Raw genomic sequence first — 57,254 nt, forward strand, 5'->3', positions numbered from 1 at the left:
ACATGGTGGTCAATCCATAAGCATAACCATGCACGCTTGTGCAAAGGAGATTATCCATGTCGTCAGATAACGTGATTGAAAACGACCCGGTCGAGGGAAGCGCCGGGTTGCGCAGCGAGAAGGCGGGTGTCCACCCGAACCGGGTCGCGGAAAGGCAGGTCAATGAGCTGCCTGCCGGGCAGGGCGCGCCGTCGCCCGCCTTGAGCGGCACCGGCTTTACCTACCGCCACGACTGGGGCCCCCGCCGCGGCCAGTGGACGCTGCGGCTCAACTGGCCGGCCGTCGGCCCGCAGTCCCACGTGTTCGTGTCGATCGGGGAGGGCGCGGCCGGCGGGCCGGATGCCGGCAAGTTCCTCGGCGCGGCGCGCTACACGCTGCACAACGTGGCGCCCCGTCCCGGCGGCGTCGACATCTGGGTCAACGTCGAGTGGGGTGCCGACATTCCGCTGTATGTCGACTACCTGGTGGTCAATCCACCCACGCTGGGTACCCGGACGGTGAGCGTGACGGTGCACCGCCACAGCGCCGTCGCGCTGACCGATGCCGAGGCGGACCGTATCCTGCGCGACATGGGCACCGTGCTGCAGGGCGCCGACACGGGCGCCGATATCGCGACGCGGGTGCAGTTCGTCCGTAACGGACCGGTGCGGCTGCTGCCCGCCACCGTGCCGGCCACCATCCAGACGCAGGCCGAATGGAACACGCTGATGGGGGCCGGCACCGGCATCAAGGTGGTGCAGGCGATCCGCTGGTGCGGCGGGCCAGGCGGCTCGATCATCGGCTGCGCGCCGGTCGGCAGCGCGGTCACGAACCTGGCCGTGGTGCGCTTTACCGCCAACCAGGAAGGCATCCTGTGGGTGCACGAATACGGCCACAACGCGGGCAATGGCCACCGCTCGGATGATACGAGGGCCGTCATGTTCCCCAGCATCGGTGCCGATCACAATGTCGTCGATGCCACCGAGTCCGGCCGCTACCTGGCCGGTCCGCTGGCCGGCACCGGCGCGGTCATGGCCGCCGGCGGCTGTTCCTGCCAGGGGCCCGTGGCCAGGCCGCCGGCCGACGTGCGCGCCTTCGTCTCGCAGCACTGGATCGAAGGCATTCCCTATGGCGCCGCGTCGCAATACCAGGCGGACGATGCGCGCAAGCTGCTCGAATGGCTGGTCGACGAACCCGAGCAGCACGAGGAATTCCTGCCCGAGATCGTCACCACGCTGTGCTTCATCGGCAGCGAGATCGCCGTGCGGCCGCTGATCGACTTCGTCGAAAGCCGGCGCGCGGGCCAGGCCGTGTTCAACGCCAAGAACGCCGCGCTGATCCACCTCGGCGACCTGGTCAACGCCTCCGGCAGCAGGGCGGCGCTCGACTTCCTGATGGGCGTGGCGAGCGACATGGAAAAGGCGAAATCCCTGGCATCGCCACAGGCGGCGATGGCGGCCGTCGATGCCACCATTGCCGGCGCTGCGGTGCCCACCGTCGAGGCGCTGGGCGCCGAACTGGCCGTGTCGGCCACGTTCGGCCTGTCGCTGGCGGGCCAGCCGGAGGCGGAGCAGGCGCTCGGCCGCCTCAGGAGCCATCCGGATGCCTATGCTTCCGTCAGCCTCGCCGCGGTCGAGGCGGCCGAGCTGGCCAGGACGGTGCGCGCCCGCGGCCAGAAGGAGTACTACCGGATGAAGGCCGAACACGGTAGCGCGCGCTAGCCCCTGGCGGCTAACTGCCCGGCAGCGTCGCCAGGTCGGGATGCTGCCGGGTGCTGTTGCGTGTCTGCTCGCGGTACTGCTTCGGTGTCAGTCCCAGGCGCTTGCGGAACAGCCGGCTGAAGTAGGCCGGGTCTTGGAAGCCCAGTTCGTAGCCGATCGTGGCGACCGAGGTGGGCACGTAGGTGAGCTTGCGGCAGGCTTCCAGCATCAGGCGGTCCTGCGCCATTTCAAAGGCCGACTTGCCGGCCAGTTTCACGCACAGGCGATTCAGCCGCGCCGCCGTCACGCGCAGCGCGTCCGCATAGCGGCCCACCAGCCACTGTTCGCGGAAATGCTCCTCGACGAGCGCGCGGAAGCGGCTGAACAGTTCGAATTCCACGTGGCCCGACTGGTCGGCCATGCGCCGCTCCGTTTCCAGCCGCACCAGCAACAGCAGCACGCTGCGCGCCAGCCACTCGACCATCAGCGCCTGGCCATAGCGGGGCCCGGCCGCTTCCTGCATCAGCTGGTGCAGCAGCGCGGCGAGGCGATCCTGCACCACGGCGTTCTCGTGCAGCCGCATGGCCTGCGGGCGCAGGAACAGCGGCGCGAACAGGTCGACCGACAGCACCACGTTCTGGTCCATCGTCAGCACGTAGCCCTGCGCCGCCGTGGAAAAGTCGAACGCATGCACCACGCTCGGGTGGATCGTGATGACGGTCGGGCCATCGCATTCCCACAGCATGTTTTCCACCTGTGCGCTGACGTGTCCGCCCATCAGGAACAGCACCTGGAACAGGCCGCGGTGGGTGTGCGGGCCGATGTGCCAGTCGTGCAGGCGGCTGCGCGTCTCGATCAGCTCGATATGCACGAACTCGGCATTGTCGATCGGCGTATTCTCGCCATACAGCGCGAACTGGGGAATCTCGTTGGGGAGGATGTTCATGGCGAATCAACCTGTTCAGGACAAGGCATTTGCAAAATAGTACAAGTTTTTGCGTGCTTCATCCATTTTTTTATTGCAAGCGCGGCATTACGATCCGTCCATCGTTCAAATTAATACCAGACGGAGACTCATCATGCGTACCCAGGCAGCCATCATCGGCGCCGGCCCCGCGGGCCTGCTGCTATCCCACCTGCTGCACCTGCAGGGCATTGAATCGGTCGTGCTCGAGAGCCGCAGCCGCGAAGACATCGAATCGACGATCCGCGCCGGCGTGCTCGAACAGGGCACGATGGATATCCTGAACGATGCCGGCGTCGGCGAGCGGATGCGCCAGCTCGGCGCGCTCCACCACGGCATCGAACTGGCGTTCGGCGGGCGCCGCCACCGCATCGACCTGGCCGACCTGACGGGCAAGGCGATCACCGTCTACCCGCAGCACGAGGTCATCAAGGACCTGGTCGCGGCGCGCCTGGCCGCGCAGGGGCAGATCCTGTTCAAGGTGTCGGACGTACGGCTGGACGGCATCGACGGCGCCGCGCCGTCGGTATCGTTCACGCACCGCGGCGAGCCAGGCCGCATCGACGCCGACTTCGTGATCGGCTGCGACGGCTTCCATGGCGTGTCGAGGAAGGCTCTGCCGGAAGCGTCGCGCAGCGAATTCCAGCGCACCTACCCGTTCGGCTGGTTCGGCATCCTGGTCGAATCGGCGCCGTCGTCGGAAGAACTGATCTATGCACGGCACGAGCAGGGCTTCGCGCTGGTCTCGACGCGCACGCCGGAAGTGCAGCGCCTGTATTTCCAGTGCGATCCGGCGGACCACGTGGATAACTGGTCGGACGACCGTATCTGGGCCGAGCTGCACGCCCGCGTGGAAACCAGCGATGGCTGGAAGATCAACGAGGGCCGCATCTTCCAGAAGGGCATCATCGGCATGCGCAGCTTCGTCTGCACGACGATGCGGCACCACCGGCTGTTCCTGGCCGGCGACGCGGCCCACATCGTGCCGCCGACCGGCGCGAAGGGCATGAACCTGGCCATCTCGGACGTGAAGTTCCTGGCCGAGGGGCTCGACGCGTTCTACAGGAAGGGCAGCGGCGAGCTGCTGGACGGCTATGCGGAGCGTGCCCTGAAACGCATCTGGCGTGCCGAGTACTTCTCGTGGTGGATGACGCGCATGCTGCACACCTTCGCCGAAGCCACGCCGTTCGAGCGGGAAATGCAGCGGGCCGAACTGGAGAACGTGGTGGGATCGCGCGCGCTGGCGCAGGCGCTGGCGGAAAACTACGTCGGCGCGTTCTGAGGCAAGCCCCGGTCGCCGCGCCGAAGGCGCGACGGGAAGCGTCCGGCAACCGGCCGGACCGGTCAGAACTTGTGCACCACGCCCGCCTGCAGGCCGGTGAGCCGGCGGCCGTTGACATCGTCGCCGGCCAGGTTGGCCGACGGTGCGCCCGAGCCGCCGAAGCGGAAGCCGGCGTTCGGCGCGTTCTTCATCCGGGCGGCGATGCCGTACAGCAGGGTACGCCGCGACAGGTCGTAGAAGCCGCCGATGCTGGCGCCGCGTGCCCCGGCAACGCCGCCCGACGTGTCGCGGATCACGCCATACAGCGCTCCCACGCGCAGGTTGGCGGCGATGCGGTAGTCGGCCGACAGCTGCCACATGTTGTAGTAGCGACCGGCGTTGGGGTCCGTGCCGGCGAAATGGTTGTCGGGGCTGGCCACGTTGCTGAGGATGGACCCGGCGGTGTTGCCGTTGGCATGCGCCGTCGCATTGTTGGTGCGCACGAACACCGCGTAGAGCGTCCCTTTGCCGTACCGGTAGTTGGCGTATACGTTGTGGTAGCGTATCTTCTCGCGGACGGTGGCAGTCACGTCGTTGGGGCTGGCCTGCAGGCCGGCGTAGCCGAAGCGCCATTGTTCGCGCGTGTAGTCCACCGCGAATTGCACGAGCGCGCGGTTGCCGCGCGGTGTCTGGTTCGCGGCCCCGTTTTCCGGCAGCGCATAGTGCAGCACCACGGACGCGCCACCGATGCGGGGGCTGCGGTACGAAATATCGTTGTCGAAGCGCGATGGCACGCCGAAATTGTTGATCACGGAGCCGAAGGTGGTGCGGTCCGTGTAGTCGATGGCGTTGCCGATCAAGAAGATCTCGGTGTTCTGGCGGCCCACGCGCCATTCGCCGGCTTTCGTGGCGATGCCGATCCAGGCCTGCCGGTCGAACAGCCGCTTGCCGTCGGCGGCGCTGCCACTGTCGGCATTGAGCCCCGCTTCCAGGTTGAACTTCAGTTCCATGCCGTCGCCCAGTGCTTCGGTGCCGCGCACGCCGAGGCGGCTGCGCAGGAGCGCGCCGTCGTTCAGCCCCGTGATGTGGGCACCGCTGCTGCTGCGGATGTGGCCGACGTATTGGTCGAAATTGCCGTACAGCGTCACCCCTTGCGCCCAGGCGAGGGCAGGGCACGCGAGGATGGGGCACGCAATGGCCCGGGCGGAAAGCCGCTTCCCTTTCATCGTATCTCCATCGAATCGTTACTCGTCGTTGGCGGCGGCTGGCCGCGCAACCTGGCAGGGCTGGCCTGCTGCAGCCAGTCGTGGCCGGGTACCGAGTATAGGAATTCGGCGTGAGCAAAAAAACACCATTGCGCGCCTGTTAATGCGACAATCGCGCATCCTGCGCGATTAGCGCGCAAAAATGGAAATATTTTGCAATGAAGGACCTACCGCAGACCATTGACGTCGCCAGGCGCGACATCATCGAGGGCCTCGTCACCGGCATCGCCGTGATCGGCGCGTTCGACGACGACACGGCGCGCCTGACGCCCAGCCTGCTTTCCGAGCGCATCGGCATCAGCCGCAGCGCGGCACGCCGCTACCTGCTCACGCTCGTCCATACCGGCATGGCGGCCACGGACGGGCGGCAGTTCTGGCTCACGCCGAAGGTACTGACGCTGGGCCATGCGTACCTGGATTCGGCGCGCATGCCGCGCGCGATCGTCCCGTACCTGCAGCACCTGACGGCACAGCTGCAGGAATCCACCAACTACTCGGTGCTCGACGGCGACGATGTGGTGTATGTCAGCCGGGTCAACGCGCCGCGCCACCTGATACCGGGGCGCGAGCCGGGCACCCGCCAGCCCGCCTATGCGTCGACGGCGGGCAGGGTGCTGCTGGCCTGCCTGCCCGAGGCGGCGCTGGGCGATTACCTGGCGCGCGTGGAACTGGTGCCCTACACGCACGTGACAGTGCAGGACAAGGGAGCCCTGCGGCGCGAGCTGGAGACCATCCGCGAACAGGGTTTCGGCATGACGGAAGACCAGTACGAGATCGGCCTGCGCGGCATCTCCGTGCCGCTGAAGAACCGGCACGGCATGGCGACCGGGGCGTTGTCCGTCCTGATGAGGACGTCGGGCAGTCCGGCGCCCGACGCCGCTGCGCGCTGCGTGCCGGCCCTGCAGGCTTGCGCCAACACGCTGATGCTGTGGGTGTGACGGCGCGCCACGCCGGCCGGCGCCGCGCTAGACTGGCCGCAACGGGGGTTTCATGGCGACGATCGATGGTCACGATTCATGGTGACGATTCATGGTGACGATTCATGGCGACGATCGATGGTGACGATTCATGGCGACGATCCACGGCGGTTCCCCTGCCCGCGGCCTCTTGACGATACTGACATGGATGGAACGATGCGACAGCTGCTGATCATTCTCGGTGCCATCCTGCTGCTGGCCGGCCTGGCCTGGCCCTGGCTGAGCAAGCTGCCGCTGGGCCGGCTCCCTGGCGACGTGCATGTCGTGCGCGAGGGCTTCAGTTTCCACTTTCCGGTCATGACCTGCATCGTCGTGTCCATCGTGGTATCGCTGCTGATCTGGTGGTTCCGGCGCTGACGGAGATCGGTGGTTCCGTGGGTGACCGGGGGAAATATTTTCAATTTGCTTGGGGCAGTTCCGACTGCCGCACGGCGTGTACTCCTACGCGCCATGCCTGTCGACGGTGCCAGAATGGCAATTCACCGATTGCACCCACAAGCAAAAAGGAGATATGACATGAAGAGCAAACTCGCGGTCATCCTTGCAGCATTGTTCGTCAGCGCGGGCGTCGCGGCCCAGTCCACCAGTTCGTCGACCAGCACGGGCACGGACCAGCAGAAATCCAGCGACACCAAGAAGCACAAGTCCACCAAGTCCAAGCAGCACAGCACCGGCAGCCAGGACTCCACTACCTCCGGCGCCAGCGGCACGGCCGGCTCCAGCTCGACCGAAATGCGCTCCAGCAGCGGCACCAGCGGCACCAGCGGCAGCGCCACTGGTGGAACCAGCACCAGCACCGGCACCGATACGTGGCGCGGCCCGAGCGGCACCGCCGGCATGAATAGCACAACGCCGAGCACAACGCCGAGCACAACGCCGAGCACGACGCCAGGCGCGACCAGCGGTTCGTCCACCTCGGGCACCAGCGGCTCGTCGATGGACAGCAGCGGTTCGTCCACGTCGGGCACGTCGGGCAGCAGCGCCTCCGGCACGTCGTCCGGCACTTCGTCCGGCACCTCGGGCACGGGCATGACGCGCTCCGGCGCGGGCGCGACCGGCACCGGTACCACCGGCACCACCGGTTCCGGCACCACCGGCACGACCACGCCGCCGCTGCCGACCCGCTGATCCGTTTCACGCCAGCCGCCCGCGGGCGGCTTTTTTACGCTCGTCCCCTCTGGCTCGGCCATGAGGTCCATCCCGCGGCCCGCAGGGATGAGGCGATTTCGACCTGGAACATGCCGGCGCCCTGTCGCGGGGCGCCACGGCCCTACAACAACAGGAGTCACCATGCTGGCAATGAATTACCGCGGACCGTTCCGTGTCCGCGCCGACCACAAGCCCGATCCCGTCATCGAACACCCCGGCGACGCCATCGTGCGCGTCACCCGTTCCTGCATCTGCGGATCCGACCTGCACCTGTACCACGGCCTGGTGCCCGATACGCGCGTGGGCACCACCTTCGGCCACGAGTTCGTCGGCATCGTCGAGGAAGTGGGCTCGCAGGTCACGAAGCTGAAGGTGGGCGACCATGTGCTGGTGCCGTTCAATGTGTTTTGCGGTTCCTGCTTCTTTTGCCAGAAAGAACTGTACGGCAATTGCCACAACACGAACCCGCAGGCATCCGCCGTGGGCGGCATCTATGGCTACTCGCACACGGCCGGCGGCTTCGACGGCGGCCAGGCCGAGTTCGTGCGCGTGCCGATGGCCGACGTGGGCCCGACCGTGATCCCGGCCGACATGGACGAGGATGACGCGGTGCTGCTGACCGACGCGCTGCCCACCGGCTACCAGGCCGCCGAGATGGGCGATATCTCGGAAGGCGATACGGTGGTCGTGTTCGGCGCCGGCCCGGTGGGCATCTTCGCCGCCAAGTCCGCGTGGCTGTTCGGTGCCGGCCGCGTGATCGTGGTCGACCATGTCGACTACCGGCTCGACTTCGTGCGCCGCTATGCCCAATGCGAGGTGGTCAACTTCCGCGAAGTGGACGACATGGCGCTGCACATCAAGAAGATGACCGACTGGCTGGGCGCCGACGTGTGCATCGACGCGGTAGGCTGCGAAGCGGCCGGCAGCGCGGCGCAGACCATCACCGGCGTCTACACGATGATGCAGGCCGGTTCGGCCACCGCGCTGCACTGGTGCATCAACTCGGTGCGCAAGGGCGGCAATGTGTCGATCGTGGGCGTGTACGGCCCCACCTTCAACGCGATCCCGATCGGCAATGCGCTGAACAAGGGCCTGACCATGCGCATGAACCAGGCCAGCGTGAAGCGCCACCTGCCGCGGCTGATCGAGCATATCCAGGCCGGCCGCATCGATCCCAAGCAGATCATCACGCACCGCGTGCCGCTCGAGGAAGTATCGGATGCGTACCACCTGTTCTCGTCGAAGCTGGACAACTGCATCAAGACGGTGCTGATCCCTCCATCGGCGAACCAGGTGCGCGCCGTTGCGTCCACCGCGAACCATTGAGGAGAACAGCATGGCACACGACAACGAACATACCGGACATACGCACCAGCACGACGCCCACGGCAACCACACCGGCGACCTCGCGGTGTTCCAGCATGGCCGCCCGCCGGTGGACCGCTCGGCGATCCAGGGCTGGGGCGCGGACCTCGACCGCAAGAACCGCCCCGGCGTGCCGATGGAGCGCACGCCGCCGCGCATCGATGCCCCGCTGACCCAGCCGGAGCAGCAGCGGCAGGACGTGGAAGTGCTGGTCTCGCTGGAGCGCCCGCACATGACGCCGCTGTTCGGCAGCCCGAATCCGCCGCGCGGCGTGTCGGGCATGGTGCGGCGCGCCGCCTTCAAGGAAACGGAAAACGATATCCGGCACTGGCTGCTGCTGATGCTGGCCGACCGCATCGACGTGGTCGAAGGGCTGGTCGAGGACCTGGCGCGCGGCCACGTGCCGAACATCCTCGGCGAGATGGGCATCAAGGCCGAATGGCAGCACAACAAGAAGGGACTGGCGCAGAAGGTGGTGATCGGCGCGGCGGTGGCCGGCATCGCCTGCTACCTGCTGAAGCGCCGCGACCACCGGTACTGACGGGACCTTGCCATGCGGACCAATGCCGCCACCGTTTCACTGTGGACGGACACCGCCCAGGTGCCGTCGTTCGCACCATTGGCCGGCGACACGACGGCCGATGTGTGCGTGGTCGGTGGCGGCATTGCCGGCCTTACCTCGGCCTACCTGCTGCTGAAGGAGGGCAGGTCGGTGGTGCTGGTCGACGCGCTGCAGCCGGGCGCCGGCGAAACCGGCCGCACCACGGCGCATTTCTTCCCGCCCGACGAGCGCTATGCGGGGATCGCGAAACGCTTCGGCGACGCCCGCGCCCACCTGCTGCACGACAGCTACGAGCGGGCCACCAGCCTGGTCGAATCGATCGTGCACGACGAGCGGATCGCCTGCGATTTCCGCCGGCTGGACGGTTACCTGGTGCCGGCCGCCACGGGTGGCGGCGCGGAGGGCGTTGCAATCATCGAGCGCGAGCATGCATGCACCCAGCGCCTCGGCATCGCGACTACCCGGCTGCCGCGCGTGCCCGGCCTGGCCTGGGATACCGGGCCGGCGCTGTGCTTCCACAACCAGGCGCAGTTCCATCCGGTGAAGTACCTGGCCGGGCTGGTGCGCGCCATCGAGCGGCTCGGCGGCCGCATTTACGGCGACACGCGGGCGCGCGATGTCGACGGCACCAGCGTCGTCACCGAGAAAGGCACGGTGCATGCCGCGGCGGTGGTGGTGGCCACCAACACGCCGTTCAACAACCGCTTCGTGCTGCACACCAAGGTGGCGCCGTACCACAGCTACGTGGTCGGCCTGACAGTGCCGCGCGGCGCCATCGAACCGTTCCTGCTGTGGGATACCGGCGACCCGTACTACTACGTGCGCCTCGACGACGCCCGGGCGGCCCGGCCGTACGACATCCTCGTGGTGGGCGGGCAGGACCACAAGACGGGCCAGGAGGGCATGCCCCAGCACCGCTGGGACGAGATCGAGGCCTGGACGCGCGCGCGCTTCCCGCAGGCCGGCGAAGCGATGTACCGCTGGTCCGGCGAGGTGATGGAGCCGGCCGATGGCGTGGCCTACCTGGGGCGCAACCCCGTCGACCGGGGCAATGTGTTCGTCATCACCGGCGATTCCGGCAACGGCATGACGCATTGCACGGCCGGCGCCATCCTCGTCACCGACCTGATCGCCGGCCGCGCCAATCCATGGGAGGCGCTGTACGATCCGGGCCGGATGCCGCTGCACGGCCTGGGTGAATTCACCAGGGAACAGGCCAATGTGGCGGCGCAGTACACCGACTGGCTGCAGGGCGGCGAAGTCGGGTCGCCGGACCGCATACCGCCCGGCGAGGGCGCGCTGATCCGCGAGGGCCTGAAGCTGATGGCGGTGCACCGGGCCGAGGACGGCAAGCTGACTTTCCTGTCCGCGGCATGCCCGCACATGGGCTGCGCGGTGCACTGGAACTCGGCCGAGAAATCATGGGACTGCCCCTGCCACGGCTCGCGTTTCGACATCGCCGGCCAGGTGCTGCACGGGCCGTCGAACGCGCCGCTGCCGCCGGCCGATCCGGGCGGGAAGGGACGCCGCTAGGGGGACGACGTTGCCGACCAGCGCCTCGCGCCTACCAGTCCAGCGCCAGCAGGCGCTGGGCCATCCTGGGCCAGCACAGCGTGCGTACCTCGTCGCGCGTGGCCCAGCGGAACCCGTCGGCCTCCGGGGTGGGCTCGCCGGTCACGTGGTGCGGGAAAAAGCTCGTGCAGGCCAGGTGGTCGAGCGTGCACAGCTCGTCGCCCGCCGCCACGCGGAACAGGTGCAGCCGCTTGTCGCGGCGATAGTCGAACACGCCAAGGTCGGTGAACCGGCCGGCATCGATGCGCAGGCCGGCTTCCTCGAACAGCTCGCGCCGCGCCGCCTCGAGCGGCGACTCGCCGGCGTCCTGCACACCCTTCGGGATATCCCAATGCTTCGTTCCGGTCACGTGGCACAGCAGCAGGCGGCCTGCCGCGTCGACGATCAGGGTGCCACAAGATGTATCCATCGGTTTCCCATCGCCTTCCCCTCTATCGAAACAGTCGATGCAACGGCGTGGCCAGCTTGCCTGGCGGCGCGCCATCGCGATGGCATGCGCCTTTCACAGCAGCGGGCCGCCGGGGCCGACCTGCTGCGGCGCGCCGCCGGCCACGCAGTCGGCCACGTACTGGGTGCGGCCCTGGCCATCGACGACGCGGCCGGTGACCACGGCCACGCCCTGCGCCGCCATTTCCGCCTGCAGCTCGCCATCGCAGAAGCGCCGCTGCCACGCCGCCTGGCGCGCGGCATTGGCGGCGTCGCCGGCGGCCCTGGCCAGTTGCGGATCGGCGGTGCTGAACGTGACCTGGTATCCCTGGCCCGGCCGCGCCAGCGACGGCTCCGTGCCCACGTAGCGCATGCCGCGCGCGTCGCCGGCCAGGGCGCGGCCGTGCCCGGCGATGCGCTCTGCGGCCGGTGCCGCCGTGGCGTCACTGGCGGCCGGGCGCGGCGCATCGGCGCTGAACGGCGGACCGAACAGCGCCCATCCGGCCAGTGCCGTCAGCACCACGGCCGCGGCGGCCATGGCGCCCGCGACATAGGGTTTCATCGCGCGTCCCTCCGGTTCATGCGTCCTCCTCGTTCATTGGTGTTCCTTCCATGCGTTCTGCCACTCGGCTGCATTGTAGCCGCCGGCACGCGCACGATACGAATGGGTGATACGATAAATATTGCATCTTGTTAAAATATCCGGACCGTCCGAGCGGTCGTACTACTATAAGAAAGATAGCGAAAGATGAACTTTCAGCAAAACTTCGCGGAGGCACCTTCCATGTCGCACAGCGTGTCGAAACGGATCGCAACGGCCCGGCCGCTGGCCACCACCGCGATGCACGAGCGCGTCGACCTGCTGAAGCAGCGCGGCGAGGCGGTGATCGACTTTTCGATCGCGATCTCGCACTTCCCGGCGCCGGCTCCGGTGCGCGACGCCGTGCGCGCCGCGCTCGACGAGCCGCTGCTGCCCTATACCGCCGTCGGCGGCCTGCCGGCACTGCGCGACGGGCTGGCTCGCAAGCTGCGCGCCGAGAACGGCATCGATGCGCAGGCGCAGCATGTGATTGTCACCAACGGCGCCAAGCAGGCGCTGTACCAGACGCTGTACGTGATGACGGATCCGGGCGACGCGGTGATCGTGATGCGGCCGCACTGGCCGGCCTACGTGGCCACGGCGCAGTTGCTGGGGCTGCGCATCGAGCTGGTGGACCAGCCGGACGTGATCGATGCGGCGTTCCTGGACGCCTTGCCCCGGGCGAAAGTCCTGGTGGTCAACAATCCGCACAACCCCACGGGAAGGGTGTACACGCCGGCGGAACTCGATGCCATCCGTGCCTGGCTGCGCGCGCGCGGCACCGCCTGCATCGTCGACGAGAGTTATGAAAAGCTGGTGTTCGATGGCGCGCACCACAGCCTGGCGGCCTGCCCGGACTGGCAGGCGCTGGGCATCGCCACGATCTTCTCGGCCTCGCAGAGCTACGCGATGATGGGCTGGCGCGCCGGCTTCGCGTGCGCGCCCGCGGCCTGGATCAGGGCCATGGAAGCGCTGCAGGGGCCGATCACGGCGGCCGTGCCGGCGCTGACGCAGGCCGCCGCCGCGGCGGCATTCGCGATCGGCGCCGTGCCCGACCTGCTGGCCGACTACCGCGCGCGGCGCGACCTGGTGGTGGACCTGTTCGCGCCGGTGCCGTGGATCGCGGTGGCATCGCCAGCCTCCGGTCCCTACCTGTGGGGCGACATTTCCGCGCTGACGCTCGACACCACGGCTTTCGCCGAACAGCTCATCGAGGAATACCGCGTGGCGATCATGCCGGGCGAAGCGCTCGGCTGCCCCGGCTTCATCCGGCTCGGCTACATCGCCGACGACGAGGCCACGCTGCGGCGCGGCGTGGCGGCCATTATCGCGCTGGGCGACCGGATGGCGGCCGCCGGCGCCGCGGGCCGGGAGGCCGACCCGTGCCGCGCCTGAGCAGCCTGCGGGCCCGCCTGATCCTGCTGGTCGGACTGGCGATCACGCCGATGGCGGCGATGACGGTGCTGACTGGCGTGCGCGAGCGCGAGCATGCGATCGACGTGGCGCGCGAGAACCTGCAGCGCGTCGCCAACCTGGCCGCGGCCAACGAAGCCCAGTCGCTGGAAGGCGCGCGGCAGATCCTGCGCGACCTGTCCAGCATTCCCGACCTGCTGGACAACCAGGACGATTGCAGCGTGCTGCTGTCGGACATCCTGTCGAAGAATACCGATTACGTCAATTTCGGGCTGATCCAGATGAACGGCGACGTGACCTGCAGCGCCGTCGCGTCGGTGGGCCTGGTCAACCTGGGCGACCGGCCGCATTTCCGCCGCGCCATCGCGGAACGCCGCTTCATCGCCGGCAACTACGTCTTCGGCCGCGTGATCGGCAAGCACACCGTCAACCTGACCTTCCCCGTCATCAAGAACGGCGATGTCAGGGCGGTGCTGTTCGCCGCCCTGGACTTGACCGAGCTGGACAAGTTCGTGCTCGACGTGAAGCTGTCGCCCGGCTCGCTGATGTGGACCATCGATGGCCAGGGCACGACGATCTCGCGCCGGCCCGACCCGGCCAGCTGGTTCGGCAAGCCGATCCCGCAGCACTTGCGGCAAGCGCTGGCGACGCGGCCGGCGGTGCCGGTGCTGCTCACCGATGGCGACGGGGTCGAACGCCTGTACGCGTTCGCGCGCGTCGGCAAGGCCGATATCTCCGACTACACGGTGATCATCGGCATGCCCTATGACGAGATCGTGGCGGCCGCCACGCGCGACCAGCTGATCGCCGTTGCCGGGCTGGCGATGACGATCACGCTGGCACTGCTGGCGGCCTGGTTCGGCGGCGATATCCTGATCGTGCGCCGCGTGCAGGCGCTGGTACGCACCGCCAACCGCATCGCCACCGGTTCGCTCGACACGCGCACCGGCCTGCGCTACGAGGACGAGGAAATCGGCGCGCTGGCGCGCTCGCTGGACGAGATGGCGCACGCCTTGCAGAAAAAGGAACTGGAGCGCGACGCGGCGGCCGCCTCGCTGCAGGCGGCGGACCGGCGCAAGGATGAATTCCTGGCGATGCTGGCGCACGAGCTGCGCAATCCGCTGGCGCCGATCAGCTCCGGCGCCCAGGTGCTGAAGATGGCGCATGCCGACAACCCGGCGGTGGCGCGCACGGCGGAGATCATCGCGCGCCAGGTCGAGCACATGACACGGCTGATCGACGACCTGCTCGACGTGTCGCGCGTCACCCGCGGGCTGGTCAAGCTGAACCGGCAGCCGCTGGACTTGCGCACCGTGGTGGAAGACGCGGTGGAGCAGGCCTATCCGCTGTTCAAGTCGAAGCGCCAGCAGCTCGAACTGGACATTCCGCACGCGCCGATGGGCATCAACGCCGACCACAAGCGGATGGTGCAGGTGATCGTCAACCTGCTCAACAACGCGGCCAAGTACACCCAGGAATACGGCCATATCCGCGTGCGGATCGAGCGCGACGGCGCGCTGGTGCGCGTGGAGGTGGCGGACGACGGCATCGGCATGGCGCCCGAACTGGTGGCGCGCGTGTTCGAACTGTTCACGCAGGCCGAGCGCACGTCCGACCGCTCGCAGGGCGGGCTGGGGCTGGGGCTGGCGCTGGCGCGCACGCTGGTCACGCTGCACGGCGGCACGGTGCGCGCCGCCAGCGCCGGGGCGAACCAGGGCAGCACCTTCACGGTGGAGCTGCCGTATGCAGAACCGCCGCCGCAGGCACAGCCGGGCAGCGCGCCGGCGCCCGGCGCCCATGCGGCCCGGGCAGGTGGGCTGCGCTGCCTCGTCGTCGACGACAACGTCGATGCGGCGCAGACGCTGGCGCTGTTCCTCGAAGCGGCCGGCCACGTGGTGCACGTGGCGCACCGCGCCACCGAGGCGCTGGAACTGGCGCGCCGCCATGCGCCCCAACTGTGCTTCCTCGACATCGGCCTGCCCGATATCGATGGCAACCAGCTGGCCCGGCAACTGCGCGTGCTGCCCCAGACGGCCGCCGCGCAACTGGTGGCGGTGACCGGCTACGGCCGCAAGGAAGACCAGGAAAAATCGATTGCCGCCGGCTTCGACCAGTATTTCGTCAAGCCGATGGATACCGCCAAGCTGGTGCAGCTGCTGGCCATGGTGCGGCCCGAGGCGGTGAAGTAGACGGCTCGGAAGAGGGAAGAGCAGGACAGCACAGCGCCTGGCGGTGGCGCGCTGCCGTGCGCACCGCCGTTACGCCGCGCGCTAGACTGGCGCCATGAAACGCTATCGCAATCTCGAAGGCCATTCCGGCGTGGTTGCCTACGACATCCTGCCGGAAGCGATCGCCGTGAAATTCAGCGGCGGCGACGTGTACGACTACACGTACCGCGCCACCGGGCGCGCCCGCGTGGAAACCATGAAGGCGCTGGCCGAGGCGGGCAGGGGGCTGTCGACGTTCATCTCGCGCTACGTGCGCGACGACTACGAACGCAAGCACGAGGGCAGGCACTAGCTTTCCCCGGCCGCCGCGGCACGGCAGGCGCGCCACCGCTATAATGGCGGTGCCGCTTCGCCCCCATGCCATGAGACTGACCACTTTCACCGACTACACGCTGCGTTCCCTGATGTACCTGGGCATGCACCGCGACCGCCTGGCCACCATCCAGGACATCGCGGACCTGCACGGCATCTCGAAGAACCACCTGACCAAGGTGATCCACCAGCTGGGCATGTCCGGCCTGGTCGAGACGGTGCGCGGCCGCAACGGCGGCCTGCGACTGAAGGGCGATCCGGCCGACGTCAATATCGGCGCCGTGGTGCGCGCCAGCGAATCGGACTTCCACATGGCCGAATGCTTCGATCCGGCCGGCGGCGGCTGCGCCTTCGCCGGCGCCTGCGGCCTGCAGGGCAAGCTGCGCGAAGCCACCGAGGCCTTCCTGGCGGTGCTCGACGGCGTCACGCTGGCCGACCTGCTGCCCGGCGCGCGCCGGCAGGAACACGCGATCCTGCTGCACCTGCCCGAGCGCCGGCCCGCGCCCTGATCTGTTCCTGGCCGGCTCCCTGACCGGCTCCCGTTGCTTGCATGACAGGTGGGACATTTTGTCCAATTCTTCCGCCGGCCTTTAAGATGCAAAATAAATGCATCTTTTAAACGAACACCGAAGCCAAGGGAGAACACCATGCTGTCCGCCGAACACCGTGCCATCGTTACCGCCACCGTCCCCATCCTGGAAGTGGGCGGCGAGGCGCTGACCCGCCATTTCTACCCGATCCTGTTCCGCGACTACCCGCAGGTGAAGCCGTACTTCAACCAGGCGCACCAGGCCGACGGCGCGCAGCCGCGCGCACTTGCCAACGCCGTGCTGATGTATGCGAAGAACATCGACCGGCTCGAAGCGCTGGGGCCGCTGGTGGGCCAGATCGTCGCCAAGCACGTGGCGCTGAACATCCTGCCGGAACACTATCCGATGGTGGGCGCCAGCCTGCTGCAGGCGATCCGCGAAGTGCTGGGCGCGGAAGTGGCGACCGACGCCGTGATCGACGCCTGGGGCGCCGCCTACGGCCAGCTGGCCGACCTGCTGATCGGCGCCGAAGGGCAGACCTACGCGGCGATGAAGGCGGCACCGGGCGGCTGGAACGGCCTGCGCTGCTTCGTGGTGGCCAGCAAGCGCCGCGAGAGCGACGAGATCACGACGTTCGTGTTCCGTCCCGAGGATGGCGGCGCGGTGCTCGATTTCCAGCCGGGCCAGTACATCGGCCTGCGCGCCGTGGTGGACGGGGTCGACCAGCGCCGCAACTACTCGCTGTCGGCCGCGCCGAACGGCAAGACCTACCAGATCAGCGTGAAGCGCGAGCAGGGCGGAGCGATGTCGAACCACCTGCACGATGCGGTGGGCGAGGGCGACGTGGTGGAACTGCTGCCGCCGTCCGGCGTGTTCACGCTGGCACGGGCCGGCAGCCGGCCGATCGTCTTCATCAGCGGCGGCGTCGGCATCACGCCCACGCTGGCCATGCTGCCGGCGGCGCTGGCGAGCGGGCGCGAGGTGCACTTCATCCATGCCGCGCGCCACGGCGGCGTGCATGCGTTCCGCACGCATGTCGATGAACTGGCCAGCCGCCACCCGCAACTGCGCCGGCGCTACGTGTATGCGGAACACGCCGGCCAGCAGCCCGGCCATCCCGCGCCGGATGCCGTGGGCCTGCTCGACAGCGAGCGCCTGGCGGCCTGGCTGCCGGCAACGCGCGACGTGGATGCGTACTTCCTCGGCCCGCAGCCGTTCATGAAGGTGGTGAAGCGTTCGCTGCGCGAACTGGGCGTGCCGGAAAACCAGATGTACTACGAGTTCTTCGGCCCGGCCGCCGCGCTGGAATAAGCGCCCGCGGGCGCCGGCACGGTCAGACGAGCAATGCCGCCGTCATGGCCGTGGCATCGCGCTCGGCCTCGTCGAGCATGCCGGCGGCCATTTCCTCGTCGATGAACAGGTCGACCACGGAATCGGATTGCGGCAGCTCTTCGCGCGGCTGCGCCAGCGGCGAATCGACCGGGGCGAAGTGGTTCGCCAGCAGCAGCGTGTCGAGCAGGCTTTCCGGCGGCACGCCGAGGAAGCCGTCGCGCAGGCCTTCGATGGCGGCGGCCACTTCTTCCGGGATGGCCAGCTTGTTCATCACCTCGCGCGTGATGATTTCCTCGCTGGCGGGTTGCCAGTTGTCCGGGTCGGGATCGAGCAGGCCGGGGAATTCGTCGGCGCGCGACAACAGGTAGAAGCCGCCCACCTCGTGCACGATGCCGGCGAACAGCGCGGTGTCTCCGTTCACCTCGGTCACGTCGCGCGCGATGATGCGTGCCAGGCACGCCACATAGACGCAGTGCTGCCACAGCTGTTCAGCCTTGGCGCGCACGGCGGGATCGACGATCTTGGCGCCGAACTGGCGCACCACCATGGCGGCGGCCAGCGCATACAGGTTATGGTAGCCCACGCGCGTGATCGCGGCGCGCACATTGGCGACCGTGCTGCCCGAGCGGTTGAACATGGCCGAATTGGCGAGCGCGACGGTGCGAGCCGCCAGCTGCGGCTCGGCCAGCACGAGGCGGATCGCCTCGTCGATGGGGGTTTCCGGGTCTTCGAGTGCCAGCTGCACCCGCAACGCTGCGTTGACGCTCGTGGGGAACACCAGGTCTCCCCTGATCGCCAGCGCGGCGATATGCCCGAAGGCTTCCAGTTTATTCATGGCGGAATTATACGCACGCGCTACATCCCGCACAATCGAGCCCGGGAGTGTCGCGCGCCGGCATCCCGCCGCGCGGTACGGGCGTGGCGTGCCGGCGATCGCCCGGCTGGCGTGTCAGGCGCCGGCCAGCTGCGGCTGGCGCATGCCGCCGGCGCGCTGGTAGCGCTCCACCGACAGGTCGTCGGCGCGGATCGCCGGGCGCCGGGCGGACATGATATCGGCCAGCAGTTGCGCCGAACCGCACGACATGGTCCAGCCCAGCGTGCCATGGCCGGTGTTGACGAACAGGTTGGCCAGGGGCGTGCGGCCGACCACCGGCGTGCCGTCCGGCGTCATCGGGCGCAGGCCGGTCCAGAACGACGCCCGGGCGGTGTCGCCGGCGCCGGGGAACAGGTCGTTGACCACCATCTCCAGCGTGGCGCGGCGGCGCGGGTTCAGGCGCTTGTCGTAGCCCGCGATCTCGGCCATGCCGCCGACGCGGATCCGGTCGTCGAAGCGCGTCACGGCGATCTTGTACGTCTCGTCCAGGATCGTCGAGGCCGGTGCCCGCTGCGCATTCACGATCGGTACCGTGATCGAGTAGCCCTTCAGCGGATAGACGGGCAGGTCGAGGATGCCGCGCAGCAGCGGCGTCGAGTAGGCGCCCAGGGCCACCACGAACGAATCGGCGGTGACCAGTTCGCCGGCGCATTGCACGCCGCGTACTTCGCCGCCGGCGACGTCGAGGCCTTCGATATCGACGTTGTAGCGGAACTGCACGCCCAGTTCCTGCGCCATGGCGGTCAGGCGGGTGGTGAACAGCTGGCAGTCGCCCGTCTCGTCGTTCGGCAGGCGCAGACCGCCCACCAGGCGCTCGCTGGCGATGCCCGGCTCGGCCGACAGCAGCTCGCGCGCGCCCAGCAGTTCGTAGGGCACGCCCGTTTCCTCCAGCACCGCGATATCCTTGGCCGCGTCATCCATCTGCTTCTGCGTGCGGAACAGCTGGGTGGTGCCCTGCTGGCGGCCTTCGTAGGCGATGCCGGTGGCGGCGCGCAGCGCCTTGAAGCAGTCGCGGCTGTATTCGGCCAGCCGCACCATGCGTTCCTTGTTGACGGCATAACTGTCGGCGTTGCAGTTGCGCAGCATCTGCCACATCCATTGCAGCTGGAACAGCGTGCCGTCGGGCGAGATCGACAGCGGCGCGTGGCGCTGCATCATCCATTTCACGGCTTTCAGCGGGATGCCGGGCGCGGCCCACGGCGACGCGTAGCCGGGCGAAATCTGGCCCGCGTTGGCGAAACTGGTTTCCAGGGCAGGCCCCGGCTGGCGGTCCAGCACGGTCACGGAATGGCCGGCGCGGGCCAGGTAATACGCCGTGGTGACGCCGATAACGCCGCTGCCCAGGATGACTACGCGCATGGATGCCTCGAATATAAGAATTGGTATGGAAAATTGCGTGGGTGTTTCGCCTATGGTAAGTTTTGTTCGGTAGTGGTTGTTACTATATATCGCGTTAAAAACAGGAAAAAATCATGCGTACCCAAATACAGTCCGTGCGTGCCCTGGACAAGCTCGACCGCAAGATCCTGCGCATCCTGCAAGACGATGGCCGCATCTCGATGAAGGACCTGTCGGAACAGGTGGGCCTGTCGGTCACGCCGGCGATCGAGCGGGTCAAGCGCATGGAGCGCGATGGCGTGATCACCGGCTACCATGCGCGACTGAATCCGGCCGCCATCGGCGCCACGCTGCTGGTGTTCGTGGAAATCACGCTGAACCAGAAATCGGCCAGCCACTTCGAGCAGTTCCGCCGCGAGGTGCTGCGCATTCCCGAAGTGCAGGAATGCCACCTGGTCTCGGGCGATTTCGATTACCTGATCAAGGCGCGCATCCACGAAATGGCCGAGTACCGCAAGCTGCTGGGCGACATGCTGCTGAACCTGCCGGGCGCCGCCCAGTCGAAAAGCTACGTGGTGATGGAGGAGATCAAGGAAACGCTGGTGCTGGCCACCGAAGTTTCCTGAGCGGGGCTGGCCTTTCAATAGAACGTGTCGGGCCGCAGCGTGACCTTCACGTGGTGGTGGTGGTTCACCTGCGGGAAGTAGCTGTCGTTGTCCCAGTTGCCGGCGCCCAGGTCGAACGGGATGCCGGCGACCGTCACGCGGCCCGTGGTCAACAGCCGGGCGCCCCAGTCGGCGCCGGCAATGCCCGCCGAGTCCGGCCCACCCAGGATGTAGCCCACCGCGGCGACCTTCGCCCGCGACAGGCGGTCGATGCCGGCGCGGCTGGCCACGATCCACGCCTTCACTTCCGCCGCCGCGGCCTTGCCGGTGGCGACTTCCGTGGCGTTCGCGCTGCGCTGCAGGGGCAGTTCGCGCAGGCGCGCGACCAGCTGGCGGTAGTTCGATGCGCCGCTTTCGGCATCCGCGCGGGCGAACTGGTGGAAATGGTACATGTGGAACTCCATGCCGTCGGCGTAGCCGGCGTGGCCCAGGTCCTGTCCGTGTTCGCCGGAGAAATCGTCCACCCGGGTCAGCAGGCCTTCGTTCAGCTCCAGCCAGCGCAGCGTGCGGTCGGCCGCCCAGTCGTCGCCGCCCGGTTCGCGCATGCCGTAGCGGGGCAGGTGGGCGGGGGCGCGCCACAGGGGCCACCTGGCCGTTTCGATGCGCTCGGCTGTCAGCGCGGTGCCGTCTTCGGCCGTGGCCGCCACGGTGACCCGGTACTGCGTCGGCCGCGGGTTACGGTACGCGTGCAGGTCCTGGTCCGGTTCGGCACGGTAGGTGAGGACGCTGTCGATCAGGTCGCCATGGAGCAGGGGGCCATGCATCAGGGCACCATCCACGCGCACGCCGGCGCCGGGCGCCTGGTCCAGCACCGTGACGGGATCCCAGCCGTCACCCCAGTCGAGCTGGACCTTCACATTGCCGAGCACCGCACCGGCCGGCTTGCCGGTGACGATGCGCATCGGCCGCTGGAACAGGTTGGCCGTGCCGGTATCCGGCAGGCTGACCTGCCGGTTCGCGGCCGGGCCGGCGGCGGACACGTCGGCGAGCGCCAGCGCCTCGATCGTCAGCGCCGCGCCGCTGCGCAGCGATGCCGCGATGCGCATGGGCTGGTACCAGCGATTGTCCTGCACGCCATAAGCCTGCAGCGTCAGTTCGATGTCGCCGTCGCGCGCCAGGTCGGCCACGTCGAGCTGGCGCTCGATCCAGCCGGTCGTGGTGCTGGAATTGGTGCTGATGAATTCGTGCCACTGCGCGCCGACCTGGCGGTGCAGGTCGAACAGCGGCTTGCCCGCCGGGCCGGCCAGCACGCGCACGCCCCATCCGTTGGCGGCAAGGCCGCCAAACTCCCTGACCATCGGCATGTAGCCCAGCGTTACCCTGGCGGTTCCCTGCCGGACCAGCAGCGCCGCGGTCTGCGACGCGCCATCGCCATCGGCGGCTTCGACATCGAGCTCCACCGCGGATGCGGCCGGGTCCGCGGCGACATGTTCCGGCGCCTGGCCCAGGTCGAACGCGCTGGTCAGCTTCAGGGTCACGGGCTGGGACTCCGATTCGGGGGCTGCGGCGGCGGCCAGGTAGTGCCGGCCATTGCGCTGCGCCTCGGCCGAGACTTCGAACTGGCCGAAGGAAGCGGCCGGGAAGGTGAAGCTGCCGTCGGCATTCGTCACCGTGGTAAGGATCGCGCTGTAGGTGCCGAGCAGGGACAGGCGGCCGACGACGGTGATGCCGGCCAGGTCGAGTCCCGGATCGGACGGGGGCGCGACCAGCTTGCCCGTCCTGGCGGCCAGCGCGGTGCGCAAGGCAAGCCGCGCCCGGTAGGCGTTGCCGGCCGCGTCGAAGCCGGTCACGATGATGGCCGTGGAAAGCCGCCCGATGGCGAAGCGAAGCGTGCGCAGGTCGGTACAGCGGATCGTGCCATCCGGGTTGAGCGCGAAATACTCGCTGAGCGGAAAAGCGCGGCCGCCGCCCGGAACGTGCACAGCGTCGACGCTTGCCAGTTGCGTGAGGCGGACCGTGCTCCCGTTCTGGGCAATGAAACGGCCGGTCAGCTTTGCAGCGCCGGCCGGGAGGATCGATTGCACCGTCTCGTCGAAGCGGAAGGCCGCCTCGGCGTAGACTTCGCCTTCCTCGGCCAGTATCACGTCGGCGCTGTTGGCGCTGCCAGCGACCAGGCCGAGATGGGCGATGCCGGTACTGGTCGGCGCCTGGCGCGCGGCGACCGCCTGCTGGCCCAGCGGCACCAGCACGGTGGCCTGGCTGTCCGCGTCGGTCACGGCGCGGACCACGCCATCGACGACGATGCCCACGCCCGCACCGGCGGCGACGCCGCGCGGATTGGCCGAGTCCCCGGAGAAGCGCCAGGCGGTGACGGTCAGGGGCACGCTGTTTTCAGGCGTCAGCAGCGTGCCCGAGGCCGTCACCTGGTAGGTGAAGGGCAGGCGGCGCGGGTTCGTGAAACGGACGGGCACGGCAATGGCGGCACCGGGCGCCAGGATGCCTTGCGGCAGTGCCACGTCGATGTCGACTTCCAGCGTGCGGTGCACCCTGGCCGGATGGGTGACGGCGACCCCGGGGGCGGAGAGCTTGCCGACCGTGAGCGTGAACGGGGCGGCGATCGGATGGGGCGAGGCATTGGTGATCGTGACAAGGCTGTCCGACACGGTGGCGGTGGCGTTCGGCACCGGGACGCTGGCGTCGATGGCGACATGCGGGGCCAGGTCGTGCGCATGGGCCGCGCCCAGCAGGCCGGCCAGGGCGAAGGCGCCCAGCAGGCGGGCAGCCGAACGGCGGGCGCCGGCGATTAGTTCGAGCATGTGATTCTCCGGAAGGAATTGGCGAGAGGTTCATAAGATTGCCGTACGGCATCAGTGCTTTAAGGAAACTCAACAGCGGGCCGGACGCAGCGCAAGCGTGCCGGGCGTGGCTGGCTTCCGCTAGAATGTTCAACAGGCATCGCAGACCACCAGGGGACCGCCGTGAACCACACCGCAACGTCGCAAGTCACGCCCGCCGCGCCGGAATACACACTGAAAATGCGCACCCTCGACGAGCACCTGTGCACCGACCAGAGCTTTGCCTCGGCGCTGGCGCGCCTGCTCGGTGCGCTGGCGGTGGGCGAGGATGGCGCGATGACGCTGGCGCAGTTCGCCGCGGTGGGCGATCTGTCCGTCGAAGGCAAGGCGTCGGCCGTGTTCACCGCACTGGTGCTGAACGCGATCGAGTCGGGCGTGACGGTCGACTGGGCCGCCAATGCGCTGTCGCGCAGCAGCGGTTCGGTGGAGCCGTCGGCGCGGGAAGCGGCGTTCGCGATGATGAAACCGCTGCTGGCGCTGCAGGGCCGGCGTGCCCGCCCGCTGGCCGTGAAGGCGGCGCGCGCGCTCGGCATCCGCCTGGTGCCGGACCATTACTACGGCTTGCCGCCGGAAGAAGAGCGCCGGCTGCTGAACAACCTGGGCACGCAGGCGCGCAAGCTGGTCAGGGGCAGGGGACTGGTCGACGCGGTGGCCGATTTCGGCCGCAGCACGGGCCATGTCGAGCTGCTCGACCATGCGCGCGGCTTCAACGGCGGCATGATGACCCAGGAACAGTTGCGCGACGTGGTGCAGGGCGCCGTCGACACGATCGCGCAGGGCATCGCCACCTACCAGGAAAAGGCGGCGCTGCCGCTGCAGGGCGACGCGGAAGCCAGCGCCCTGTCGTCCACCGCGGACCAGCTGCGCCAGCAGGTGCTGCAGCGGCTGGCGCTGGTGGATGCGCGCATCGCCTACGAACGCCGCATGCTGTGGCAGGACATCGACGACGCCGTTCACGATGCCGGCAACGCGATCGAGGTAGCGATCGCCGAGCGGCTCGACAGCGAGCCATGGAAGGATGAACAGGTGTGGTCCGGCATTGCGCGCGACCAGTTCGCCCGCGAGATGGAACACCGGCTCGACCGCGTGGCGCGCCGCAAGCAGGAAGCGCTGGACCTGCTGCATCACGATTTGAAACTGTTCCAGGCGGACATGCGGATCACCCAGGCCGATGCGTTCAAGCGCCAGCACCACGCCGCGCTGGCCCGGCTCATGCCGCGGCTGCGCATCGGCACGCGGCTCGTCAACAGCGTCGACACGGCGGCCAACCTCACACTGATGGGCAGCGCCGTGGCGGCCGCCGGCACCAGCACCGCCGCCTACCTGTTCGGCGTGGCCGTGGTGGTGCCGGTGGTGGCGCCGGTGGTGCCGTTCGTCGGCGGCGCCGTGCTGCTGGCGTCCGCGTTCAAGTGGGCCACCGATACGAACAAGCGCAAGCGCGAGGAAATCCGCGACAAGCGCCGCGTGTTCGAGGAAGAATTGCGGCGCCGCCTGAAGGAAGCCGAACAGGGCTTCGTGGCGCAGCTGGACCGCATCGGCGGCGCCTTCTACGAATCGGCCAGCGCCCTGCTGACACCGCTGATGCTGGAAGCCGAGGCGGCCGCCCGCATCGCCGGCGTGCGCAAGCGCATCGCCGACAAGGTGATCGCGCAGGCGCAGGGCGCCATCGGGCAGTTGCAGGCCGCGCTGGCGGCCGCAGCGCCGCTGGGATAACGCCATCCCTCGTCTCGTGGCGGGGCAGCCCGCGCTCTCCAACGGTTAAGTTCGCCTGCGCACCAACGCGCGATTGGCATCCCGCATACAATGGCAAGCGATGTCTTCCATTTACATTGCGAGGAGAGCCGTTTGCAGAGCAAATACGTGATCGTCGGAGGCGGAGCGGGCGGCCTGGAACTGGCCTGCAAGCTGGGCCGCAAGCTGGGGCCGGGCAAGGTGACGCTGGTGGACAGCCGGCTGTACCACATCTGGAAACCGTCGCTGCACGAGGTGGCGGCCGGCACGCTGGACATCCACGCCGAAGGCCTGTCGTACCAGATGCTGGCGCATGACAACGGCTTTACCTACGTGTACGGCGCGCTGGAAGCCCTCGATGCCCAGGCGTGCACCATCACGGTTTCGCCGATCGAGACGCCGGCCGGGGAAACCGTGCTGCCGGCACGCACCATCGGGTATGCCTCGCTGGTGCTCGCGGTGGGCAGCACATCGAACTACTTCGGCGTGCCGGGCGCCGCCGAACATACCATTTCATTGAACGGTACCGAGGATGCGGAACGCTTCCGCCTCACGCTGCTGAAACTGCTGGCCAAGGCGGCCACGGAAAAGGCCGGGCAGGGCGTCGACATCGTCATCATCGGCGGCGGCGCCACCGGCGTGGAGCTGGCGGCCGAACTGCGCGAGGCCAGCGGCGTGTATGCCGCGTACGGCTTCGGCGACCTGAAGCCGCTGCGCGACGTGCGCATCACCATCATCGAAGGCGCGCCGCGCATCCTGGCGCCGCTGCCGGAGCGCGTGTCCGCCGCCGCCGCGGGCCTGCTGGCCGAGCGGGGCGTGCGCGTGCTGACCGATACGCGCGTGACACTGATCGACGCGGACCAGGTCACCGTGCAGAAGGGCGACGTCTATCCTTCCGACATCGTGGTATGGGCGGCGGGCATCAAGGCGCCGGACCTGCTGAAGAACCTGGGCTTGCCGACCGTAAAGGGCGGCCAGCTCGATGTAACCGGCGAACTGGTGGTGAAGGGTTTTCCCGACATCTACGCGCTGGGCGATTGCGCGCTGTGCATCGGTGCCGATGGCAAGCCCGTGCCGCCGCGCGCCCAGGCCGCGCACCAGCAGGCCGATTACCTGCTCGATGCGCTGCTGCGGCGCGAGCGCGGCCAGCCGCCGCTGGGCAAGCCCTACGCGTACCGCGATTACGGCTCGCTGGTGTCGTTCGGCCAGCAGACCTCCGTCGGCAGCCTGATGGGTTCGCTGCAGGGCAGGAACTGGTTCGTCGAGGGCTTCTTCGCGCGGATGATGTATGCCAGCCTGCACCTGATGCACCACCAGGCGATCATGGGCACGCTGCGCACCGGCGTGCTGGCGCTGGCGCGCTTCCTGATCAAGCGCAGCACGCCGATGGTCAAGCTGCATTGAGGCCGGGGCATGGCGCGGCGCTGCCCGCCGCGCCCGTGCCCATGCTCTACAATCGGCCCGTCAGCCATTACGCCACGAGTTTCCCTTGATCGAGCCGGTCGCCGCATCAGACACCGCATCAGACGCCGCAAACAGTGCCGCAAACAGTGCCGCAACCTCCGCCGCACACCCCGCCGCGGCGCCGGCCAGGCGCAAGACGCCCCAGGCCGGCGACCTGCTGGCCGCGGCCTGCCGCATCGTCGCCGCCGAGGGACTGGCCGGGCTCACGTTGCGGCCCCTGGCGAAAGCGCTGGGGGTGTCGGTCACGGTGCTGACCAATCACTACGGCGGGCGCGCCGACATCCTGGCGGCCATCTGCCGGGCGGCGGCCGAACGCGATGCGGCGCTGCTCGACGGCTGGCGCACCACGCTGGCCGCGCTGGGCGCCTTGCCGCCGGGCGTCGCCGCCAGCCTGGCCGAGGCGATCCTGGACGACCTGTCGGCCAGCGGGCGCGCGTTGTCGGTGCTGTACCTGGAATGCCTGCACGCGTGCACCTGGGACGCTGCGCTGCGCCCGGGGTTCGCCGGGTGGGCCGGCCTGCGGCGCGCGTTCTGGGATGATTTCGCCGGCCGGGCGGGGCTGCCGGCGACGCTGCTGGCATGCGGCTGGTGGAATGGCTATGCGATCGCGGAGCTGGCCTACGGCATGGCGCTCGATGGCGATGCCGCCTACCGGTTGTTGCGCCGGCTGGGCGTGCAGCGCCTGTTTGCCGGCGCGGTGGCGGGGCCGGATGCCGCCGATGGCATCCTGTTCGGCATGCTGCGCGAACGGCTGTGCCGCGACGACATCGGCCACGACCTCGGCGGCGATCCGGGCAAGCTGGACGAGGCAGGCGGGCCCGCCTGGGCGGCCCAGGCCGCACGCGCCTGCGGCGTGCAACTGGCGGAGCGGGGCGTCGATGGCTTGACGCACCGGGCCGTCGCCGCCGCAATCGGCATCGCGCATACCACCCTCAGCTACCGGTTTCCCACCCAGCGCGACCTGGTCATCGCGGGGCTGGCGTACATCGCCCGGCATATCCGCGCCGCGGTGGAAGCCGACAGCCTGGCGGAATTGCAGCGGCGGCGCACCGCGGCGGACGGCCCCCGGCTCGACCTGGCGCGCGCCAGCTTCGCCGTGGCCCTTGCCGCCGCCCGCCTGCCGGAGCTGGCGCGCCATACCGGCACCATGCGCGGCCGGCGCGGCGCCAACCTGGCGACCGTGTTCGCCAGGTACCTGCCGGAAGCGCGCGGCATCGATCCGCTGTGCGCCCAGGTGATTTCGCTGGGCCTGACAGGGCTGACGAACACCCTGCCGCCCGGCACCGGGGCCGACGAAGCCGTTGCCGCGGCCTATCGCGCCGCCGGCGAATGGCTGCGCGGCAGGGGCTGACACCGTCGGGCGGGCGGGAAGCCTATTCCCGGAACGCCCACAAATCGACCGGCGCCGACTTGCCGGGCGCGACCAGGCGGAAGGCGGCCGGCGCATGGTCCGTGTCGGCCACCAGGTAACCGTCCGACTGCGCCGGCAAGTCGCCGCAGCCCGCCGTGGCGAGCGTCAGCTTCAACGCGTTCGGCAGCACCGAAGGCGCGACCTTGCCGGTCAGCCTGCAGGCGGTGCCGCCCGCCACGAGATCGCCGCCGGCGGTCACGCTGAACAGCGCCACCGTCCGGTCGGCGAGGCGCACGGCATAGCTGCCGGCGAACGGCGCGACGGCCAGCGCGGCCGCCGGGATGGCGCTGCTGTTCAGCAGATCCACCGTGGTGCCCGCGGCGCTGCCCGGTGCGCCCTGCCAGCCGCCGTTGCCGTCGCGCCGGTACATGGCGCTGGCCTGGCCGGCGCTGTCGTCGAGCACGAGCAGGCGGCTGCCGTCCGCGCTGCGGTAGTACGTGCCGCTGGATGGATTGGCCGCGTCGCCGGTGGCCACGGCATAGGCGCCCGGCGCCAGTTCGGTCACCCTGAGCGCGGGCGGGGCGGGTTCGCCGGGCTGGTCATCGCTGCTCCCGCATGCGCTGAGCAACAGTAGCGGGAGCAGTGGCAGCAGCAGTGTCGAGCGCGCGGCGGGCAGCAGGCGGGCGGCGCCGGTCCGGCCGATGGAGGCGTGGGGGATGGCATGGATCATGGCGCGGCTCACTGGGCAAACAGGTCGCGCAGGCGCAGGCGCAGCCACTGCTGGGCGGCGGGACGCTGCTCGTAGCCCACCTGCATCGCGGTCACGGCCACCTTGCTCTTGTACACCAGTGCTTCATCTTCGGCCTGTTCGGCGGTCGGCGCACCCGGCGCGGCGCCGGACAGCCCCCACGGTGCCCCCGTGTTGAATTTCAGGCGGTAGGTATCGTAGCTGCCCTGCCGCGCGAATGCCCAGCCCGTGCCGGCGGATGGCGCGTCCGGGAAATTGACATTCAGCGCGATGCCGGCGGGCAGCAGCGGGGCACTGCCGGCCTTGGCCTGCAACGCGGCGATCAGCTTGCCGGTCAGCTGGGCGACGGTGCGCGACACCGGGTTGGCCAGGCCGGCGTTATCGGCGGTATTGGCGCCCGCGCTGAGGGCGATCGCCGGGATGCCCCGGCCGGCGGCGAACTGCGTATTGCCGATCGTGCCGGAATTGATCACCAGCTTGCCGACGTTCTGGCCCTCGTTCGGGCCGGACAGCACCAGGTCCGGCGCCTTGCCCCAGCGTGCCGGCGCCAGTACATCGAGGCCGTACATCAGCGCCATGACGGGCGTGCCGTGCACGTAGTGGTAGTCGCCGCCCGTGAAGCCGGCCTTGGTGAACGTGCCCACCGCCGGCGCGCCCAGCGGTGCGGCGCCGTTGTGGCAGCCGCCTTCCGCATCGACCTGCGTCCTGTCGTTGTCGGCCACGATGGTGGTCGTGCTGTACATGACGATGGCGGAACTGCGGCCGCTCTGGCCGGTGCACGGCACCGAAACGATCACGGAGTGCCCGGCCGCGCGGAGTTCTTCATACAGCGCCTTCACGTTGCTGGTCAGTCCATCGTCGTTGGCGAGCACGATATTGATGGCCAGGGCGGGGCTGGCGCACAGGGCCAGGGCGGCGCCGATTGTCACACGGTTCATAACTTCCTTTCCAGGATTGGCTGATGTCTTGAGCCGCGATGTTAGCCAGCGTTTATGACCCGGTAATGACACATGTACGAGTCCTGCTCGGTTTATCTGCCGATATATCGGTACAAGAGGGAGATGGTCGATCCAATAAATACACTTGTACGAATCCGTGCGGTTCGCCGGGAGGCGCGGCGAGGCATTGCGCGGCCGGCCACTGGCGCGCGCCGGCCGCCGGGCAGGCAGCCAGGAAAGGGGATGTCGTACAGGGATGTCGTACAGGGGATGTCGTACAGGGGATGTCGTACAGGGGATGTCGTGCAGGAAGGCGCGCCGCGGGCGCGGCGCGGGAAAGGTCAGGCCGCCGGTGGTTTGGGCAACACGACGGACAGCACGGCGCCGCCGTCCGGGTGGGTCGACAGGGTCAGCGCGCCACCCAGCAGGCGGGCCCGTTCGCGCAGCAGGCGCAGGCCGTACTGGCCGGTGCCGGCCGGCGTGTTGGGCGCCAGGCCGCGGCCGCCACCCTTGCCATTGTCCCGTACCGTCAGCATGATCTCGTCCTCGTTGTCGTCGAGCACGACGTCGACCTCGGTGGCGCCGGAATGCGCGGTCACGTTCGACAAGCCCTGTTCCAGCACGCGCAGCAGCACCACGCCGTATTCGCGCGGGCACACCGGCTCTTCCTCGGGCAGGCTGCAGCGGGCCGTCAGCGCATATTGCTGGGCGAACTGGCTGACCAGTTCCGAGAAAGCGACCTTCATGCCGAGGAATTCCAGCTTGTCGTTCCACAGCTTGTGCTGCATCTGCCGGTTGTTCTCGATGATCGTGTGCAGCAGGTTCTTCATCTGCGCCGCGCGGTCGCGCAGCGGCTGGTCCGGCGGCAGCTTGGCCGTCAGCAGGCCCAGGTGCATCGTCAGCGCCGTCAGCGAGGAACCCAGGCTGTCGTGCAACTGCCGCGCCAGCGCGCGGCGGTCGTTGTCCCAGCTGTTGACCACGTGGCCCAGCAGGTCGGAGAGTTCGGTGGCGCGCTCGCCGGCGTCGTTCAGTTCATCAGGCATGATTGATCTTGGTATGGGGGCCGATATGACAGGGCGGATGATACCTGAGGTTTTTCTAATGTGTCGCACCGGCATTATCGTGTGTTGTCGCACAGTCAGCGTCGGCAGCCGGGCGCACACTGCCTGCACGTTGTCAAACCATTACAAGGAGCAGCCATGAGTGCCACAGCCAAGCCGCGTGATGCCGTCGCCCTGTTGAAACAGGATCATGACGAAGTGAAAGCGATGTTCAAGCAGTATGAAGAGCTGGGCGACCGCGCGTTCGCCAGCAAGCAGAAGCTGGCCGAGAAAATCTGCCTGGAACTGACGAAGCACGCGATCGCCGAGGAAGAGATCTTCTACCCGGCCATGCGCGCCGGGGCAGAGGATGCCGACGACATGATCGACGAGGCAACCGTCGAGCACGCTTCGGCGAAGGACCTGATCGCGCAGATCCACGCGATGGACCCGCACGACGACCTGTACGACGCCAAGGTGAAGGTGCTGGGCGAGTACATCGAGCACCACGTCAAGGAAGAAGAGCAGGAAATGTTCAAGGCCGCCAAGGAAGCGGCCAATGGCAAGCAGCTGGACCTCGTTGCGCTGGGCGAACAGATCCAGGCGCGCAAGGACGAGATCGAGGAAATTCCCGCCATGCCCGTGCCGGGCAAGGTGGTGTATTCCAACCAGCCGGCGGCCTGACCCCGCGGCCCCGGGCCCGCCCCGGGGCGCCGGCCGCTACGACCGCAGCGCGGCCGGGGCGGCCGGGGCTGCTTGTTCGGCAGCGGCGGCCTCGCCGCTGGTCAGGCTGGCGATGGCCTTCATCAGGCTGTCGATGTCGACCGGTTTCACGAGGTGCATGTCGAAGCCGGCGTCCAGCACGCGGCGCTGGTCTTCCGCCAGCCCGTAGCCGGTCAGCGCGATGAGCCGGATGTGCCGCATGTCCGGATCGGCGCGCAGGCGGCGTGCCACCTCGTAGCCGTCGATGCCCGGCAAGCCGATATCGACCAGCGCCACGCCGGGGCGATAGTCGCGCGCCACGTCGAGGCCCTGCAAGCCGTCGGCCGCATGGCGTACCTCGTAGCCATAGCAGGAAAGCATCATCGCCATCATCTCGCGGCCGTCGTCGTTATCTTCGATCAACAGCACGGTGGGCTTGGCCTGTTCGTTTGTTTCCATGATTTGCAAGGTTGGTTCAGTGATTCGTTCGGTGCGCGGGAGGCGGATCAGGAAGGTGCTGCCCTCGCCGGGGCCGGCGCTGTCGGCTTCCACGCCGCCGCCATGGAGTTCGACCAGGCGGCGCACCAGTGCCAGGCCGATGCCGAGCCCGCCCTGGGCCCGGTCCAGTGTGCTCGTGCCCTGCACGAACACGTCGAACACGTGCGGCAGCAGCTCGGCATTGATGCCCACCCCGGTGTCGTGCACCGTGAGCACGACGTCTTCCTCATCCACTTCCAGCAGCACGTCGATGGCGCCGCCGGGCGGGGTGTACTTCAATGCGTTGTCGAGCAAATTCGAGAAGATCTGTTCCAGCCGTGTCACGTCGCCGTCGACCCAGCCGCTCTCCAGTTCCACGTGCACCTCGTAGTCGGCCGTGCGGCCCGTGGTGCGGTAGGTTTCCAGGCAGTTGCGGACCAGCGCGGCCACGTCGACCGGCGCCCGGTTCAGCAGGATCTTGCCGGACATCGCGCGCGACAGGTCGAGCAGGTCGTCGACGATGCGGCCCAGGTGCTGGCTCTGGCGCTGGATGATCTTCTTGGCGCGGACCGCCGCGTCGCCCGTCACCGCCGGCAGCCCGAGCAGCGAGGCGGCGCTGCTGATCGCCGACAGGGGATTGCGCAGCTCGTGGCCCAGCATGGCCAGGAACTCGTCCTTGGCGTGGTTCTGCCGCTCGGCCACCTTGCGCTCCTCGATTTCCTGCAGGAGCCGCCGGTTGCTGCTGATGAGATCGGTGGTGCGCTGGTTCAGCTGGCGCGCCTGCCGCTTCAATTCCTCGTTCTTCATGGCCAGCGCCACGAAGACGGAAATCTTGGCGTGCAGGATCTGCGGGATCACGGGGGTGAACAGGAAGTCGGCCGCGCCTTTCTGGTAGGCCTTCAGGCGATCGAGTTCGTCGGCCACGAAGGCGGTGATGAAGATGATCGGGATATTGGCCGAGCGGGCGCGCTGGTGGATCGCCTCGGCCGTCTCGAAACCATCCATGCCGGGCATGTTCACGTCGAGCAGGATGACGGCGAAATCATGCATCAGCACTTGCCGCAACGCTTCTTCGCCGCTGCGCGCGGCAATGACTTCGTACGATTCCTGGTCGGCCCATTGTGCCAGCAAGCTTGTCAGTGCAAACAGGCTGTTGGCGTCGTCATTCACGACGAGGATCTTTGGTTTGTCTACTTTGGCCACGGCACGGTTCGGTGAAATGCACTCGGTGAAATGCACTGGTTGGATGCACTGATGAAATTGATTCTGTTAGACAAACATTTGGTCGATCATAACAACAGCCCCTCGCGCTGTCAAAAGTCCTGCAGGCAACAGGACGGACGACGAATTGTTCGATTGCGCACATACATGGCCGGGATGGCATGCAATAGTGAAAGCATTGAACGAGCAATCAAAAAACGAAAGGATACGATCATGAATATCGATACCGTCGTCGGTAAAGATTATCTGGGCAAATGCTTCCGCGAACTGGCCGATGCGCCAATCAGCGCACTGAACGGTGTCGGTGACGAGGGCGCCCAGGCCCTGCAGCAAGCCTTCGGTGTGACCACCGTGCGCGAGCTGGCCAACCTGAATTTCATCAAGTGGGCGTCGGCCATCGCCACCCTGGCGGCCGAGGAGCAGATGCTGCCGCAGGAAAAAGCCAAGGAAGAACTGCTCGACGACGCTGTCGAAATGACGTTCCCCGCCAGCGATCCGATCTCGGTCGATGCCGGCATCACCCGCATCGAGGTCTCGCCGGACAAGGTCGATGCGCATTCCGATCACCAGCACGCCAACAAGGTCGAGGAATGCACGGCCACCGGCCGGGAAAAGGAAATCGCCCAGTAAATTCCGCTCGGCCCGCCAATTGCGGGCCGCTATCCCGGCTTGTTTCGCCATGCCCGGACGCCAGCCGCCTGTCTCCGTTCTCGGAAGCAGGCGGCTATTTGCGCTTGGCTGTTTTCGTTTGGAGGGCTTGCGGCCGGGTCGGAATACTGCCGTGTACTGCCGAAACGGCTTGATGCCAGAGGCGTTTACCGCCGATCAGCCGCGCCGTCCGGGCGGCTTAGACCGTCGTCGCCACGACCTTGTGCTGGTGCGGCGGCGCGGCGGCGGCGGCCAGCGCCGTGCTGCCCGGCGCCGAGCATACGCGGTTCTTGCCGGAACGCTTGGCATCGTACAGGGCATTGTCGGCCGCGTGGATCAGGTCGCCCACCGATTCCGCATCGTCCGGGAACAGCGCGATGCCGATCGACGTGGACAGCCGCAGCGTGACGCCGTTCACCTGGTAGGGCTCGGACACGACGTCGATCAGTTTCGATGCCGGCTCGCGCGCGTCGTTCAGGCCGCTCACGTCGCCCAGCACGATGACGAATTCGTCGCCGCCCACCCGTGCCACGGTGTCTTCCTTGCGCGAGGAGCCGACCAGCCGCTGGGCGACCAGTTTCAGGATCTCGTCGCCGTAGGCGTGGCCGTGGGTATCGTTGATGGGCTTGAAACCGTCCAGGTCCAGGTACATCACGGCAGCCTTGCGCTGGTGGCGCAGGGCGTGCTGGACGGTCGTTTCGATACGGTCTTCCAGCAGGCGGCGGTTCGGCAGGCCCGTCAGCGGGTCGTGCAGTGCCAGTTCCTGCTGGCGCTTGCTGTACTGCGCCAGTTCCTTGTAGAGCAGGCGCACTTCCAGCATGTTGTGGATGCGCTTGTGCACTTCGAGCAGGTCGAACGGCTTGCTGATGAAGTCGCGCGCACCCGCTTCCAGCGCGGCGATCTTGAAGCTCGGCTGTGCCGTCAGGGCCAGCACGGGCAGGTAGCCTTCCTGTTCGATTTCCTTCAGGCCCTTCATGACCTGGAAGCCGTTCAGCCCCGGCATCTGCAGGTCCAGCAGGATCAGATCGTAGTTGTGTTGCCGGTGCAGGGCGCACACCTGGTCGGGCAACATGGTGGCCGTGACGTTGGCGTAGCCGGCTTCGCGGAGGATCTCGAGCATGAGATCGACGTTATCCGCGCAGTCATCTACGACCAGTATCTTGGCATTCAGGATCTCATCCGGGCTGGGCATAATTGTCTCGCAATACTGGGCTCCGGCAATTTTTCGGCCGGCGCAGAAAACTCAGTGTAGCGCCGAAGAATTTGCTGCGGCGCACGTAAAGGAAAATTCTTATCCTGAGGAAGAATTTTCACCCTTCGCAGTGTAGCAAACCCCCGACATGTTTCTTGTAGGAATTTGCCGCGTCATGCGGTAGGACACATTTTCTGGATTATAAATTACTTAATACATATCGAGTATTTTCTTGAGCAAACGTGTGGCATGCGCACACTTCCGTTGTACATATGCGAAAAGTGCATATGGATCAGGAGGACGGGCCGCGGCGCCGGGCAGCCGCCAGCGCCACCGCCGCCACGAGTTCCGGCGGCTCCACCGGCTTGGCGATGTGGTCGGTGAAACCTGCTGCGAGCGTGCGCAGCCGGTCTTCGGAACGGGCGAAGGCGGTCAGGGCGATGGCGGGCACGTTGCCGCCCGCATCCGGGCCCAGGGCGCGGACCCGGGCCAGCAGTTCGAAGCCATCCATTTCCGGCATGCCGATATCGGACAGCAGCAGGTCGGGAATCCAGCGCGGCAGCAGCGACAGGGCCGCCGACGCGCTGTCGGCGGTGACGACATCGGCATTGCAGTCCGACAGCACGCGCTTGATCAGCTCGCGCGTGTCCGGTTCATCGTCGACGATCAGCACGGGCAGGCCGCCCAGGTCGCGCAAGTCGTCGGCAACGGAGTCGCGCGGTTCGCCATCGGGCAGGCCGCTGGGCGGCGCGTGGCGGGCAGGGCGCTCGGCGCCAGGCACGCGCGCCGCCAGCGGCAGCCGCACGGTGAAGGTGGCGCCGCGGCCTTCGCCGGCGCTGTCCGCCGCCACGGTGCCGCCATGCTGTTCGACCAGGTGCTTGACGATCGACAGGCCCAGCCCGAGCCCGCCGTGGCGCCGCGTGGACGACGCATCGGCCTGGCGGAAATGCTCGAACACGTGGGCCAGGAAACCGGCACCGATGCCGATGCCGGTGTCGGCCACCACCAGTTCGGCCTGGCCATCCACCTCGCGCACGCCGATCCGCACCGTGCCATCCTGGGGCGTGAACTTGATCGCGTTCGACAGCAGGTTCCAGATCACCTGCTGCAGGCGGCCGGCATCCGCCGCCACCAGGCCGCAGGGCTGGAAGTCCCGCTCGATGCGGACATTCCTGGCCGCCGCCGCCGGGCGCACGGTTTCGATCGCGGCTTCGGCGACGGCGGCGGGAGGGATGGCCTCGATGTCCAGCAGCACCTTGCCGGACATGATGCGGCTCATGTCCAGCAAGTCCTCGATCAGCTGTGCCTGGGCGCGGGCATTGCGCTCGATGGTCTGCAAGCCTTTCTGCAGGTCCGCCTCGCCGCGCCCGCCGCGCCGCAACACCTGCGACCAGCCGAGGATCGCCGTCAGCGGCGTGCGCAGTTCGTGCGACAGCGTGGCCAGGAATTCATCCTTCATCTGGCTGGTGCGCTCGGCCTCGGCGCGGGCGCTGCGCTCGCTGTCGAGCAAGGCGATGCGTTCCTCGGCGGCCCGGCGCGCGGCTTCGTTCAGGCGTGCATTGTCGATCGCCACGCCGGCCTGGGCGGCGATGCCGCCGATGATGCGCTCGGTGCGCTCGCTGAACATGGCCGGTTCGGGGTGGCCGAACAGCAGCGTGCCGATGACGCTGCCGTCACGCGACATCACGGGCGCCGCCAGGTAGCTGCGCAGCAGCGCCGCGAGTTCGGCCGGCAGCGCCGGCGCGCATTCCGGGTGGCGCAGCAAATCGCCGCAGCGGGTGATTGCCGTGCCGCGCAGCGTCTCGCCGAACAGCGCAGCCGCATGGGTCCGGGTCAGGTTGTCGAACAGCGGCGGCACCCGGCCGGACAGGGTAAACGGCGTGAGCGCATCGCTGCCGTGGCCTTCGTCCTCCGTTTCCCCGGCCGCGGCATCGCGCGCGCCCTTGTAGATGAAGGCGCCGAAGCGCGCGCCGCTGATCCGCGTGGCGGCATCGGTGACTTCCTGCAGCAGCGGCTGGAGGTCGCGGTGCCGGGCCAGCGCGTTGCCGGTACTGTTCAGCAGTTCCAGCACGGCCGTTTCATCGCGCAGCGCTTCCTGCGCGCGCTTCACCTGGTCGACGTCGGTGCTGGTGCCGAACCAGCGCAGCGTGCGGCCGTCGGCGCCGCGCACCGGGTTGGCACGGGTCAGGAACCAGCGGTACTCGCCGTCCACGCCGCGGATCGGGAATTCCATCTCGAACGGCCGGCCCGATTCGATGGCCCGCTTCCAGTGCTGCGTCATCGCGGGGATGCACTCGGGGTCGTAGACCTGGCTCCAGGCGTCGCCGCGCAAGGCGTCGCTCGTCAGGCCCGTGTACTCGAACCAGCGGCGGTTGTACCAGGTCATGCGGCCATCGTGGTGGGCGATCCAGGCCAGTTGCGGGATCGAGTCGGCCAGCGCGCGCAACTGCTCTTCGCTGTCCTTCAGGGCCTCTTCGGCGGCGCGGCGTGCCGTGATGTCCTGCACCATGCCGGTCATGCCGAGCAGGCGGTCGCCCTCGCCGTAGTTGCCGTGGCCGACCACGGACAGCCAGCGCGGCGTGCCGCCCGTGCCGTTACCGGCCTCGATGCGGCATTCGATATCGAAGTCGCGCTGTGCCAGGTAGGCCTCGACGAACACCTGCCGCGCGGCGTCGCGGTCCGCCGGCACGATGCGTTCCTGCAGCGCATGCCAGCTGATCGGCGTGCCCTCCGGCACTTCGAAGATCTCGGCGGCGCGGCGGCCCAGCGTGACGATGTCGGTGGCGGCATCCCAGGTCCAGTCGCCCAGCCGGCCGGCGGCCATGGCCACCTGCAGGCGGTTGCTGCTTTCGCGCAGCGCCCGTTCATCGCGCTTGCGTCCGTCGATATCGAGCAGCGTGCACGTCAGACCCTGCGGCGATGGCGATACCCGCACCTCCAGCCAGCGGCGGCAGGGCGCGTAGAACAGCTCGCAGGCGGCGGCAGTGCGGTCGGCCATGGCCTGGCGCAGCCAGGTCTCCAGCGCGGTGCCGGGCAAGCCGGGGAAGGCCTGCCACAGGTCGCGGCCGGCAAGGCTGGCGGTGCGCTCAGTGGTACCTTCATTGGTACCTTCAGTGGTACCCACGGCGGGACCCTCGGCAGTACCCAGCAATCCCGCGGCGCGGGCGTTGATGTAGGTGATCGTCCAGTCCCGGTCGACGATGGCCAGGCCGTCGGCAATGCTGTCCAGCACGTCGCTTGTCCAGGCGCGGGTGCGGCGCAACTCTTCCTGCGCATCCAGCATGGCGCGCAGGAGATCGGCTTCGGAAGGGGCAGCGCCGTTGGCGAGGATCATCGTGGATGGTTCAGGAGGATTGGTTTTGCCGGCCGCCCGTGCGGGCGCCGCTGCGGATTGTAGCGCTGCGCCCCGCGTTGTGCCCGCACCGTTGGCCCATCGGCGCGGCGCCGGTCAGGTCCGTGGGATGCGTTCAAGGATGGCTTGCAGCTGTTCGATATCGTACGGTTTCTGGATCGCGTCGGCGGGGAAGTCGAGTTGCTGCGTCAGCGTACCGCTGTAGCCGGAAGCAAAGATCACATGCAGGCCCGGCCGCAGCGCCACGGCACGGCGGGCAGCCTCGACCCCGGAGATGCCGGGCAGGCTGACATCGGTAAACAGCACGTCGTACTCATGCTCGTCGATGTATTGCAGCGCGCGCTCGCCATCGGCCACCGCGTCGACTTCGTGGCCGATGGCGCGCAGCATTTCGCAAACCAGGTATTGCGCATCGAGATTGTCTTCCACGACCAGCATCTTCAGCGCGCGCGACGCAGCCGGCGCGGCCGCCGCGCTGGGCGGCGCCAGCGTGCACAGCACACCGAGCACGGCGCCGTCGGCATCGCGCAGCGGCGTGTAGTACAGGTCGAAGCGCTGCTCGCTGACACCATCGGCGCGCCACATCTGGAGAGCCTGGCCGGGAAAGGCCAGCGACTCGCCCTGCCAGGCCTGTTCCAGCGCACCCGGGTTCCAGCTCCAGGCGGATGGCTGCATCGCCGGGATGCGGCCACCGGGCGGCTGCGTGGGCAGGCCGGACAACGCCGTGTAGGCGCCATTGAGCAGCATGACCTGCTGCCGTCCCCACATCACCAGCGTGGGCAGCGGCGAGTTCAGCATGAGGTCGGCCGCCACGCGCAGTGTCACCGGCCAGCCGTCCGGATGGCCCACGTCGGTACGGGACCAGTCGACTTCCAGCGAGGACAGGTTGTTCGTGGCGCAGGCAATCATGCAGGGGTCTCCATGGTTGTGTGGTGAAGTGGAGGCATGCTACACCAAACCGCCGCCGGGGGCGGCCCTGCCTGGCGCTGGACAAATGGAAAACTTCTCCCTATAATCCTGCCTCCTTCGCAACGAACGCTGCGAAGGGCGGCGGAAGACCAGGCCATTGCGGCACGTGGAAAGCGATCGTCGTACGAGTTTGCACTGTACGAAAAATCAAGCTTTCCCAACCGTAATGAGTTGTGTAAAATGCCGGTGCAGCAAATTGCGGCTGTAGCTCAGCTGGATAGAGTACTTGGCTACGAACCAAGGGGTCGTGGGTTCGATTCCTGCCAGCCGCACCAGATTTTTGTACCGTCGGCCGAAAGGCCGGCGGGAGAAGTAAAGATCACAGCAGGCGTGCGCTTGGCGTTGCGCCGGTTGTTATAATGCAGTAAGCATATGCATTGTCGAAGTTGAAGCGTTTTTTGCGGCTGTAGCTCAGCTGGATAGAGTACTTGGCTACGAACCAAGGGGTCGTGGGTTCGATTCCTGCCAGCCGCACCAGTTTTACCGATGGATGGAAGTCCGTCGTTTCGCAAGGGTCGCCTTGCGGAAGTAGTTTAGTGAGAAGTTTTGCGGCTGTAGCTCAGCTGGATAGAGTACTTGGCTACGAACCAAGGGGTCGTGGGTTCGATTCCTGCCAGCCGCACCAGTTTTGCCGATGGATGAAAGTCCGTCACGCCGCAAGGGTCGCCTTGCGGGAAGTAACACGTTTTAGTTGGAAGTTTTTGCGGCTGTAGCTCAGCTGGATAGAGTACTTGGCTACGAACCAAGGGGTCGTGGGTTCGATTCCTGCCAGCCGCACCAGATGTGAAGAAGGGACCGGAGCAATCCGGTCCCTTTTTTTCGTCGGTACCCCTGGTTTCCGGATTCCGTGCTCGACTGTGCCATCCCGGCCGATGCCGCTCTCTCGCGCGGTGGCTGCGGCAGCGTGCGTACGCTCAGCCGCGCACCTGGATGGCCACTTCGAACGACCATCGGCGCTGGTCCGGCTCGGCTTCGGTATCGGTCAGGAAGGTTTCGTACCTCGCCTGGAACACCTCGCCTTTCTCCGATGCGTGGGCGTTGGGCTGCTCTCCCTGCGCGGCGATCCAGTCGAGGAGCTGCGTGTTGGCCTCCACGCCGTTCTCCACCCCTGTGTACTCCATCGCGGCGTAACGACCAGCGGGCAGCAGGTGGCTTTCCACCTGGCCCGCGGCGTCCTGCGCCTGCTCCGTCGGCATGCCGAGCTCCACATCCATGCGTTCCGGCATGTCGATGACGTGGAAGCGCAGGAATGGCCGGCCCGCAGGGCGCACATGGTGGGCGTCCAGCCATTCGGACACGATGGCCAGCATCGCGGGGATTTCCCGGTCGAAGTCGCGCATGGCCATGACCTGCCGGGTTCCTACATAGTGCCGCTCTTGGCGCTGCTCGATTCTGGGTCGCTTGTCCATGTGTGTTCTCCTTTCAGCCGCCGGCGCGGCGGCATGCGTGTTGAAGGTGTTCGTGAAAATCGGGATGTCCGCCCCGCATCAGGTCGAAGCGGTCACAGGACGCGTCGAGTGTGCCATTTGCGCGAGTGGCCACGGCATCGGTCAGCGGGTCGTTCGCCGAACCCACGGCAGATCGCATCGGGCCAGTCCGCTGGCATCCGTTCACTATAGGAAGACTATTTACGGTGGCAAGGCAAAGTCGCTCATGGGTGCGAGATGTCTGAGACGCGTTTTCAGGTTGGCCTCGCATTGTGGCCACGATTGTTCTGCGCTAGCCGGGCATTCGCATTTTCCGATTGCCGATCCTATCAAAGGATTGCATTCGCCGCAAAGCAGAGCGATGAGCACTTGATTCACGAGTGGACGATTGCTTGTGCGATATTCGTTCAATTTTGCCGGTTGTCTGACTGATGGGAAACGCAACTGCGCTAGTTTTATTTCAGAAATCCAGCGGCGAACATAAAACTTAAGGAAATTTTTTCCTTGCACATTCAAATGCATATTTCCATGGCAATAGTTCATCAGAAATTTTTACTCCAGTGAGTTGCAGCCGAGATTGCTCGCCCAAATCTTGCGTGTGGCCGGCGAAGGTTTTAGCGCTACTTCTATGCGATGTCCGCTCGAGTTGTGAATTATTTATGCCAATCGCAGTTCCTTGCCGCGAAAGTATATTTAACGCGTATGAATAGATCAGCCTTCCAGTTCGCCTATCTAGAGATACTGAAATACTTGTCCATTCAGCATGTGGTTTTTGTTCGGTGTCACGGGATTGCCCATTTATGATAATCCCATCAAGATCCTGATCGAAGTGCTCCACGGTGTAACGTTTATTGTTATTTCGGCCGATAAAATATCCAACCCACGTACCGTGCAGGTAGGAACCTCCAAAGATCCACTTCCGCATCCAAACAACGTTATGAATGACCATCGCCGCTATTTGGCTTATGATACGATATACGCCAATCGAGCTTAGGATTGCGACAAGGCTACCGAGAGCTTTGCTCGAGGGCGATAGGTCGACAATAAGAGGGACGATCAGCGTAATCGACAAAAACATTATTGCGATAGTCGTTGCTGTTACAAGAGAATAAAACTTCTCGGCAGGATGCATGTGATTTCCTTATATAACAATTTGGCTGTGTGCGAGCTCTCACTAAAATTTACGAGGCTTAAAGTTAGTGGCCTGCACAGGCTGACGGTATCGATCAATCCTTCAAAATCCGCCAGTATCAGTAAATTCGATCGGGATAGCGACAAGACTCAAGACTACTCCGTAAACACGTCGAAAGTCCCTTTTACCTGCTTCAGCGAGCAGATAACGCTCGCCACCGCGCGCTGATGCTGATGTACTTGCTGAGGTACACGCTGCCATTGCTGATCTCTATAGACAATTCTGTGACCAGGCTAACGGCATTGGTAGTTGGAGCGCCAACCCATTCTTATGTGTAGTCGAGTTTAGACCCGTTGACATGGCGGTGAAGGTGGCGCTCGCGGATCGTAAGGTCCGGATCGAGCTCAACTACTGAGCAAAAAAGAAAACCACAAAGCGAGCCGCTTACAACAGATCACTGCTGCTTTCGTCTCGTACATTGCTCTATTGCCGCTTCCCGCGCTGCCCGCGTCGGAAACCCGATTCCCGACAAGCCTCGCTACCGCGCGCTGTCCAGCATCATCCGTCGGGATCTGGGATTTACCCACCCACCTTACTCGCGGCTAAGAGCGCCTAACAAAACCTGCCGCTTGTCCTGAGGGCAACAACCACGTACACTTTAGCAATACGACAGGCCGCTATCGGCTAGTAGCGGACTGTCGGAAATGACATGCCGCCACGTCGGCTTTGCTTGCTTCAGCTCACTTGTGCCATCGGATACCGGCGGCCTATGAACAACTTCATTCAAGACCGCACTAACGCTGCCTTAACACTTTGTGCAGTCGCGTCCGCGATGCTGTACGAGGCGCATTACGTCGATGTCGCTAAAAAGTTGAACGAGATACGGAAAGAGCTTGACTGTAACAATTTACAAAATGCCTTCGATCTCTATCGCTTTTTGCCAAGGGGTGATATCGCTGGGTTTTGGGAGGACTGGGACTGGATGGAAGAGGAGGCTCAGAGAACGCCACTCGAACAGAAAGCTCTTTTTGCCGCCTATTACCAGCGTACGCTAGAGGCACTCGGTGATTTGCGAGTTACCGTTTTGTATGGACGCAATCGAGCTATTGTCTATGCCTCAAGCGAAAGCATTTTAAAACTCGCCAAAAAAATGGTGGAGGAAATATCGTCTGGTGGGAAAGCGTAGTGATACTTGGTTGATAATATTGCGACCCTAAATCGATGTATCGCTCCTCCAAAGTCCGCTTTGGGGCGGAAGCAGTCGTTGCCTCGACTAACTTTATTGTTAGCGCTGCGGGCCCCTGCCCGATCGGGCATACCCCGACGAACTACCACGCCGTATCCGCCGCCGGCGGCGCCTCGCGCCTTACTTCACCATGCCCAGTTGCTTGAACATGTTGATGTCTTCCAGGTGCCAGTTGTCAGTGATCTTGCCGTCGACGACCTGGTAAAGGTCCATGGCCTGGAAATCGATCTTCTGGCCTTTGCCCTGCACCTTGCCCATTTTGCCCGTGAACGTGCCCGTGAAATGCAGTCGCACGACAACACGGTTTCCGGCGGCGACGACTTCCTCCAAGTCGGCGCGCAGGTCCGGCACGGCGGCGCGAAACGCCTGCGACGCCTTGATCGGACCTTGCGGGCCTTGGGGGCGGCCCGCCGGCAGCGTGCGGTCTGTGAAATTCGGGGCCAGCGCGGCCTCGGCGAATTCTGGCTTGCCGGTGTTCCAGAACGCGGCATAGCGGCGGGCGGCCAGGATGTTAGCGGCGGTGGCCGGGCTCTCGCCGTTGATCACGCGGGGCGTCGGCAAGTCGGCGTCCGTGGCGGCGTGGGCGGCGGGCACTGCCAGAGAGTAGACTGCTATGGCGGCGAGCAGGGAAAAGCAGTGCGGGCGGAAGCGGAAAATGGTCATGGGATCGATCCTTCAGCTGTGGATGAAATGGCGGGTGCCATCTGAATGATAGCGCTATCAAGCCACGTGATCAATGATCCGTGAGGAACGCCGCGTGCCGGTTGCGCGGCAGGCGGATAATGCCCGAGATCTTCCGCCAGACGACCATCCGGGGCATCGCCGTAGCACCGCGCACTTCGTTCGACCGAATGACTCGTTCCTCGACAAGCACGGCATCAAGCATGACATCGACAAGGTCTATGCATTCGACGAAGCCGAGCAAGCCTATGAGCATCTGGCGCCTGGACCATTCGGCAAAGTGGTGATCAAGGTTGCCGATCAATCTCGACCGCTAGCCTGCCAGAAGTAGACCCTGCGGAAGACAAGGCTAACGATAAGGACGCTGTGATTTAACGTCTGCAATAGGGTGGAACCTGACGGTCGTGACAGTTCCCGACCATTTCGGCGCGGCAAGCTGCTATGCTGCGTCTAGCGGCCGAGATCGGCCAAGAGCGGTCGTAACAAACGACGACACATCGTCGCCAAAATCACAACGGATGCGGCGAATGGGGCTTGAGAATATAAGTGTAGTGGACGCTGTTGGTACCGAAACCACATCGGACTGCGTTGTCCTGTCGATCGTCGACTCGTGGGACTGGTCCGATGAGCATGGCCATCTGCTTGCGTTGCAAAGCAAGCTGAACGCCTACTTCGGTTTTGTCGAGAGCGGTCAAATCCACGAGGCATATCCCGCCGCAGAAGGAAAGTCCCTGCGTATTGACCTTATCAGCCGTTATCCGTTGCCGACAACCGCTGTAGATTTTCTGAAAAATGCGAAGGCTGTAGCAGAGGAGTTGGCTATTTCTCTGCGATGGAATACGCTTCCTGGCGGTTCGGCTGTCTAGTTCCTCAACGTCTGCAATGGGGCCAGGCTGTGTAAAAACTCAGAAATGGATAGAGGTGATCAGTTTGCACCCGGCCACTGCATTTCTGCGGTTTGATGGGGCGCTACGTGAGCTGTTCCCATCTTTCGAGCTCGGCGACTGGACCAGTAGGATAACCGCTGCAAACGCACGTTGTAATGCCTGTAAAAGGGCATATGCCCTGACTGCTTCGATCATGCCATCGACACCAAGTAACGTCATCAAGCGCTTCAAGTTATAGGCGAGCACGTGCAGGCTCATCTCGGCCTTCACACGCTCAAGTCCTTTTGTCAGGAAATGCGTGGCGCCCATCCATGACTTGATCGTCCCGAAGGGATGCTCGACCGAGCAACGCCGGATTCGCATGGCGTCCGGATTTTGTTCAAGACGCTCCTGCATGTCGTCAAGCACGTCCTGGTGTTCCCAGCGCGTCACCCGGCGCTCCTGGCTCGGCGTGCACTTATCCTTGAGCGGGCAAGCCTTACAGTTCGAGCTCCAGTAGCGATGAAGCGTCATGCCCTTTTCAACGCCGGAAAATCGCCAGATCAGGGATTGGCCAGCTGGGCAGCGGTACTCGTTCTTCTCCCGATCGTAGACGAAATCGGCTTTGTCGAATCGCCCGTCGGCCTTGGCATTGGACGTCTTTGTCGCTGGCACTACTGCAGTGATGCCGGCTTGGCTGCATGCCAGGACTTCCTCGCCTTTGAAGTAGCCGCGATCAGCGATCGCAGTTAGCGTGTTGGTCCCGATTGCAGTGCGGGCCTTCTTGGCCATCCCTGACAGTTGATCGCGGTCGCTGCCGATATTGGTTACCTCGTGCTCGACGATCAGGTGGTGCTTGGCGTCGACCGCGGTCTGGACGTTGTACCCGACGATGCCCGAGCCTCGCGTCATCATTGAACGGGCATCCGGATCGGTCAGCGAGATCTGCGTTTCGCCAGTCGCTTCCAGCTTCGCTTCGATTTCCTTAAGGACAGCCATCTGCGACTTCATCGCCGCGATTCTATCGTTCAGCCGGGTGCTGCGCGCTTGTTTCGTCGCCGGTTCTTGCCTGTCAGCCGTGTCCAGGTCTGCCAGGTAACGACCGATGTTGGCCTCGATCTCTTCCATCCTGCGCTTGAGCTTGGCCTGCGTGAAATTGCGATCACTGCTGTTGACTGCCTTGAACTTGCTGCCGTCAATTGCGACCATTGCATCGGCGAACAGGTCCAGTTGCTGGCACAGTACGATGAACTGCCGGCAGACATTGCGAATCGCCTTGCCGTTGTCCTTTCGGAAGTTGGCAATCGTTTTGAAGTCCGGCGTCAGCCGCCCCGTCAGCCACATCAGTTCCACATTACGCTGCGCTTCACGCTCGAGCCGCCGGCTCGACTGAATGCGGTTGAGGTAGCCGTAGATGTAGAGCTTGAGCAGTACTGCTGGATGGTAGGACGGTCGTCCGGTCCTGGCCGGCTGCACACGCCCGAAGCCGAGTTTTCCCAAGTCGAGTTCTTCTACAAATACATCGACCACGCGAACCGGATTGTTCTCGGCCACGTAGTCGTCCAGCAGCTCAGGCAGCAACGTCCCCTGTCCTCGGTCTTCGCCTTCGATGAAACGCTTCATCTTGCACCCCGGTTGATGAGATACTCACCCAACGTTTACCGAACTGGTTTCGTTTACACTGCCGGCGTTTTTACACAGCCTGGGGCGGAAGCGGACGCACATGGCAGCAGTCCGGGCATAAGATGACGGCCGTTTTTACCGGCGGACTGCTACCATGGCCCAAGCACTTCTCCCCGACGGACTTTGGTCGCTTATAGAAGCTTATCTTCCTGCTCACAGTCGCTCGCCGAAGGTGGGCGACCGCGGATCAACGATCGTGCAGCCCTGACGGGCATTCTGTTTGTTCTCAAAACTGGAATACCTTGGGAATACCTGCCGCGTGAGCTTAGGTGCGGCAGCGGCATGACGTGCTGGCGTCGCCTTCACCAATGGATGCAAGCCGGTGTATGGCAGCGTGTCCACGAGGCAGTCCTGCGGCGCGTTCGAGAGTATGATTAGATCATGTGGGATCGAGCTTGCATTGATGCAGCGAGCATACCGGCACTGGCTGGTGGTGAGCATACTGGCCGGAATCCGACCGATCGCGGCAAGCTCGGCTGCAAACACCATTTACTAGTCGATCAGCGTGGCCTGCCCTTGGTAGCTCAAATCACGGGCGCTCAGGTCCATGACTCGCGCCTACTCATCCCTCTCGTAGAATCGATCCCAGCTGTTAAAGGGCTGTCGGGCCGGGCGAGGAAACGGCCAGGTCAGCTACATGCTGATCGCGCGTACGCTTCGAGGGCGCATCGGGCCTGGCTGCGCCGGCAAGGAATCTCCGCTCGGGTTGCACGTTACTGCGTCGAGTCACGCGAAAGGCTAGGCCAATGGCGTTGGGTCGTTGAACGCACACTCGGATGGCTCCATCGTTTTCGCAGACTGCGCATCCGTTATGAACGGCGGGCCGACATTCACCAGGCCTTTCTTTCGCTTGCGTGCTCACTCATCTGTTGGAGATTAGTTCCGGATTCAACCGGTTGCAATGGCTCAGCCCACCATCTTGTAGCGCTCACAACACGAGAGAGGGTTTGTCAGCGCACTAACCCTCAGGCCCCCAGGCCCAGCGCCCCCCGCGCGGCGGCAACCACGATATCCTCGCGGTTATCGCCATCCTTCTCCGCCAAGTGCGTGAAAATCACGACCACCAGCGGCGCGCGGCCGGGCGGATAGACGATGCCGATATCGTTCGTGACGCCATATGAGCCCGTGCCGGTCTTGTCGCCCACCTGCCAGCCGGCCGGCACCGCGGCGCGGATGCGCTTGCCGCCGGTGGTATTGCCCAGCAGCCAGTCCTTCAGCTGCTGCCGCTGCGGCGCGGGCAGGGCGTTGCCGATCACCAGTTTTTCCAGCGTGCGCGCCATCGCCCACGGCGTCGTCGTGTCGCGGTCATCGCCCGGGATGGCGGTATTGAGTTCGGTTTCCCACCGGTCCAGGCGGAAGTGCGTGTCGCCAAGGCCGCGCATGAACGCCGTCAGGCCGGCCGGGCCACCCAGTTCCTTCATCAGCGCATTGGCGGCGGTGTTGTCGCTGTATTGCACGGTGGCCGCGCACAGGTCGGCCACCGTCATGCCGGTGTCGACATGCTTGCCGGTGATGGGCGAATGGGCTACCAGGTCGGCCTTTGCATAACGCAGGCGGCGGGCGAGGAAGCCCGGTTCGCGGGCCTCGCGCGCCAGCGCCTGGGCGGCCAGCACCGACTTGAACGTGCTGCACATGGGGAAGCGTTCACCCAGGCGGTGGCCGGTGGTCTTGCCGGTGGCGGTGTCGATGACGGCCACGCCGAGGCGGCCGCGCAGGTCGCGCTCGACGTCGAGAAAGCCGGTGGGGGCGGAGAACGCGAGCGAAGGCGCGAAAGGGGCGGCGGCGGCCGCGAGCAACAGGGTACGGCGGGTGAAGGTCATGGGGCTCCCGAGGGTGATTGGTTCGGGAACGATTGTAGGCGCGGCACCCGGGCCGCACCATGGCCGCCGAACCCGCCGGCCGGGCATTTCATCCCATCATCGACCCCGCGGGCCGGCGCCGGCATGGCACGCTGGCGCGCACGGTGCCGTCATGCCACCCGGTTGACCGGTTCGCCCCGCGCGAACGCTTCGATATTGCCGGTCAGCTGGTCCGCCAGCCCCTGCATCGCCTCGTGGCTGGCCCAGGCGTTGTGCGGCGTGAGGATGAAGTTGGGCAGCCGCAGGCGCAGCAACGGGTTGTCGGGCACGGGCGGTTCCTGCGTCAGCACGTCGAAGCCGGCACCGGCGATCACGCCGCGCGCCAGTGCATCGGCCAGCGCCGCTTCGTCGACCAGGCCGCCGCGGGCGGTATTGATCAGCAGCGACGTCGGCTTCATGCGCGCCAGTTCCGCGGCGCCGAGCATGTTGCGGGTGGCATCGGTGAGCGGCGCATGCAGCGACAGCACGTCCGACGTCGCCAGCAGTTCGTCGAAGTCCACGTTGACCACGTCCGCATCCTGCACCGGCGTGCGCGTGTGCACGGCGATTTCCATGCCGAACGCGCGGCCGATCTGCGCGACCTGCCTGCCAAGGGCGCCGTAGCCGAACAGGCCAAGACGGCTGCCATGCAGGTCGCGGATCGGGTGGTCGAACAGGCAGAAGCGCGGCGCCGCCTCCCATTTGCCCGCTTCCACGTCGGCGCGATAGGCAACCAGGTTGCGGCGCAGCGCCAGGATCAGCGCGAAGGTGTGCTCGGGCACCGCCGCGAAGGCGTAGCCGCGGATGTTCGACACCACGATGCCCCGTTCGCGCGCGGCGGCCAGGTCGACGATGTCGGTGCCCGTGGCGGCCACCGCGATCATTCGCAGCTTCGGCAGCCGCGCCAGCGTGTCCGCGCGCAGCGGCACCTTGTTCGTGATGGCGATCGTCGCATCGGCCAGCCGTTCGGCCGCCTCGGCCCCGGTGCTGGCGGGGTATTCGGCCCAGGCATGGTCGAAGGCGGGGCGGCGCACGTCCGCGATCACGCTGTCGCGGTCGAGGAAAACGATGGAATGGGATGCAACGGAATTCAAGCGGCCTCCTGTAATGGATGGGCGGGACTGCGCACGCGCATGCCCGGGTGGTTGGCAAACAGTTCAGCGACCCACTCGACGAATACGCGCACCTTGGCGGACAGGTGGCGGTTCTGCGGATACACGATGTGGACCGGCAGCGGGTCGGTCGTCCAGTCGGACAGCAGTTGCACCATGCGCCCGGTGCGCACGTGCTCCAGCAGCAGGTAATCGGTCATCTGGATCACACCCAGGCCGGCCAGGCCCGCCTGGATATACGCGTTCGAGTCATTCAGCGCGATCACGCCGGGCATCGGGATCTGGATGCGTTCGCCGTCCTTGGTGAAGTCCCAGTCATAGATCTTGCCCGTCTTGGCCGAAAAATAGTTCACGCAGCGATGCCGTTCCAGCTCGCGCGGGTGCTGCGGCGCACCGTACTTCGCCAGGTACGCCGGCGCGGCGCAGGTGACGAAGTGGATGATGCCGATGCGCCGCGCGATCAGCGTGGAGTCGCCCAGCGCGCCGCCGCGCACCGCGCAGTCGACGCCTTCCTCGATCAGATCCACCGGGCGGTCCGAGCTGCCCAGTTCCAGCTGGATGTCCGGGTAGCGCTCGAAGAACGCGGGCAGGGCGGGCACCAGGATCTCGCTGGCCAGCCCGGTCGGCGACTCCACCCGCAGCCGGCCGCTGGGCGAGAGGCGGGTGCGCGACAGCGATTCCTCCGCATCCTTCACGTCGGACAGGATGCGCAGGCAGCGTTCGTAATAGGCGGCGCCGTCGGCTGTCACGCTTACCTGGCGCGTGGTCCGGTGCAGCAACTTGACTGAAAGTGATGTTTCCAGTTGCTGGATCAGGGTGGAGACAGTGGCCTTGGGCAACTGCATGAGGTCGGCCGCGCGCGAAAACCCGCCCGCGTCCACGACCTGCACGAACACTTCCATCGCCTGTAATTTGTTCACGTTTCCCCTCCAAGGACGCCAATTCCATTGCAAGGCAAGTATCGGGGTGCGCACCCGTCACGAAACTGTCATTGTTCGGATCCATGAACAATCAATTCGTCAATGCCGTATTTATCAGATTGTAGTTCAAGCCTATCATTACTGCACTGCATCAAAGAAACATCCGCCGCGCACCCGCGGTGGCAAGTTCAACGAAAGGCTCATCATGGAACTCCGGAACATCCTCGTCATCGTGGCAATCGCCCTGTATGCGCTGGCCATGGCCGGCATCGTCAGCACGGACGCCTACTCGCAGGCGGCGAGCGCCGAGGCGCGCGGCCTGCATGCGCTGATGGCCGAGGTGCGTTCCGGCGCCGGCACCGGCGCCATGCTGGCCGATGCGCCGCAGGCGGTGGCGCGATGAGCAACATGCAGGGCATCGTGCCGGTGGCCGCCGATCTGGTGCGGCGCGACATGGAAGTGGCCGGCGCCGCAGGCCCGCTGCCGGCGCGCCTTTACCTGGCCGGAGCGCCGGCCACGAAGCGCGACACGCTGGTGGTGTTCTTCCATGGCGGCGGCTTCGTGGGCGGCTCGATCGACGAGGCGGACGATTTCCTGGCGCACCTGGTCAGCGCGGACCGCGCCCAGGTGGCGCTGTCGGCCGGCTACACGCTGGCGTCCGTGAAACCCTTCCCTGCCGCCGTGGAAGATGCCCATGCCCTGCTGCTGTGGGCCAAGAAGAACAAGTCGAAACTGTCGTGGAACGGCAAGCGCCTGGTGGTGGCCGGCATCGAGGCGGGTGCCAACCTGGCCGCCGTGGTCTCGCTGATGTCGCGCGACCGGGGCGGGCCGCCGCTGGCCGGGCAGGTGCTGATCATGCCGATGCTCGATCCGGCGCTGTCCACCTGCTCGATGCGGGAAATGCCGGTTTGCCGCGACAAGGCGGCGATCGCCGACAAGGTGGCCGACAGTTGCGCCGCCGGCTACCGCGGCTACCTGCCGAACGCCGCCGATCGCAGCCACCCGTATGCGTCGCCCCTGCAGTCGTCGCGGCTGAAGAACCTGCCGCCGGCACTGATCCTGTCCGCCGAGGACGATCCATTGCGCGACGAGGCTGAACAATACGGGGCAAAACTGATCAAGTGCGGCATCACCACCACCGTCAAACGGTTGCCGCCGCCACCGCTCGAACAGCCGGGCGGGCGAAACGACTGCGCCTGTGTCTTTGCGTTGACTGAAATTGCCGCGTTCATTCGCGGTGTCGATGGGACGGAGACCCCACCAGCCTGAAGTATATGTAAATAAAAGCGTTTACTTATCGTCGGGCTGGCGATATAGTGAAACGATCAATTTCCAGTAACTAACAGTAAAAATTCAGTAAAAATTCAGTAAAAACGCGCTGAAGAGCGTGGTGGGCCCGCTTTTGCTCCAATTTTGGCGAGCGAACGGCGGTGACGCTAGGTTATTACTATTTTTCATACAAAAAGGGGTTAACAATGAAAAACACGAAACCATTGTCCGCATTTGCGCGACCGATCGTGCTGGCGCTGGCAGCTGCCGGCCTGGCGATCACGCTGGCCGGTTGCGAAGATGCCACCGGCAAGACGGCGGAAGCACCCGCGGCTGCCGGCGGCCCGCCCATCTCCGCAGCGCTGGTGATCGAAAAGCCGGTGGCGGAAACCCAGGAATTCTCCGGCCGCCTGGAAGCCATCGACCGGGTGGAAATCCGCTCGCGCGTTTCCGGCTTCATCACCGCCGTGAACTTCAAGCCGGGCAGCGAAGTGAAGAAGGGCGACGTGCTGTTCGTGATCGATCCCCGCCCGTACCAGGCGGAAGCCGATCGTGCCGCCGCCGCCGCCGCATCGGCCCGCGCCCGCGCCGAGCTGGCCCGCCTGGAACTGACCCGCGCCGAGCGCCTGCTAGCCGACAAGGCCATCGCGCAGCGCGAATTCGACGAACGCGCATCAAGCCAGAAGGAACTGGAAGCCAGCGCCCGCGCCGCGCAGGCCCAGTCCGAAGCGGCCAAGCTGAACCTGTCGTACACCCGCGTGACGTCGCCGATCGATGGCCGCGTGTCGAAGGCCGAGATCACGCTGGGCAACCTGGTCGATGCCTCCGCCGTGCTGACGTCCGTCGTGTCGATGGACAAGATCTACGCCAGCTTCGATGGCGACGAAGACACCTACCTGCGTGTGGGCGCGCAAAACCACAAGGGCGAGCCGGTGCTCGTGAAAGTGGGCCTGGCCAACGAGGAAGGCTTCCCGCACGAAGGCAAGCTGGAATTCGTCGACAACCAGCTCGATACGCAGACCGGTTCCGTGCGCATGCGCGCCACCTTCGACAACAAGGACCGCGCCCTGGTGCCGGGCCTGTTCGCCCGCGTGCAGCTGGGCGGCGGCAGCGCCATCCGCAATGCGGTGCTGATCAACGACCGCGCCGTGGGCACCGACCAGAACCGCAAGTTCGTGTTCGTGGTGGGCGCCGACAACAAGGCCGAATACCGCGCCGTGAAACTGGGCCCCACCGTCGATGGCCTGCGTGTCGTGAAGGAAGGCCTGAAGGTCAACGAGAAGATCGTCGTCAACGGCCTGCAGCGCGTGCGCCCCGGCGCGCCCGTCACCCCGCAACTCGTGCCGATGGATGCGGAAGTGGCCAAGGCGCAGGACAACAAGAAGGATGCCAAGGTGGCCGCGCTGTAAGGCGCCGCCTGGCTAAAACCAAGGAACAACCATGAACTTTTCACGATTCTTTGTCGACAAACCGATCTTCGCGGCCGTGCTGTCGATCCTCGTGTTCGTCGCGGGCCTGATCTCGATCTTCAAGCTGCCCATCTCCGAGTACCCGGACGTGGTGCCGCCATCGGTGGTGGTGCGAGCCCAGTACCCGGGCGCCGACCCGAAGATCATCGCCGAAACCGTTGCCGCGCCGCTCGAGGAACAGATCAACGGCGTCGAGAACATGCTGTACATGTCGTCGCAGAACACCTCCGACGGCGCGCTGCAGCTGACCGTCACGTTCGCGATCGGCACCAACGTCGAGCAGGCCGAAACGGCCGTGCAGAACCGCGTGCAGCGTGCGCTGCCGCGCCTGCCGGAAGAAGTGCGCCAGATCGGTGTGACGACCGTGAAGTCGTCGCCGAACCTGACGATGGTGGTCCACCTGAATTCTCCGGACGGCCGCTACGACGACCTGTACCTGCGCAATTACGCGGTGCTCAACATCAAGGACCAGCTGGCCCGTATCCATGGCATGGGCGAAGTGCAGCTGTTCGGCTCCGGCGACTATGCGATGCGCGTCTGGCTCGATCCGCAGAAGGTGGCGGCACGCGGCCTGACATCGGGTGAAGTGGTCGATGCGATCCGCGAGCAGAACGTGCAGGTCGCGGCCGGCGTGATCGGCCAGGGCCCGTCGAAGGATGCCGACTTCCAGCTCACCGTGAAGACGCAGGGCCGTCTGTCGACCATCGAGGAATTCGGCGACATCGTCGTCAAGGCCGGTGCCGATGGCGCGGTCACGCGCCTGAGAGACCTGGCACGCTTGGAAATGGGCTCCAATTCCTACGCGCTGCGCTCGCTGCTGAACAACAAGTCGGCGGTGGCGATCCCCATCTTCGAGGCGCCGAACGCCAACGCGCTGCAGCTGTCGACCGACGTGCGGGCGACGATGGAGCGGCTGTCGAAGGATTTCCCGCAAGGCGTGGAATACAGCATCGTCTACGACCCCACCCAGTTCGTGCGTGAATCGATCGATTCCGTGATCCATACGCTGGTCGAGGCGGTGATCCTGGTCGCCCTGGTGGTGATCATCTTCCTGCAGACCTGGCGCGCTTCGATCATTCCGCTGCTGGCCGTGCCGGTCTCGGTGGTCGGCACCTTCGCCGTGATGATGATGTTCGGCTTCTCGATCAACACGCTGTCGCTGTTCGGCCTCGTGCTGGCGATCGGTATCGTGGTCGACGATGCGATCGTGGTAGTGGAAAACGTCGAGCGCAACATCGAGAACGGCCTGACCCCGCGCGATGCGACGATCCAGGCCATGAAGGAAGTGTCCGGCCCGATCATCGCCATCGCGCTGGTGCTGTGCGCCGTGTTCGTGCCGATCGCGTTCGTGTCGGGCCTGACTGGCCAGTTCTATCGCCAGTTCGCGCTGACCATCGCCATCTCCACCGTGATCTCGGCCTTCTCGTCGCTGACGCTGGCACCGGCACTGTCCGCCGCGCTGCTGAAGGGCCACCACGAACCGAAGGACGCGCTGACGCGCGGCATGGACAAGGTGTTCGGCGGCTTCTTCCGCATGTTCAACAAGTTCTTCAACCGCTCGGCCCACAAGTACGAGAACGGCGTGAAGGGCGTGCTGGCCCACAAGGGTGCATCGCTGGTGATCTATGCGCTGCTGGGTGCCGCCGGCCTGTTCATGTTCAAGGCCGTGCCGCCGGGCTTCGTGCCGGCGCAGGACAAGCAGTACCTGATCGGCTTCGCGCAGCTGCCGGATGCCGCCTCGCTGGACCGTACCGATGAAGTGATCCGCAAGATGTCGACGATCGCCGAAAGCATCCCGGGCGTCGAGAACTCGATCTCGTTCCCGGGCCTGTCGATCAACGGCTTCACCAACGCGCCGAACGCCGGCATCGTGTTCCTGGGCCTGGCGCCGTTCGACCAGCGCAAGGACAAGAGCAAGTCGGCCGAGGCGATCGCCGCCGAGATGAACAAGCGCATGGGCGCCGTGCAGGATGCGTTCGTGATGGTGCTGCCGCCACCGCCGGTGAACGGCCTGGGTACCACGGGCGGCTTCAAGCTGATGATCGAAGACCGGGGCAACCTGGGCTACGACGAACTGTTCAAGGCGGTGCAGGCGGTGCAGGCCAAGGCCTGGCAGGAGCCGCGTCTGCAGGGCGTGTTCTCCGGCTACCAGATCAACGTGCCGCAACTGTTCGCCGACGTCGATCGCGTGAAGGCGAAGCAGCTGGGCGTGCCGCTGCAGACCATCTACCAGACCTTGCAGATCAACCTGGGCTCGCTGTACGTGAACGACTTCAACCAGTTCGGCCGTACTTACCAGGTGCGCGTGCAGGCCGATGCGCAGTTCCGCTCGCAGCCCGAGCAGATCGCGCAGCTGAAGGTGAAGAACGACAAGGGCGAGATGATTCCGCTGTCGTCGCTGATGCGCGTCAAGGATACGTATGGCCCGGACCGCGTGCAGCGCTACAACAACTACGTGGCGGCGGACCTGAACGGCGGCCCGGCACCCGGCATTTCGTCCGGCCAGGCGCAGGCGATCATGGACCAGATCCTGCGCGACACGCTGCCGAAAGGGATCACGTATGAGTGGACCGACCTGACGTACCAGGACATCCTGGCCGGCAACACGATGATCTTCGTGTTCCCGCTGTGCGTGCTGCTGGTGTTCCTGGTGCTGGCCGCGCAGTACGAAAGCTGGACCCTGCCGCTGGCGGTGATCCTGATCGTGCCGATGTCGATCCTGTGCGCGCTGATCGGCGTGAAGCTGACCGGTGGCGACAACAACATCTTTACCCAGATCGCACTGTTCGTGCTGGTCGGGCTGGCGTCGAAGAACGCCATCCTGATCGTCGAATTTGCTCGCGAACTGGAAGATCACGGGCGCAGCGTCGTCGACGCCGCACTGGAGGCTTGCCGCCTGCGTCTGCGCCCCATTTTGATGACGTCGATCGCATTCATCATGGGCGTGCTGCCGCTGGTGTTCTCCAGTGGCGCGGGTGCCGAGATGCGCCATGCGATGGGCGTCGCCGTGTTTGCCGGCATGCTGGGCGTGACGTTCTTCGGCCTGTTCCTGACGCCGGTGTTCTACGTCCTGCTGCGCACGCTGGCCAAGCGCATGGAACAGAAAAAACAGCCGGTGCACGAAGAAGTGTCGCTGGTGAAAATGGAAGGAACCCACGGATGAACCACGTAATTGCCAGGGGCCGCGCCCCCGTCCTGTCGCTGCTCGCCGCGCTGGTGCTGAGCGCCTGCGCCGCGCCGGAGTTCAAGCAGCCCGCCGTCGAGGTGCCGGCGGCCTTCAAGGAAAACCAGTCGGCCGCGCAGCCTGCCGACCCTGTGAAGGTGGCCGCCGACGGCACGCGCTGGAAGGAAGCGCAGCCGGCCGAGCAGCAGCCGCGCGGCGAATGGTGGCTGGCGTTCAACGACCCGGCCCTGAACGAGCTGATGGCCGAGGCGATCCGCAACAACGCCAACCTCACCGTCGCCGCCGCGCGGGTGAAGCAGGCACGCGCCATCGCCGGCATCGCCGAGGCGGACCGCATTCCGCAGATCGGCGTGGGCGTCGGCGCCAACCGCTCGCAGCAGGCCCCGCAGGAAGCGGGCCTGCCGCAAGGCACGCGCATGTCGCCGGTCACCAGCTACAACGCCCGGCTGACTGCCAGCTATGAAGTGGACCTGTTCGGCCGCGTGTCGTCGAACGTGGCGGCCGCGCGCAACGACGCGGCGACGGTGGAAGCGAATTACCGCTCCGTGCTGCTGTCGCTGCAGGCCGACGTGGCCCAGACCTGGTTCCGCCTGCGGGCCACGGACGCCGAACTGGCGACCGTGGCGCAGACGGTCCGGCTGCGCGAGGAAAACGTCAAGGTCAACCAGCGCCGCTTCGACCTGGGCGATATCGGCGAATTCGACCTGTCCCGTGCCAGGACGGAACTGGCGACGTCGCGCGCCGAGGCCATCGGCCTGCAGCGGCAGCGCACCACCGCCGAGCATTCGCTGGCAGTGCTGCTGGGGAAACCGGCGGCTTCCTTCAACGCCAGCGAGAACCCGCTGGCCGAAGGCGGCGTGCTGCCGGCGATCCCAGGCGGCCTGCCATCGTCGCTGCTGGAACGCCGGCCGGACATCGCCGCCGCCCAGCGCGCGATGGAAGCCTCCAACGCCCGCATCGGCGTGGCCCGTTCGGCGATGTTCCCGGCGCTGACCATCAGCGCCGACGGCGGCGGCGTCGGCCCGGCGTTTTCCGACGTGTTCCGCTGGAGCAGCCGCTCCTGGCTGCTGGGCGCGCTGCTGTCGATGCCCGTCATCGACGGCGGCCGCAACCGGGCCAACATCACCCGCAGCGAAGCGGTGCTGGAGGAATCCGTGGGCCAGTACCGCCAGACGGTCTTGACCGCATTTGCGGAGGTCGAGGACAACCTGGCCGGACTGCGCATCCTGTCCGGCCAGACGGCGCAGATCGACGAGGCGGTGGTCGCCGCCCGGCGCTCCGCCGACCTGGCGCAGAAGCTGTACGAC

General features: G+C 66.1%; 48 protein-coding genes, 4 tRNA genes and 2 pseudogenes (2 of these 54 only partly in view). 32 read left to right on the forward strand and 22 right to left on the reverse strand.

The genetic code is table 11. The features are described 5' to 3' along the window. Positions 1-20, forward strand: partial view of a hypothetical protein gene (locus OU994_RS14365; RefSeq protein ID WP_281611309.1) — the final stretch only. It extends 541 nt beyond the left edge of the window; 20 of the gene's 561 nt are visible here — the last part of the coding sequence; its start codon lies off the left edge, out of view; the stop codon is at positions 18-20. A gap of 36 nt (positions 21-56) precedes the next feature. Next, positions 57-1,700 (forward strand): hypothetical protein, encoded by a 1,644-nt coding sequence (locus tag OU994_RS14370; RefSeq protein WP_281611310.1) that lies wholly within the window; start codon positions 57-59, stop codon positions 1,698-1,700. 10 nt (positions 1,701-1,710) lie between these two features. Here OU994_RS14370 and OU994_RS14375 read toward each other — a convergent pair whose 3' ends face one another. Beyond that, positions 1,711-2,625: a helix-turn-helix domain-containing protein gene (locus tag OU994_RS14375; RefSeq protein WP_281611311.1), complete on the reverse strand. Its 915-nt coding sequence runs from the start codon at positions 2,623-2,625 to the stop codon at positions 1,711-1,713. 133 nt (positions 2,626-2,758) lie between these two features. On the opposite strand from OU994_RS14375, the gene OU994_RS14380 reads away from it, so the two are divergent. Next, the gene (locus OU994_RS14380; protein ID WP_281611312.1) at positions 2,759-3,925 is read left to right on the forward strand and encodes a 4-hydroxybenzoate 3-monooxygenase; all 1,167 of its coding nucleotides are present in this window, start codon (positions 2,759-2,761) and stop codon (positions 3,923-3,925) included. A gap of 62 nt (positions 3,926-3,987) precedes the next feature. Here the strand turns inward: OU994_RS14380 and OU994_RS14385 are convergent, their stop codons facing one another. Beyond that, entirely contained in the window at positions 3,988-5,130 is a 1,143-nt protein-coding gene (locus tag OU994_RS14385; protein ID WP_281611313.1) for a porin, read from the reverse strand. Between the two features lie 197 nt (positions 5,131-5,327). Here OU994_RS14385 and OU994_RS14390 point away from each other — a divergent pair, with 197 nt between their 5' ends. After that, positions 5,328-6,107: an IclR family transcriptional regulator C-terminal domain-containing protein gene (locus OU994_RS14390; protein WP_281611314.1), complete on the forward strand. Its 780-nt coding sequence runs from the start codon at positions 5,328-5,330 to the stop codon at positions 6,105-6,107. A 195-nt stretch (positions 6,108-6,302) separates the two neighbouring features. Then, a complete protein-coding gene (locus tag OU994_RS14395; RefSeq protein ID WP_281611315.1) occupies positions 6,303-6,503 on the forward strand; it encodes a DUF2905 domain-containing protein in 201 nt (66 codons plus the stop codon). A gap of 122 nt (positions 6,504-6,625) precedes the next feature. Here OU994_RS14395 and OU994_RS14400 read toward each other — a convergent pair whose 3' ends face one another. Beyond that, entirely contained in the window at positions 6,626-7,345 is a 720-nt protein-coding gene (locus OU994_RS14400; RefSeq protein WP_281611316.1) for a hypothetical protein, read from the reverse strand. Between the two features lie 91 nt (positions 7,346-7,436). On the opposite strand from OU994_RS14400, the gene OU994_RS14405 reads away from it, so the two are divergent. Genes OU994_RS14405 through OU994_RS14415 form a run of 3 tightly spaced genes read left to right on the forward strand, consistent with a single transcriptional unit; the run spans position 7,437 to position 10,755 of the window. Further along, a complete protein-coding gene (locus OU994_RS14405) occupies positions 7,437-8,621 on the forward strand; it encodes a zinc-dependent alcohol dehydrogenase (protein ID WP_281611317.1) in 1,185 nt (394 codons plus the stop codon). Positions 8,622-8,631: 10 nt separating this feature from the next. Then, the gene (locus OU994_RS14410) at positions 8,632-9,201 is read left to right on the forward strand and encodes a hypothetical protein (RefSeq protein ID WP_131146293.1); all 570 of its coding nucleotides are present in this window, start codon (positions 8,632-8,634) and stop codon (positions 9,199-9,201) included. Between the two features lie 12 nt (positions 9,202-9,213). Next, positions 9,214-10,755, forward strand: a complete 1,542-nt coding sequence (locus OU994_RS14415; protein ID WP_281611318.1) for an FAD-dependent oxidoreductase — start codon at positions 9,214-9,216, stop codon at positions 10,753-10,755. A 31-nt stretch (positions 10,756-10,786) separates the two neighbouring features. Here the strand turns inward: OU994_RS14415 and OU994_RS14420 are convergent, their stop codons facing one another. Further along, the gene (locus OU994_RS14420; RefSeq protein WP_281611319.1) at positions 10,787-11,203 is read right to left on the reverse strand and encodes an NUDIX domain-containing protein; all 417 of its coding nucleotides are present in this window, start codon (positions 11,201-11,203) and stop codon (positions 10,787-10,789) included. A 93-nt stretch (positions 11,204-11,296) separates the two neighbouring features. Then, positions 11,297-11,782: a hypothetical protein gene (locus OU994_RS14425; RefSeq protein WP_281611320.1), complete on the reverse strand. Its 486-nt coding sequence runs from the start codon at positions 11,780-11,782 to the stop codon at positions 11,297-11,299. A gap of 186 nt (positions 11,783-11,968) precedes the next feature. Between OU994_RS14425 and OU994_RS14430 the strand changes: the two genes are divergently transcribed. The 5 genes from OU994_RS14430 to hmpA all read left to right on the forward strand — a co-directional run bounded on the left by OU994_RS14430 (position 11,969) and on the right by hmpA (position 17,594). Further along, positions 11,969-13,195, forward strand: coding sequence for a pyridoxal phosphate-dependent aminotransferase (locus tag OU994_RS14430; protein WP_281611321.1), 1,227 nt, complete (start codon positions 11,969-11,971; stop codon positions 13,193-13,195). Then, on the forward strand, positions 13,183-15,402 hold the full coding sequence (locus OU994_RS14435) for an ATP-binding protein (RefSeq protein ID WP_281611322.1): 2,220 nt from the start codon (positions 13,183-13,185) through the stop codon (positions 15,400-15,402). The genes OU994_RS14430 and OU994_RS14435 overlap by 13 nt, the downstream gene beginning before the upstream one ends. 94 nt (positions 15,403-15,496) lie before the next feature. After that, positions 15,497-15,733 (forward strand): hypothetical protein, encoded by a 237-nt coding sequence (locus OU994_RS14440; protein ID WP_131146289.1) that lies wholly within the window; start codon positions 15,497-15,499, stop codon positions 15,731-15,733. Positions 15,734-15,803: 70 nt separating this feature from the next. Next, entirely contained in the window at positions 15,804-16,262 is a 459-nt protein-coding gene (locus OU994_RS14445) for an Rrf2 family transcriptional regulator (protein ID WP_281611323.1), read from the forward strand. Positions 16,263-16,400: 138 nt separating this feature from the next. Continuing rightward, positions 16,401-17,594 carry an NO-inducible flavohemoprotein gene (hmpA, locus tag OU994_RS14450; RefSeq protein ID WP_281611324.1) on the forward strand — a complete coding sequence of 398 codons (1,194 nt, stop codon included), beginning with the start codon at positions 16,401-16,403 and terminating at the stop codon, positions 17,592-17,594. A gap of 22 nt (positions 17,595-17,616) precedes the next feature. On the opposite strand, the gene OU994_RS14455 is transcribed toward hmpA, so the two are convergent. Both OU994_RS14455 and OU994_RS14460 read right to left on the reverse strand, forming a co-directional pair. Next, positions 17,617-18,450, reverse strand: a complete 834-nt coding sequence (locus OU994_RS14455; protein ID WP_281611325.1) for an HDOD domain-containing protein — start codon at positions 18,448-18,450, stop codon at positions 17,617-17,619. 114 nt (positions 18,451-18,564) lie between these two features. Beyond that, positions 18,565-19,848, reverse strand: coding sequence for a D-amino acid dehydrogenase (locus OU994_RS14460; protein ID WP_281611326.1), 1,284 nt, complete (start codon positions 19,846-19,848; stop codon positions 18,565-18,567). Positions 19,849-19,961: 113 nt separating this feature from the next. Here OU994_RS14460 and OU994_RS14465 point away from each other — a divergent pair, with 113 nt between their 5' ends. Further along, complete coding sequence (locus OU994_RS14465; protein ID WP_281611327.1) at positions 19,962-20,453, forward strand: Lrp/AsnC ligand binding domain-containing protein; 492 nt, start codon at positions 19,962-19,964, stop codon at positions 20,451-20,453. Positions 20,454-20,467: 14 nt separating this feature from the next. On the opposite strand, the gene OU994_RS14470 is transcribed toward OU994_RS14465, so the two are convergent. Next, positions 20,468-23,248 (reverse strand): hypothetical protein, encoded by a 2,781-nt coding sequence (locus OU994_RS14470; RefSeq protein WP_281611328.1) that lies wholly within the window; start codon positions 23,246-23,248, stop codon positions 20,468-20,470. Positions 23,249-23,410: 162 nt separating this feature from the next. Between OU994_RS14470 and OU994_RS14475 the strand changes: the two genes are divergently transcribed. The 3 genes from OU994_RS14475 to OU994_RS14485 all read left to right on the forward strand — a co-directional run bounded on the left by OU994_RS14475 (position 23,411) and on the right by OU994_RS14485 (position 27,833). Continuing rightward, positions 23,411-25,000, forward strand: coding sequence for a hypothetical protein (locus tag OU994_RS14475; protein WP_281611329.1), 1,590 nt, complete (start codon positions 23,411-23,413; stop codon positions 24,998-25,000). A gap of 132 nt (positions 25,001-25,132) precedes the next feature. Next, complete coding sequence (locus OU994_RS14480) at positions 25,133-26,422, forward strand: NAD(P)/FAD-dependent oxidoreductase (protein WP_281611330.1); 1,290 nt, start codon at positions 25,133-25,135, stop codon at positions 26,420-26,422. Between the two features lie 85 nt (positions 26,423-26,507). Continuing rightward, entirely contained in the window at positions 26,508-27,833 is a 1,326-nt protein-coding gene (locus OU994_RS14485) for a TetR/AcrR family transcriptional regulator (RefSeq protein ID WP_281611331.1), read from the forward strand. Positions 27,834-27,855: 22 nt separating this feature from the next. Here OU994_RS14485 and OU994_RS14490 read toward each other — a convergent pair whose 3' ends face one another. From OU994_RS14490 to OU994_RS14500, 3 genes are all read right to left on the reverse strand, one after another. Beyond that, the gene (locus tag OU994_RS14490) at positions 27,856-28,563 is read right to left on the reverse strand and encodes a hypothetical protein (protein WP_281611332.1); all 708 of its coding nucleotides are present in this window, start codon (positions 28,561-28,563) and stop codon (positions 27,856-27,858) included. Between the two features lie 8 nt (positions 28,564-28,571). Further along, positions 28,572-29,519, reverse strand: a complete 948-nt coding sequence (locus tag OU994_RS14495; RefSeq protein ID WP_281611333.1) for a 5'/3'-nucleotidase SurE — start codon at positions 29,517-29,519, stop codon at positions 28,572-28,574. Between the two features lie 341 nt (positions 29,520-29,860). Beyond that, complete coding sequence (locus OU994_RS14500) at positions 29,861-30,562, reverse strand: sensor histidine kinase (RefSeq protein ID WP_281611334.1); 702 nt, start codon at positions 30,560-30,562, stop codon at positions 29,861-29,863. A 156-nt stretch (positions 30,563-30,718) separates the two neighbouring features. Here OU994_RS14500 and OU994_RS14505 point away from each other — a divergent pair, with 156 nt between their 5' ends. Further along, complete coding sequence (locus tag OU994_RS14505) at positions 30,719-31,243, forward strand: hemerythrin domain-containing protein (protein ID WP_281611335.1); 525 nt, start codon at positions 30,719-30,721, stop codon at positions 31,241-31,243. A gap of 36 nt (positions 31,244-31,279) precedes the next feature. Here the strand turns inward: OU994_RS14505 and OU994_RS14510 are convergent, their stop codons facing one another. Next, a complete protein-coding gene (locus OU994_RS14510; RefSeq protein ID WP_281611336.1) occupies positions 31,280-32,941 on the reverse strand; it encodes a response regulator in 1,662 nt (553 codons plus the stop codon). A gap of 231 nt (positions 32,942-33,172) precedes the next feature. On the opposite strand from OU994_RS14510, the gene OU994_RS14515 reads away from it, so the two are divergent. Then, positions 33,173-33,589 carry a hypothetical protein gene (locus OU994_RS14515; RefSeq protein WP_281611337.1) on the forward strand — a complete coding sequence of 139 codons (417 nt, stop codon included), beginning with the start codon at positions 33,173-33,175 and terminating at the stop codon, positions 33,587-33,589. 217 nt (positions 33,590-33,806) lie between these two features. Here the strand turns inward: OU994_RS14515 and OU994_RS14520 are convergent, their stop codons facing one another. The 3 genes from OU994_RS14520 to OU994_RS14530 all read right to left on the reverse strand — a co-directional run bounded on the left by OU994_RS14520 (position 33,807) and on the right by OU994_RS14530 (position 39,060). After that, the gene (locus OU994_RS14520) at positions 33,807-34,799 is read right to left on the reverse strand and encodes a diguanylate cyclase domain-containing protein (RefSeq protein WP_281611338.1); all 993 of its coding nucleotides are present in this window, start codon (positions 34,797-34,799) and stop codon (positions 33,807-33,809) included. 292 nt (positions 34,800-35,091) lie between these two features. Next, complete coding sequence (locus OU994_RS14525) at positions 35,092-38,133, reverse strand: ATP-binding protein (RefSeq protein ID WP_281611339.1); 3,042 nt, start codon at positions 38,131-38,133, stop codon at positions 35,092-35,094. Positions 38,134-38,247: 114 nt separating this feature from the next. Continuing rightward, entirely contained in the window at positions 38,248-39,060 is an 813-nt protein-coding gene (locus OU994_RS14530; protein WP_281611340.1) for a response regulator, read from the reverse strand. Between the two features lie 258 nt (positions 39,061-39,318). Here OU994_RS14530 and OU994_RS14535 point away from each other — a divergent pair. From OU994_RS14535 to OU994_RS14550, 4 genes are all read left to right on the forward strand, one after another. Further along, positions 39,319-39,395: transfer RNA gene (locus tag OU994_RS14535), tRNA-Arg, on the forward strand. A 125-nt stretch (positions 39,396-39,520) separates the two neighbouring features. After that, positions 39,521-39,597 (forward strand) — tRNA-Arg (locus OU994_RS14540). Positions 39,598-39,668: 71 nt separating this feature from the next. Continuing rightward, positions 39,669-39,745, forward strand: a tRNA-Arg gene (locus OU994_RS14545). Positions 39,746-39,823: 78 nt separating this feature from the next. After that, positions 39,824-39,900 (forward strand) — tRNA-Arg (locus OU994_RS14550). Positions 39,901-40,034: 134 nt separating this feature from the next. Here OU994_RS14550 and OU994_RS14555 read toward each other — a convergent pair. Both OU994_RS14555 and OU994_RS14560 read right to left on the reverse strand, forming a co-directional pair. Further along, on the reverse strand, positions 40,035-40,529 hold the full coding sequence (locus tag OU994_RS14555) for a GyrI-like domain-containing protein (protein WP_281611341.1): 495 nt from the start codon (positions 40,527-40,529) through the stop codon (positions 40,035-40,037). A gap of 505 nt (positions 40,530-41,034) precedes the next feature. After that, on the reverse strand, positions 41,035-41,679 hold the full coding sequence (locus OU994_RS14560; protein WP_281611342.1) for a hypothetical protein: 645 nt from the start codon (positions 41,677-41,679) through the stop codon (positions 41,035-41,037). A 769-nt stretch (positions 41,680-42,448) separates the two neighbouring features. On the opposite strand from OU994_RS14560, the gene OU994_RS14565 reads away from it, so the two are divergent. Further along, positions 42,449-42,865, forward strand: a complete 417-nt coding sequence (locus OU994_RS14565) for a hypothetical protein (RefSeq protein WP_281611343.1) — start codon at positions 42,449-42,451, stop codon at positions 42,863-42,865. Between the two features lie 180 nt (positions 42,866-43,045). On the opposite strand, the gene OU994_RS14570 is transcribed toward OU994_RS14565, so the two are convergent. Further along, complete coding sequence (locus tag OU994_RS14570) at positions 43,046-43,588, reverse strand: ester cyclase (protein WP_281611344.1); 543 nt, start codon at positions 43,586-43,588, stop codon at positions 43,046-43,048. Positions 43,589-43,661: 73 nt separating this feature from the next. On the opposite strand from OU994_RS14570, the gene OU994_RS14575 reads away from it, so the two are divergent. Together OU994_RS14575 and OU994_RS14580 are read left to right on the forward strand one after the other, a co-directional pair. Then, positions 43,662-43,937, forward strand: a complete 276-nt coding sequence (locus OU994_RS14575; RefSeq protein ID WP_281611345.1) for a hypothetical protein — start codon at positions 43,662-43,664, stop codon at positions 43,935-43,937. A 196-nt stretch (positions 43,938-44,133) separates the two neighbouring features. Continuing rightward, the gene (locus OU994_RS14580) at positions 44,134-44,472 is read left to right on the forward strand and encodes a DUF6572 domain-containing protein (protein ID WP_281611346.1); all 339 of its coding nucleotides are present in this window, start codon (positions 44,134-44,136) and stop codon (positions 44,470-44,472) included. A gap of 195 nt (positions 44,473-44,667) precedes the next feature. On the opposite strand, the pseudogene OU994_RS14585 reads toward OU994_RS14580, so the two are convergent. After that, positions 44,668-46,095 (reverse strand): annotated as a pseudogene (locus tag OU994_RS14585) (IS1182 family transposase); the annotation flags it as partial. 154 nt (positions 46,096-46,249) lie between these two features. Between OU994_RS14585 and OU994_RS14590 the strand changes: the two are divergent. Further along, positions 46,250-47,034: pseudogene (locus OU994_RS14590) on the forward strand (IS5 family transposase); the annotation flags it as partial. A gap of 86 nt (positions 47,035-47,120) precedes the next feature. Here the strand turns inward: OU994_RS14590 and bla are convergent. From bla to OU994_RS14605, 3 genes are all read right to left on the reverse strand, one after another. Continuing rightward, entirely contained in the window at positions 47,121-47,975 is an 855-nt protein-coding gene (gene bla / locus OU994_RS14595) for a class A beta-lactamase (RefSeq protein ID WP_281611347.1), read from the reverse strand. Positions 47,976-48,124: 149 nt separating this feature from the next. Further along, entirely contained in the window at positions 48,125-49,087 is a 963-nt protein-coding gene (locus OU994_RS14600) for a D-2-hydroxyacid dehydrogenase (protein WP_281611348.1), read from the reverse strand. Continuing rightward, a complete protein-coding gene (locus OU994_RS14605; RefSeq protein WP_218943679.1) occupies positions 49,084-50,025 on the reverse strand; it encodes a LysR family transcriptional regulator in 942 nt (313 codons plus the stop codon). The genes OU994_RS14600 and OU994_RS14605 overlap by 4 nt, the downstream gene beginning before the upstream one ends. Positions 50,026-50,230: 205 nt before the next feature. Between OU994_RS14605 and OU994_RS14610 the strand changes: the two genes are divergently transcribed. The 5 genes from OU994_RS14610 to OU994_RS14630 form a co-directional block, all read left to right on the forward strand. Further along, a complete protein-coding gene (locus OU994_RS14610; protein WP_131146267.1) occupies positions 50,231-50,428 on the forward strand; it encodes a hypothetical protein in 198 nt (65 codons plus the stop codon). Between the two features lie 5 nt (positions 50,429-50,433). Further along, positions 50,434-51,294 carry an alpha/beta hydrolase gene (locus OU994_RS14615; RefSeq protein ID WP_373922618.1) on the forward strand — a complete coding sequence of 287 codons (861 nt, stop codon included), beginning with the start codon at positions 50,434-50,436 and terminating at the stop codon, positions 51,292-51,294. A gap of 206 nt (positions 51,295-51,500) precedes the next feature. After that, positions 51,501-52,703, forward strand: a complete 1,203-nt coding sequence (locus tag OU994_RS14620; RefSeq protein WP_131146266.1) for an efflux RND transporter periplasmic adaptor subunit — start codon at positions 51,501-51,503, stop codon at positions 52,701-52,703. 31 nt (positions 52,704-52,734) lie between these two features. Then, entirely contained in the window at positions 52,735-55,926 is a 3,192-nt protein-coding gene (locus OU994_RS14625) for an efflux RND transporter permease subunit (RefSeq protein WP_281611350.1), read from the forward strand. Beyond that, positions 55,923-57,254 carry the 5' portion of an efflux transporter outer membrane subunit gene (locus OU994_RS14630; RefSeq protein ID WP_281611351.1) on the forward strand. It continues 171 nt past the right edge of the window, so the window shows 1,332 of its 1,503 coding nt (coding positions 1-1,332); the start codon lies at positions 55,923-55,925; its stop codon lies beyond the right edge, outside the window. The genes OU994_RS14625 and OU994_RS14630 overlap by 4 nt, the downstream gene beginning before the upstream one ends.

It is taken from the genome of Pseudoduganella sp. SL102 (assembly GCF_027856995.1).
Lineage (GTDB): Bacteria > Pseudomonadota > Gammaproteobacteria > Burkholderiales > Burkholderiaceae_D > Rugamonas > Rugamonas albidiflava.

Bases quoted from the DNA above. Each gene is read 5' to 3' on its own strand.
- OU994_RS14370 (WP_281611310.1), top strand. From the start codon at position 57: ATGTCGTCAGATAACGTGATTGAAAACGACCCGGTCGAGGGAAGCGCC.
- OU994_RS14375 (WP_281611311.1), bottom strand. From the start codon at position 2,625: ATGAACATCCTCCCCAACGAGATTCCCCAGTTCGCGCTGTATGGCGAG.
- OU994_RS14380 (WP_281611312.1), top strand. From the start codon at position 2,759: ATGCGTACCCAGGCAGCCATCATCGGCGCCGGCCCCGCGGGCCTGCTG.
- OU994_RS14385 (WP_281611313.1), bottom strand. From the start codon at position 5,130: ATGAAAGGGAAGCGGCTTTCCGCCCGGGCCATTGCGTGCCCCATCCTC.
- OU994_RS14390 (WP_281611314.1), top strand. From the start codon at position 5,328: ATGAAGGACCTACCGCAGACCATTGACGTCGCCAGGCGCGACATCATC.
- OU994_RS14395 (WP_281611315.1), top strand. From the start codon at position 6,303: ATGCGACAGCTGCTGATCATTCTCGGTGCCATCCTGCTGCTGGCCGGC.
- OU994_RS14400 (WP_281611316.1), bottom strand. From the start codon at position 7,345: ATGGACCTCATGGCCGAGCCAGAGGGGACGAGCGTAAAAAAGCCGCCC.
- OU994_RS14405 (WP_281611317.1), top strand. From the start codon at position 7,437: ATGCTGGCAATGAATTACCGCGGACCGTTCCGTGTCCGCGCCGACCAC.
- OU994_RS14410 (WP_131146293.1), top strand. From the start codon at position 8,632: ATGGCACACGACAACGAACATACCGGACATACGCACCAGCACGACGCC.
- OU994_RS14415 (WP_281611318.1), top strand. From the start codon at position 9,214: ATGCGGACCAATGCCGCCACCGTTTCACTGTGGACGGACACCGCCCAG.
- OU994_RS14420 (WP_281611319.1), bottom strand. From the start codon at position 11,203: ATGGATACATCTTGTGGCACCCTGATCGTCGACGCGGCAGGCCGCCTG.
- OU994_RS14425 (WP_281611320.1), bottom strand. From the start codon at position 11,782: ATGAAACCCTATGTCGCGGGCGCCATGGCCGCCGCGGCCGTGGTGCTG.
- OU994_RS14430 (WP_281611321.1), top strand. From the start codon at position 11,969: ATGAACTTTCAGCAAAACTTCGCGGAGGCACCTTCCATGTCGCACAGC.
- OU994_RS14440 (WP_131146289.1), top strand. From the start codon at position 15,497: ATGAAACGCTATCGCAATCTCGAAGGCCATTCCGGCGTGGTTGCCTAC.
- OU994_RS14445 (WP_281611323.1), top strand. From the start codon at position 15,804: ATGAGACTGACCACTTTCACCGACTACACGCTGCGTTCCCTGATGTAC.
- hmpA (WP_281611324.1), top strand. From the start codon at position 16,401: ATGCTGTCCGCCGAACACCGTGCCATCGTTACCGCCACCGTCCCCATC.
- OU994_RS14455 (WP_281611325.1), bottom strand. From the start codon at position 18,450: ATGAATAAACTGGAAGCCTTCGGGCATATCGCCGCGCTGGCGATCAGG.
- OU994_RS14460 (WP_281611326.1), bottom strand. From the start codon at position 19,848: ATGCGCGTAGTCATCCTGGGCAGCGGCGTTATCGGCGTCACCACGGCG.
- OU994_RS14465 (WP_281611327.1), top strand. From the start codon at position 19,962: ATGCGTACCCAAATACAGTCCGTGCGTGCCCTGGACAAGCTCGACCGC.
- OU994_RS14470 (WP_281611328.1), bottom strand. From the start codon at position 23,248: ATGCTCGAACTAATCGCCGGCGCCCGCCGTTCGGCTGCCCGCCTGCTG.
- OU994_RS14490 (WP_281611332.1), bottom strand. From the start codon at position 28,563: ATGATCCATGCCATCCCCCACGCCTCCATCGGCCGGACCGGCGCCGCC.
- OU994_RS14495 (WP_281611333.1), bottom strand. From the start codon at position 29,519: ATGAACCGTGTGACAATCGGCGCCGCCCTGGCCCTGTGCGCCAGCCCC.
- OU994_RS14500 (WP_281611334.1), bottom strand. From the start codon at position 30,562: ATGCCTGATGAACTGAACGACGCCGGCGAGCGCGCCACCGAACTCTCC.
- OU994_RS14505 (WP_281611335.1), top strand. From the start codon at position 30,719: ATGAGTGCCACAGCCAAGCCGCGTGATGCCGTCGCCCTGTTGAAACAG.
- OU994_RS14515 (WP_281611337.1), top strand. From the start codon at position 33,173: ATGAATATCGATACCGTCGTCGGTAAAGATTATCTGGGCAAATGCTTC.
- OU994_RS14520 (WP_281611338.1), bottom strand. From the start codon at position 34,799: ATGCCCAGCCCGGATGAGATCCTGAATGCCAAGATACTGGTCGTAGAT.
- OU994_RS14525 (WP_281611339.1), bottom strand. From the start codon at position 38,133: ATGATCCTCGCCAACGGCGCTGCCCCTTCCGAAGCCGATCTCCTGCGC.
- OU994_RS14530 (WP_281611340.1), bottom strand. From the start codon at position 39,060: ATGATTGCCTGCGCCACGAACAACCTGTCCTCGCTGGAAGTCGACTGG.
- OU994_RS14555 (WP_281611341.1), bottom strand. From the start codon at position 40,529: ATGGACAAGCGACCCAGAATCGAGCAGCGCCAAGAGCGGCACTATGTA.
- OU994_RS14560 (WP_281611342.1), bottom strand. From the start codon at position 41,679: ATGCATCCTGCCGAGAAGTTTTATTCTCTTGTAACAGCAACGACTATC.
- OU994_RS14565 (WP_281611343.1), top strand. From the start codon at position 42,449: ATGAACAACTTCATTCAAGACCGCACTAACGCTGCCTTAACACTTTGT.
- OU994_RS14570 (WP_281611344.1), bottom strand. From the start codon at position 43,588: ATGACCATTTTCCGCTTCCGCCCGCACTGCTTTTCCCTGCTCGCCGCC.
- OU994_RS14575 (WP_281611345.1), top strand. From the start codon at position 43,662: ATGATCCGTGAGGAACGCCGCGTGCCGGTTGCGCGGCAGGCGGATAAT.
- OU994_RS14580 (WP_281611346.1), top strand. From the start codon at position 44,134: ATGGGGCTTGAGAATATAAGTGTAGTGGACGCTGTTGGTACCGAAACC.
- bla (WP_281611347.1), bottom strand. From the start codon at position 47,975: ATGACCTTCACCCGCCGTACCCTGTTGCTCGCGGCCGCCGCCGCCCCT.
- OU994_RS14610 (WP_131146267.1), top strand. From the start codon at position 50,231: ATGGAACTCCGGAACATCCTCGTCATCGTGGCAATCGCCCTGTATGCG.
- OU994_RS14615 (WP_373922618.1), top strand. From the start codon at position 50,434: ATGCAGGGCATCGTGCCGGTGGCCGCCGATCTGGTGCGGCGCGACATG.
- OU994_RS14620 (WP_131146266.1), top strand. From the start codon at position 51,501: ATGAAAAACACGAAACCATTGTCCGCATTTGCGCGACCGATCGTGCTG.
- OU994_RS14625 (WP_281611350.1), top strand. From the start codon at position 52,735: ATGAACTTTTCACGATTCTTTGTCGACAAACCGATCTTCGCGGCCGTG.